Source organism: uncultured Treponema sp., assembly GCF_934725225.1.
Taxonomy (GTDB): Bacteria; Spirochaetota; Spirochaetia; order Treponematales; family Treponemataceae; genus Treponema_D.
This window is the reverse complement of record NZ_CAKVAM010000001.1, coordinates 55,388-110,753: the sequence shown is the minus strand read 5'-3', so window position 1 is coordinate 110,753 and position 55,366 is coordinate 55,388. Positions and strand designations below refer to the sequence as shown.

The 55,366-nt window shown below is 41.5% G+C and carries 66 protein-coding genes and 3 tRNA genes (2 of these 69 cut by a window edge); 62 read left to right on the top strand and 7 right to left on the bottom strand.

Going from position 1 to position 55,366, the window contains the following annotated elements:
• The 3 genes from Q0H92_RS00630 to Q0H92_RS00620 all read right to left on the bottom strand — a co-directional run.
• Positions 1-593, bottom strand: partial view of an amino acid ABC transporter permease gene (locus tag Q0H92_RS00630; RefSeq protein ID WP_296010447.1) — the 5' portion only. Its footprint begins 109 nt before the window's first position; 593 of the gene's 702 nt are visible here — the first part of the coding sequence; its start codon is at positions 591-593; its stop codon lies beyond the left edge, outside the window.
• Positions 594-727: 134 nt separating this feature from the next.
• Entirely contained in the window at positions 728-1,552 is an 825-nt protein-coding gene (locus Q0H92_RS00625; protein ID WP_296010444.1) for a transporter substrate-binding domain-containing protein, read from the bottom strand.
• A 25-nt stretch (positions 1,553-1,577) separates the two neighbouring features.
• Complete coding sequence (locus Q0H92_RS00620) at positions 1,578-2,567, bottom strand: uroporphyrinogen decarboxylase family protein (protein ID WP_296010440.1); 990 nt, start codon at positions 2,565-2,567, stop codon at positions 1,578-1,580.
• A 305-nt stretch (positions 2,568-2,872) separates the two neighbouring features.
• On the opposite strand from Q0H92_RS00620, the gene Q0H92_RS00615 reads away from it, so the two are divergent.
• From Q0H92_RS00615 to Q0H92_RS00595, 5 genes are all read left to right on the top strand, one after another.
• Positions 2,873-4,684, top strand: coding sequence for a YgiQ family radical SAM protein (locus tag Q0H92_RS00615; protein ID WP_296010437.1), 1,812 nt, complete (start codon positions 2,873-2,875; stop codon positions 4,682-4,684).
• A gap of 310 nt (positions 4,685-4,994) precedes the next feature.
• Positions 4,995-7,460, top strand: coding sequence for an EAL domain-containing protein (locus Q0H92_RS00610; protein WP_296010434.1), 2,466 nt, complete (start codon positions 4,995-4,997; stop codon positions 7,458-7,460).
• Between the two features lie 201 nt (positions 7,461-7,661).
• The gene (locus Q0H92_RS00605; RefSeq protein ID WP_296010431.1) at positions 7,662-8,999 is read left to right on the top strand and encodes a dihydroorotase; all 1,338 of its coding nucleotides are present in this window, start codon (positions 7,662-7,664) and stop codon (positions 8,997-8,999) included.
• 29 nt (positions 9,000-9,028) lie between these two features.
• The gene (hisIE, locus tag Q0H92_RS00600; protein WP_296010428.1) at positions 9,029-10,324 is read left to right on the top strand and encodes a bifunctional phosphoribosyl-AMP cyclohydrolase/phosphoribosyl-ATP diphosphatase HisIE; all 1,296 of its coding nucleotides are present in this window, start codon (positions 9,029-9,031) and stop codon (positions 10,322-10,324) included.
• 114 nt (positions 10,325-10,438) lie between these two features.
• Positions 10,439-11,611, top strand: coding sequence for a phosphoribosylaminoimidazolecarboxamide formyltransferase (locus tag Q0H92_RS00595; RefSeq protein ID WP_296010425.1), 1,173 nt, complete (start codon positions 10,439-10,441; stop codon positions 11,609-11,611).
• A 198-nt stretch (positions 11,612-11,809) separates the two neighbouring features.
• On the opposite strand, the gene Q0H92_RS00590 is transcribed toward Q0H92_RS00595, so the two are convergent.
• From Q0H92_RS00590 to Q0H92_RS00580, 3 genes are read right to left on the bottom strand one after another with little or no spacing between them, the layout of a single operon-like run.
• Positions 11,810-12,586, bottom strand: a complete 777-nt coding sequence (locus Q0H92_RS00590) for a class I SAM-dependent methyltransferase (protein ID WP_296010424.1) — start codon at positions 12,584-12,586, stop codon at positions 11,810-11,812.
• Positions 12,558-13,559, bottom strand: coding sequence for a prolipoprotein diacylglyceryl transferase (gene lgt / locus Q0H92_RS00585; RefSeq protein ID WP_296010421.1), 1,002 nt, complete (start codon positions 13,557-13,559; stop codon positions 12,558-12,560). Before lgt ends, Q0H92_RS00590 begins: the two co-directional genes overlap by 29 nt.
• A gap of 6 nt (positions 13,560-13,565) precedes the next feature.
• Positions 13,566-14,717, bottom strand: coding sequence for an AAA family ATPase (locus Q0H92_RS00580; RefSeq protein WP_296010412.1), 1,152 nt, complete (start codon positions 14,715-14,717; stop codon positions 13,566-13,568).
• 159 nt (positions 14,718-14,876) lie between these two features.
• Between Q0H92_RS00580 and Q0H92_RS00575 the strand changes: the two genes are divergently transcribed.
• From Q0H92_RS00575 to Q0H92_RS00295, 57 genes are all read left to right on the top strand, one after another.
• Positions 14,877-15,599 carry a hypothetical protein gene (locus Q0H92_RS00575; protein ID WP_296010409.1) on the top strand — a complete coding sequence of 241 codons (723 nt, stop codon included), beginning with the start codon at positions 14,877-14,879 and terminating at the stop codon, positions 15,597-15,599.
• A 75-nt stretch (positions 15,600-15,674) separates the two neighbouring features.
• Positions 15,675-16,286: a polysaccharide deacetylase family protein gene (locus tag Q0H92_RS00570; RefSeq protein WP_296010406.1), complete on the top strand. Its 612-nt coding sequence runs from the start codon at positions 15,675-15,677 to the stop codon at positions 16,284-16,286.
• Positions 16,287-16,697: 411 nt separating this feature from the next.
• Complete coding sequence (locus tag Q0H92_RS00565) at positions 16,698-16,928, top strand: hypothetical protein (protein WP_296010403.1); 231 nt, start codon at positions 16,698-16,700, stop codon at positions 16,926-16,928.
• On the top strand, positions 16,867-17,928 hold the full coding sequence (locus Q0H92_RS00560; RefSeq protein ID WP_296010400.1) for an SUMF1/EgtB/PvdO family nonheme iron enzyme: 1,062 nt from the start codon (positions 16,867-16,869) through the stop codon (positions 17,926-17,928). The genes Q0H92_RS00565 and Q0H92_RS00560 overlap by 62 nt, the downstream gene beginning before the upstream one ends.
• Before the next feature lie 119 nt (positions 17,929-18,047).
• Positions 18,048-18,554 (top strand): hypothetical protein, encoded by a 507-nt coding sequence (locus Q0H92_RS00555; protein ID WP_296010397.1) that lies wholly within the window; start codon positions 18,048-18,050, stop codon positions 18,552-18,554.
• 36 nt (positions 18,555-18,590) lie between these two features.
• Positions 18,591-19,454, top strand: coding sequence for a serine O-acetyltransferase EpsC (gene epsC, locus Q0H92_RS00550; RefSeq protein ID WP_296010395.1), 864 nt, complete (start codon positions 18,591-18,593; stop codon positions 19,452-19,454).
• A 121-nt stretch (positions 19,455-19,575) separates the two neighbouring features.
• Positions 19,576-19,648: transfer RNA gene (locus Q0H92_RS00545), tRNA-Thr, on the top strand.
• Between the two features lie 31 nt (positions 19,649-19,679).
• On the top strand, positions 19,680-19,856 hold the full coding sequence (gene rpmG / locus Q0H92_RS00540; protein ID WP_177528792.1) for a 50S ribosomal protein L33: 177 nt from the start codon (positions 19,680-19,682) through the stop codon (positions 19,854-19,856).
• Between the two features lie 37 nt (positions 19,857-19,893).
• Positions 19,894-19,966, top strand: a tRNA-Trp gene (locus Q0H92_RS00535).
• 26 nt (positions 19,967-19,992) lie between these two features.
• On the top strand, positions 19,993-20,172 hold the full coding sequence (gene secE / locus Q0H92_RS00530) for a preprotein translocase subunit SecE (protein WP_288566840.1): 180 nt from the start codon (positions 19,993-19,995) through the stop codon (positions 20,170-20,172).
• A 9-nt stretch (positions 20,173-20,181) separates the two neighbouring features.
• Positions 20,182-20,739 (top strand): transcription termination/antitermination protein NusG, encoded by a 558-nt coding sequence (gene nusG, locus Q0H92_RS00525; RefSeq protein ID WP_013702579.1) that lies wholly within the window; start codon positions 20,182-20,184, stop codon positions 20,737-20,739.
• A 194-nt stretch (positions 20,740-20,933) separates the two neighbouring features.
• Positions 20,934-21,368 (top strand): 50S ribosomal protein L11, encoded by a 435-nt coding sequence (rplK, locus tag Q0H92_RS00520; protein ID WP_013702578.1) that lies wholly within the window; start codon positions 20,934-20,936, stop codon positions 21,366-21,368.
• Positions 21,368-22,045, top strand: a complete 678-nt coding sequence (gene rplA, locus Q0H92_RS00515; protein WP_013702577.1) for a 50S ribosomal protein L1 — start codon at positions 21,368-21,370, stop codon at positions 22,043-22,045. Before rplK ends, rplA begins: the two co-directional genes overlap by 1 nt.
• Positions 22,045-22,641, top strand: a complete 597-nt coding sequence (rplJ, locus tag Q0H92_RS00510) for a 50S ribosomal protein L10 (RefSeq protein ID WP_273353404.1) — start codon at positions 22,045-22,047, stop codon at positions 22,639-22,641. The genes rplA and rplJ overlap by 1 nt, the downstream gene beginning before the upstream one ends.
• A gap of 166 nt (positions 22,642-22,807) precedes the next feature.
• Positions 22,808-23,182 carry a 50S ribosomal protein L7/L12 gene (gene rplL / locus Q0H92_RS00505; protein ID WP_013702575.1) on the top strand — a complete coding sequence of 125 codons (375 nt, stop codon included), beginning with the start codon at positions 22,808-22,810 and terminating at the stop codon, positions 23,180-23,182.
• 240 nt (positions 23,183-23,422) lie between these two features.
• The gene (gene rpoB, locus Q0H92_RS00500) at positions 23,423-26,980 is read left to right on the top strand and encodes a DNA-directed RNA polymerase subunit beta (protein WP_296010390.1); all 3,558 of its coding nucleotides are present in this window, start codon (positions 23,423-23,425) and stop codon (positions 26,978-26,980) included.
• On the top strand, positions 26,973-31,457 hold the full coding sequence (gene rpoC, locus Q0H92_RS00495; RefSeq protein ID WP_296010385.1) for a DNA-directed RNA polymerase subunit beta': 4,485 nt from the start codon (positions 26,973-26,975) through the stop codon (positions 31,455-31,457). Before rpoB ends, rpoC begins: the two co-directional genes overlap by 8 nt.
• Positions 31,458-31,605: 148 nt before the next feature.
• Positions 31,606-31,980 (top strand): 30S ribosomal protein S12, encoded by a 375-nt coding sequence (gene rpsL / locus Q0H92_RS00490; RefSeq protein ID WP_013702572.1) that lies wholly within the window; start codon positions 31,606-31,608, stop codon positions 31,978-31,980.
• A gap of 15 nt (positions 31,981-31,995) precedes the next feature.
• On the top strand, positions 31,996-32,466 hold the full coding sequence (gene rpsG, locus Q0H92_RS00485) for a 30S ribosomal protein S7 (RefSeq protein ID WP_296010383.1): 471 nt from the start codon (positions 31,996-31,998) through the stop codon (positions 32,464-32,466).
• 792 nt (positions 32,467-33,258) lie between these two features.
• Positions 33,259-34,446, top strand: coding sequence for an elongation factor Tu (gene tuf, locus Q0H92_RS00480; RefSeq protein WP_013702570.1), 1,188 nt, complete (start codon positions 33,259-33,261; stop codon positions 34,444-34,446).
• A 48-nt stretch (positions 34,447-34,494) separates the two neighbouring features.
• Positions 34,495-34,803 carry a 30S ribosomal protein S10 gene (rpsJ, locus tag Q0H92_RS00475; protein WP_013702569.1) on the top strand — a complete coding sequence of 103 codons (309 nt, stop codon included), beginning with the start codon at positions 34,495-34,497 and terminating at the stop codon, positions 34,801-34,803.
• An 81-nt stretch (positions 34,804-34,884) separates the two neighbouring features.
• Positions 34,885-35,505 carry a 50S ribosomal protein L3 gene (gene rplC / locus Q0H92_RS00470; RefSeq protein ID WP_288566842.1) on the top strand — a complete coding sequence of 207 codons (621 nt, stop codon included), beginning with the start codon at positions 34,885-34,887 and terminating at the stop codon, positions 35,503-35,505.
• Positions 35,506-35,519: 14 nt separating this feature from the next.
• Positions 35,520-36,158 (top strand): 50S ribosomal protein L4, encoded by a 639-nt coding sequence (gene rplD, locus Q0H92_RS00465; protein ID WP_277078684.1) that lies wholly within the window; start codon positions 35,520-35,522, stop codon positions 36,156-36,158.
• The gene (locus Q0H92_RS00460; protein ID WP_013702566.1) at positions 36,158-36,442 is read left to right on the top strand and encodes a 50S ribosomal protein L23; all 285 of its coding nucleotides are present in this window, start codon (positions 36,158-36,160) and stop codon (positions 36,440-36,442) included. The genes rplD and Q0H92_RS00460 overlap by 1 nt, the downstream gene beginning before the upstream one ends.
• A gap of 29 nt (positions 36,443-36,471) precedes the next feature.
• Entirely contained in the window at positions 36,472-37,296 is an 825-nt protein-coding gene (rplB, locus tag Q0H92_RS00455; protein WP_013702565.1) for a 50S ribosomal protein L2, read from the top strand.
• Between the two features lie 14 nt (positions 37,297-37,310).
• Positions 37,311-37,595, top strand: coding sequence for a 30S ribosomal protein S19 (gene rpsS, locus Q0H92_RS00450; RefSeq protein ID WP_013702564.1), 285 nt, complete (start codon positions 37,311-37,313; stop codon positions 37,593-37,595).
• Positions 37,596-37,609: 14 nt separating this feature from the next.
• The gene (gene rplV / locus Q0H92_RS00445) at positions 37,610-37,966 is read left to right on the top strand and encodes a 50S ribosomal protein L22 (protein ID WP_013702563.1); all 357 of its coding nucleotides are present in this window, start codon (positions 37,610-37,612) and stop codon (positions 37,964-37,966) included.
• A 1-nt stretch (position 37,967) separates the two neighbouring features.
• On the top strand, positions 37,968-38,720 hold the full coding sequence (gene rpsC / locus Q0H92_RS00440) for a 30S ribosomal protein S3 (protein WP_013702562.1): 753 nt from the start codon (positions 37,968-37,970) through the stop codon (positions 38,718-38,720).
• A complete protein-coding gene (gene rplP / locus Q0H92_RS00435) occupies positions 38,713-39,129 on the top strand; it encodes a 50S ribosomal protein L16 (RefSeq protein ID WP_013702561.1) in 417 nt (138 codons plus the stop codon). Before rpsC ends, rplP begins: the two co-directional genes overlap by 8 nt.
• Before the next feature lie 10 nt (positions 39,130-39,139).
• Positions 39,140-39,382: a 50S ribosomal protein L29 gene (gene rpmC, locus Q0H92_RS00430; protein WP_013702560.1), complete on the top strand. Its 243-nt coding sequence runs from the start codon at positions 39,140-39,142 to the stop codon at positions 39,380-39,382.
• 10 nt (positions 39,383-39,392) lie between these two features.
• The gene (gene rpsQ / locus Q0H92_RS00425) at positions 39,393-39,665 is read left to right on the top strand and encodes a 30S ribosomal protein S17 (protein WP_013702559.1); all 273 of its coding nucleotides are present in this window, start codon (positions 39,393-39,395) and stop codon (positions 39,663-39,665) included.
• A 15-nt stretch (positions 39,666-39,680) separates the two neighbouring features.
• Entirely contained in the window at positions 39,681-40,049 is a 369-nt protein-coding gene (rplN, locus tag Q0H92_RS00420) for a 50S ribosomal protein L14 (RefSeq protein WP_294014536.1), read from the top strand.
• A 14-nt stretch (positions 40,050-40,063) separates the two neighbouring features.
• Complete coding sequence (gene rplX / locus Q0H92_RS00415) at positions 40,064-40,387, top strand: 50S ribosomal protein L24 (protein WP_013702557.1); 324 nt, start codon at positions 40,064-40,066, stop codon at positions 40,385-40,387.
• Entirely contained in the window at positions 40,387-40,938 is a 552-nt protein-coding gene (gene rplE / locus Q0H92_RS00410) for a 50S ribosomal protein L5 (RefSeq protein ID WP_013702556.1), read from the top strand. Before rplX ends, rplE begins: the two co-directional genes overlap by 1 nt.
• Before the next feature lie 11 nt (positions 40,939-40,949).
• Positions 40,950-41,135, top strand: coding sequence for a type Z 30S ribosomal protein S14 (locus Q0H92_RS00405; RefSeq protein ID WP_296010379.1), 186 nt, complete (start codon positions 40,950-40,952; stop codon positions 41,133-41,135).
• A gap of 18 nt (positions 41,136-41,153) precedes the next feature.
• The gene (gene rpsH / locus Q0H92_RS00400) at positions 41,154-41,555 is read left to right on the top strand and encodes a 30S ribosomal protein S8 (protein ID WP_294014531.1); all 402 of its coding nucleotides are present in this window, start codon (positions 41,154-41,156) and stop codon (positions 41,553-41,555) included.
• Between the two features lie 12 nt (positions 41,556-41,567).
• Positions 41,568-42,110, top strand: coding sequence for a 50S ribosomal protein L6 (gene rplF / locus Q0H92_RS00395; protein ID WP_294014529.1), 543 nt, complete (start codon positions 41,568-41,570; stop codon positions 42,108-42,110).
• Positions 42,111-42,121: 11 nt separating this feature from the next.
• Positions 42,122-42,484 carry a 50S ribosomal protein L18 gene (rplR, locus tag Q0H92_RS00390; protein ID WP_013702552.1) on the top strand — a complete coding sequence of 121 codons (363 nt, stop codon included), beginning with the start codon at positions 42,122-42,124 and terminating at the stop codon, positions 42,482-42,484.
• Positions 42,485-42,492: 8 nt separating this feature from the next.
• Positions 42,493-43,005, top strand: a complete 513-nt coding sequence (gene rpsE, locus Q0H92_RS00385) for a 30S ribosomal protein S5 (protein ID WP_013702551.1) — start codon at positions 42,493-42,495, stop codon at positions 43,003-43,005.
• 2 nt (positions 43,006-43,007) lie between these two features.
• On the top strand, positions 43,008-43,190 hold the full coding sequence (rpmD, locus tag Q0H92_RS00380) for a 50S ribosomal protein L30 (RefSeq protein WP_013702550.1): 183 nt from the start codon (positions 43,008-43,010) through the stop codon (positions 43,188-43,190).
• On the top strand, positions 43,190-43,663 hold the full coding sequence (gene rplO, locus Q0H92_RS00375; RefSeq protein ID WP_294014524.1) for a 50S ribosomal protein L15: 474 nt from the start codon (positions 43,190-43,192) through the stop codon (positions 43,661-43,663). The genes rpmD and rplO overlap by 1 nt, the downstream gene beginning before the upstream one ends.
• Positions 43,664-43,678: 15 nt before the next feature.
• On the top strand, positions 43,679-45,013 hold the full coding sequence (gene secY, locus Q0H92_RS00370; RefSeq protein ID WP_013702548.1) for a preprotein translocase subunit SecY: 1,335 nt from the start codon (positions 43,679-43,681) through the stop codon (positions 45,011-45,013).
• 156 nt (positions 45,014-45,169) lie between these two features.
• Complete coding sequence (rpmJ, locus tag Q0H92_RS00365; protein WP_013702547.1) at positions 45,170-45,283, top strand: 50S ribosomal protein L36; 114 nt, start codon at positions 45,170-45,172, stop codon at positions 45,281-45,283.
• A gap of 10 nt (positions 45,284-45,293) precedes the next feature.
• Positions 45,294-45,662, top strand: coding sequence for a 30S ribosomal protein S13 (rpsM, locus tag Q0H92_RS00360; protein WP_013702546.1), 369 nt, complete (start codon positions 45,294-45,296; stop codon positions 45,660-45,662).
• A 12-nt stretch (positions 45,663-45,674) separates the two neighbouring features.
• Positions 45,675-46,058 (top strand): 30S ribosomal protein S11, encoded by a 384-nt coding sequence (gene rpsK / locus Q0H92_RS00355; protein ID WP_013702545.1) that lies wholly within the window; start codon positions 45,675-45,677, stop codon positions 46,056-46,058.
• 92 nt (positions 46,059-46,150) lie between these two features.
• Positions 46,151-47,197, top strand: a complete 1,047-nt coding sequence (locus Q0H92_RS00350; protein ID WP_013702544.1) for a DNA-directed RNA polymerase subunit alpha — start codon at positions 46,151-46,153, stop codon at positions 47,195-47,197.
• Positions 47,194-47,625 (top strand): 50S ribosomal protein L17, encoded by a 432-nt coding sequence (gene rplQ, locus Q0H92_RS00345; protein ID WP_295795682.1) that lies wholly within the window; start codon positions 47,194-47,196, stop codon positions 47,623-47,625. The genes Q0H92_RS00350 and rplQ overlap by 4 nt, the downstream gene beginning before the upstream one ends.
• A 10-nt stretch (positions 47,626-47,635) precedes the next feature.
• Positions 47,636-47,884 (top strand): hypothetical protein, encoded by a 249-nt coding sequence (locus Q0H92_RS00340; protein ID WP_295795683.1) that lies wholly within the window; start codon positions 47,636-47,638, stop codon positions 47,882-47,884.
• A gap of 169 nt (positions 47,885-48,053) precedes the next feature.
• On the top strand, positions 48,054-49,196 hold the full coding sequence (locus Q0H92_RS00335; RefSeq protein WP_296010372.1) for an ABC transporter substrate-binding protein: 1,143 nt from the start codon (positions 48,054-48,056) through the stop codon (positions 49,194-49,196).
• 121 nt (positions 49,197-49,317) lie between these two features.
• Positions 49,318-50,208, top strand: a complete 891-nt coding sequence (locus tag Q0H92_RS00330; protein ID WP_295795688.1) for a branched-chain amino acid ABC transporter permease — start codon at positions 49,318-49,320, stop codon at positions 50,206-50,208.
• Positions 50,209-50,218: 10 nt separating this feature from the next.
• Positions 50,219-51,235: a branched-chain amino acid ABC transporter permease gene (locus tag Q0H92_RS00325; protein ID WP_295795692.1), complete on the top strand. Its 1,017-nt coding sequence runs from the start codon at positions 50,219-50,221 to the stop codon at positions 51,233-51,235.
• Positions 51,232-52,047, top strand: a complete 816-nt coding sequence (locus tag Q0H92_RS00320; protein WP_295795694.1) for an ABC transporter ATP-binding protein — start codon at positions 51,232-51,234, stop codon at positions 52,045-52,047. Before Q0H92_RS00325 ends, Q0H92_RS00320 begins: the two co-directional genes overlap by 4 nt.
• Positions 52,044-52,754: an ABC transporter ATP-binding protein gene (locus tag Q0H92_RS00315; protein WP_365920000.1), complete on the top strand. Its 711-nt coding sequence runs from the start codon at positions 52,044-52,046 to the stop codon at positions 52,752-52,754. The genes Q0H92_RS00320 and Q0H92_RS00315 overlap by 4 nt, the downstream gene beginning before the upstream one ends.
• Before the next feature lie 2 nt (positions 52,755-52,756).
• The gene (locus tag Q0H92_RS00310; protein ID WP_296010369.1) at positions 52,757-53,401 is read left to right on the top strand and encodes a CBS and ACT domain-containing protein; all 645 of its coding nucleotides are present in this window, start codon (positions 52,757-52,759) and stop codon (positions 53,399-53,401) included.
• 113 nt (positions 53,402-53,514) lie between these two features.
• A tRNA-Ala gene (locus tag Q0H92_RS00305) sits at positions 53,515-53,588 on the top strand.
• Positions 53,589-53,656: 68 nt separating this feature from the next.
• Entirely contained in the window at positions 53,657-54,202 is a 546-nt protein-coding gene (locus Q0H92_RS00300; protein WP_296010367.1) for a flavin reductase, read from the top strand.
• 16 nt (positions 54,203-54,218) lie between these two features.
• Complete coding sequence (locus Q0H92_RS00295; RefSeq protein WP_296010364.1) at positions 54,219-55,001, top strand: LuxR C-terminal-related transcriptional regulator; 783 nt, start codon at positions 54,219-54,221, stop codon at positions 54,999-55,001.
• Position 55,002: 1 nt separating this feature from the next.
• On the opposite strand, the gene Q0H92_RS00290 is transcribed toward Q0H92_RS00295, so the two are convergent.
• Positions 55,003-55,366, bottom strand: the 3' portion of a protein-coding gene (locus tag Q0H92_RS00290) for a DJ-1 family glyoxalase III (protein ID WP_296010361.1). 215 nt of this gene lie beyond the right edge of the window; only the last 364 of its 579 coding nucleotides appear in the window; the start codon falls outside the window, past its right edge; its stop codon occupies positions 55,003-55,005.

The following is a 55,366-nucleotide window of genomic DNA, read 5'->3' as shown; positions in this document are numbered from 1 at the left end:
ACAGCATAAGCTCCAAAGTTCATGCTGATAAAAAGATTTCCTTTTCCCATTACATCCACAAGTCCGATTGTGTATGCAAGCGAACCTTCCTTTAAAAGCGCAATCAGGCTGTTTCCAAGATTTGGAAGCGACACTGCGAATGCCTGCGGAAAAATTATCCGCCTGAAAGCCTGGAACTCTGTAAGCCCGGAAGTCAATGCGGCTTCCCTTTGACCTTTTGGAACGCTTAGGTAGCTTGCTCTCATTATTTCCGCCGCGCTTGCTGAAAACAAAAGTCCCAGCGCAAGAATTACATAAAATGATTTTGCCCAGCTGTTTATGTCAACCTTGAATATTGCCCAGAACAAATTTGGAAGCCCGTAAAAAACTACAAATAACATTACAATTGAAGGCGTGCATCTGAATGCGTTTATTATAAAGGAAGAAATTTTCCTTGGCGCATTGCGGGAAGAAAGCATTCCTTTTGCAAGAAAAAATCCTATGAAAAGTCCAGTCAAAACTGTTCCCGCGATAATCCTAAAAGTTACCAGCAGGTAAGGCAAAAGAACTGGAATAAGCTCAAGAATTTTTTCAGGATAAAATGGTCTGTCCATATTTTTACGGTGCTCCCAAATTGTTGTTAAACTTGTCATTGCCGTACTTGATACGGCAATCTTTAAATATACATTTAGATTTTCGGGTCAAGCCCGAAAATGACATGAAAGATATTTTTAGGGCAACTCTATTTTTATTCTACAAAGGAAAAAATGTCCTCGCCAAAATACTTCTGTGAAAGTTTTTCGAGCGTGCCGTTTTCCTTGAGCGTTTTTATTGCTTCGTCATAAGCGTTTGCAAGAGCCTGATTTTTTCTGTTGAAAAGCGGCCAAGTTGGAATCGCCTTGTACGGAACATAAGAAAGTTTGTCCTTGTACTTTGCGTAAGGCGCGCCTTCTTTTTCAATGTTGTTCTGGAACGAAAGCTTTATGTCTACCCGGGCATCGTATCTGCCTTCCACAACCCAAACATAACCATCTGCCGCTTCGAACTGGTCGCCTGCCACAAGCTTTACCTGTGCATCTGGATTTTGCTTGTTGTATTCATCGATTATGTTGTACTGCGCATTTGAAGGTCCGATTGGAACAAGTTTTCCTGAATATTTTGCAAACGATTTCATGTCTGTTATTTTGTCCGCTGTGTCTTTTCTGATTACAATTCCAATGATGCTGGCTCCAATTGGAGTCTGCGGAAAAATATATTTTTTCTTTCGCTCTTCTGTAATCCAAACGCCTTTTGTTCCAACATCATATTTTCCTTGAAGAACTCCAATCAAAAGGTCATCATCGGAAGTCGGAAAATATTCAAATTCATACTGCGGAAGAAGCTTGTCAACTTCCTTTAGAACTGCAACTTCAAATCCGTCTGATTCGCCCTTGTCATTTACAAAATCATAAGGAACATAATAATTTGTGTGAGCCACGCGGATTTTCTGAACTTTTCCGTCTGACTTTTTTGGTTTTGCAAAAAGTGGAAAAATCGCTGCCAATGCAATAAGTGCTAAAATTGTCTTTTTCATAATTCACCTCGTTTAGTTTTATTTTTTACTCTGCGGCTTCGCGGATCCATTCAAGATGCTGCAAATCTGTGCCGCGCGGAATTGTGCAGTCCGCTCCAAGGATTATTCCAGTGCGTCCTGAATCTTTTAGAATCCGTTTTGTTTCAGACTGAATTTCTTCTTTTGTTCCGCTGAAAAGAATTCCGTCTGTTGTGTTTGCGAATCCACCGATTATTGTTTTTCCGCCGAAAATTTTTTTTGCTTCCGCAAGCGAAACTCCTTCAACAACCGAAGCAAAATTTACAGCGTTCGCAGGATAATTCTTGAACAGCGAAAGATTGTTTCTTGCTCCCTCGTAGCCGCATACGTGCAGAATATTTTTTCCGCCTGCGCCAATCGCGGCATTCAGCACAGAAAGTTCCGACGGAGAAATTACTTCCGCGTACAAATCAGGACCTACAAAAGCGTCTTGAATTGTCTGCACACTAAGATAAATTCCGTCTGCCTTGCCTTCGCTTATTACGGCTTCTGCAACTGCCTGCGTGTTTTTTGAAATTACGCTTAACGCATACAAAACTGCATATTTGTCTTCTTTTATAAACTGCGCAAGTTTTTTGTCCGCGCCTTCAACACTCCATTTGAATGCTGTCGCCGGAGCAAAAATATTGTAAAAAGTAAGAACTTCATTTCCGAACGAAGAAGTAAGTTCCTTTACAAGCGAAACCTGCTCTGTTATCCAGCTGTCGTCTTTGGAAACTGGCTTTAGCTCGTAAAGCTCTTTTGCGGATTTTACATTGTGAAGAAACTTTGCTGTCTTTGGCTCAAAAAAATATCCGTCGCTCATAAGTTTTACAAAGTCCGGCTTGAATTCCTGAACGAATTTTTTGTGTCCGTCCAAATTTTCTTTTCTCATTTCCGGATTTTCTGAAACCGGGAGCATTTCGTTTTTTGTATAATGAAACCAAAATCCCACAGGAACACGCTCTGTTGGTTTATTGTTCAGTGCGTCAAGCACAAGCTGCTTTTTGTTTGACATATTTTCCTCCAATCCTCTGTAAGCAAGAGTGAATTTTTCCGCGCGATGAAGAAACAATACTGATTATTTCCTATTGGTTCAATAGGTTTATTTATACTGTTTTTTTATATTGAGCTATAGAAGAAACCTATAACTGATTAATGTTAATTAGCTTGAAAATTCGACTAATGTCATTATCTGGTTAGACCCGATAATCGGCAAAATATAGAACTTTTTGATAGTACTTCGTTATGGAAATTAATAATGGTGAAGTATTTTTACTTTAAAATATGGATTTTAACCAAAAACTAAAGTATATTGAAACAATGTTTTTGCCAGTTTGCAGAAAAGACCTTGAAGAGCGGGGAATAGACCAGCTTGATTTTGTTTTTGTTTCCGGGGACGCTTATGTTGACCATCCGTCTTTTGCACCGGCTCTTTTGGGGCGGCTTTTGGAATCCCGCGGATACACTGTAGGAATTTTGTGTCAGCCTGACTGGAAATCTGCGGAAAGTTTTAAAGTTCTTGGACAGCCTCGTCTTGCGTTTCTTGTAACATCGGGCGCAATGGACAGCATGGTTTCAAATTATACTGCGAACAATAAGCCGCGCTCGGAAGATTCGTATTCACACGGAGGCGAAAAAGGCCATCGTCCGGACAGAGCTGTAATTCAGTATGTGGCAAAAATCCGCGAAGCATATAAAGGCGCAAATGTTATTATCGGTGGAATAGAAGCAAGCCTGCGCCGCACAGCTCACTACGACTATTGGTCAAACACGGTAAAGCATTCTGTCCTTCTGGATTCAAAAGCCGACCTTCTTATTTACGGAATGGGCGAAAAAGCTCTTCTTGAAATTGCATCTCAGCTTAGCAAAGGAATTCCTGCGCGGAAAATCCGTGGTGTAAGAGGAACTTGCTGGTTCACTGGCAAAAAAGATGAAGTTCCCGCTGACGCTATAATGCTTCCTTCATTTGAAGAGGTAAGTAAAAATACGCCGGAAAGCAAGGAAAAGTTCGCCCTGTCTTATAAAATTCAAGAGGAAAACACAGATGCAATAAACGGAAGCGTTCTTGCCGAGCCTTCAGAAAGCCGGTTTGTCATTCAGGAAAAAGCCTCATTTCCTCTTTCACAGGCTGAATTTGATTCGATTTATGAGCTTCCTTTTGAACGTAAGTGGCATCCGATGTATGATGTGGCTGCTTCAAATGGCAAAAAAGGAATTCCTGCTCTTTCCGAAGTAAAATTCAGTCTTACAAGCTGCCGCGGATGTTTTGGAGCTTGCAGTTTTTGCGCAATAACTTTTCATCAGGGGCGGCGCATTCAGTCCAGAAGCCACGAAAACCTTTTGTCCGAAGCTAAAAAAATGACGCAAGATTCAGACTTTAAAGGATATATTCATGATGTTGGCGGACCTACTGCAAATTTTAGAAGCGACGCCTGCGAGTTTCAAAAGAAAAACGGAGCGTGCAAAAACCGTGATTGCCTTGGAGTTTCTCCGTGCCCGAATGTAAAAGCCGACCACAAAGATTACATAGAGCTTTTAAAAAAACTTCGTTCACTTCCAAATGTAAAAAAAGTTTTTATAAGAAGCGGAATAAGGTTTGACTATCTTATGCTTGATAAAGACAAAACATTCTTGTACGAGCTTTGCAAGCACCATGTTTCCGGGCAGCTTAAAGTTGCTCCCGAACACGTTAGCGACAAAGTCCTTGCCCTTATGAGAAAAAGCACGCATGCTGTCTATGAAAAATTTTCTGCAGAATATGCAAAGGCGAACAAAGAGCTTGGGCTTAAACAATATTTAGTTCCATATTATATTGCGGGGCATCCTGGAGCCGGAATTCCAGAAGCAATTGAAACAGCTCTTTATTTAAAGAAAACAGGTTTTGTTCCAGACCAAGTACAGGATTTTTATCCAACTCCGGGAAGCCTAGCCACTTGCATGTATTACACAGGTCTTAATCCGCATGAAAAAAAATCAGACGGAAAATTTAAAGAAGTCTATGTTGCCCGCGGCGGACACGAACGAAGGCTTCAGCGCGCTTTGCTTCAGTTTAACAAAAAAGAAAATGCCCAGCTTGTAAAAGAAGCATTGATTCAGGCTGGAAGAACGGACTTGATAAAGATTTTATTGTAGTCTTAATGTTGAATGCCATTTTACTGTCATTGCCGTGCTTCACACGGCAATCTAGTATAAATTTCTGCCTTAAAATGCAAAAATTCAGCTGTTTTTGGTAAAAAAAACTTCGTAGGGGGGGGGCAACTGTTGTAAAAACATTTTATGTGGGGTATAATTTAGCCATGTATAACTACTAGTTTGCAAATTTGCATTGCAAAATTGCATATCGGCTGCCGTTTTCATTTAGGATTTATTTAAATCGTAAAAACGGCTTAAAAAGCTTAATCATAAAGCGAGACTTTAATTGGCTTTTTATGGAGGCAGTGTTATGGCAAAAAAAAGATCTTTTTCTATTCTGATGGGCATTGCGTCTTTTCTTCTTTTGAGCAGTGTTTTTTCCCTTTGTTTCTTTCTATATAAAAACCGTTTGTCTTCTGCGCTTGTAAATACCAAGCTAAAAAATCCAAGGGCGAATGTACTATTTGTAAGCTCAATGCCAAACTCTTATGTCGTTGAGCTCCAGAAAAAAGGAATAAGAAATGTTTTCCTAAAGAACAATGTAAATGTTGATATTGAATATTTTGAGCCTGATGATTTCTATGATAAAAAGCTTCCTGAATTTTTAAAGGAACGCATTAAGTTTTTGCAACAAGACACAAAATATGATGCCGTTCTTGTAAGCGGAAATAATGCGTGCAATTTTGTTGAGCGCAACAGCGACACTCTTTTTTCAGGAATTCCTATTGTGTTCTTTTGCATAGAAAGCAATATTAGAGCAGAACGTCTTTACGAAAAAAAGAATTTCTGGGGAATTGCCACAACAAGGTTTTTGGCGGACACAATTTCAGTTGCAAGAAAACTTTTTCCTTCCGCAGAACATTATGTTGCCATTTACGACAAAACCGACGCTGGCTACGAAAACTATAATATTTTTATAAACGCCGGTGAAAGAATTCCGAATGTCGAGCTTTCTGGAATTGACACTTCTTCATTTACAAAAGCGCAGATTGCCGAGCAGCTTTCCGCGCTGGATGACAAAACTGTTGTGTTTTACTTGGGAGCTTCACAAGATGTAAATGGCAGAAAGTATTCCATGGAAGAGCAGTCGGACTTTATTGTAAAGAACACATCCGCGCCTATATTCAGCCACAATGCGAACGGCGTAGGCTTCGGCTTTCTTGGCGGAAAAATGGTTGACTACGAAAAAGCCGGTGCTCTTGCCGCAAAAATGGCGCTTGATATTATTGACGGTGAAAAATATGTTCCGTTCCAAAGAATAAAAGACGGAAAATTTATTTTTGACTACAAGGTAATCGAAGAGCGCAACTTAAAGGCTTCCGCTTTTCCGCTGAATTCTGTTTTTGTAAACATTCAAGATCAAATGCAAAAAAACAGCCATGGAATTTTGCTTGGAATAATCGGAATTGTAGTTTCGCTTCTTATTTTTATTGCTGTTTCTTTGGTTTTGATAATCACGGAAGTAAAAAATTCCCACGAGCTTCGTTGTTCAAATTTAAAAATGGAATATATGCTTGGACACGATTCGCTTACAGATTTGCCGAACAGATTTAAGGCACAGGCTGTGTTCAACGATATTCAGAAATCCAGAAAAAAGTTTTCGCTTGTTCTTTTTGACATTGACGATTTTAAAAATATAAACGACTTTTATTCCCATGCTTGCGGCGACATTGTTTTAAAGACAATTGCTTCAAGGCTCAAGGCTTATTCTGCCGGAAAAGATATTTTTGTTTCGCGGTTCGGCGGAGATGAATTCCTTGTGCTTTATCTTGAAAAGCAGCTGAATGAGGATTCAATAGAAATTCAGGAGCTTAGAACTGTTTTTGAAAGTCCGATTAATTATGCTGAAAATAATATCCATATTCAGTCCAGCTTCGGAATTGTAAATTCTTCTGATGACGAAATGGAAAACATGATTCAAAATGCGGACATTGCTCTTTACCGCGCGAAGAATTCCGGCAAGAACAAGACAGTTTTCTTTAACGAAAAAATGCGCGACCGAATATTTGAAAACAACCGCATTTCAAGAATCCTTGACGATGCTATTGCAAATGACGGAATTTGGGTTGCGTATCAGCCGCAGATTGATGTTGAAACTGGAGAAATCCACGGATACGAAGCGCTTATGAGACTAAAGAACAGCAAAGTTTCGCCAGCGCAGTTTATTCCGATTGCAGAAGAAACCGGACAGATTATAAAAATTGACAGAATCCTTACAGAAAAAGTTGTAAGGCAGATGGCGGAATGGCGCGAGCACGGAATTCCTTTGTACAAGGTTTCTATAAATTATTCTTACAGCCAGGTTTCGGACGTTCATTATGTTGATTTCCTTGAAGAGCTTTTAAAGCGTTATAATATTCCGCCGGAACTTATCTGCATTGAAATTACAGAAAGCCTCTTTATTTCAAACAAGGAAGCAGTTTCAAAACTTTTGAATGAATTTGTAAAGCGCGGAATTTCCCTTGCCTTGGACGACTTTGGAACTGGATATTCTTCTCTTAGCTACCTTACGTTCCTGCCGATTAATGTTGTAAAAATTGACAAGTCGCTTGTGGACAATTATCTTTCAAACGAAAAAGGCGACTTTATAAAGAACATTGTGCGTCTTGTTCATTCGCTTGCAATGAAGCTTACTGTTGAAGGCGTTGAGCATCAGTGGCAGAATGAAAAGCTTAAGACTTTCCACTGCGACTATATTCAGGGCTACTATTATTCCAAGCCGATTTCCGGGGCAGAAATAGAAGACTTCAACAGAAAATTCCGAAGCATTGGATGATGATTTTATTTTATCAATGTCATTATCCGGCTTGACCTGATAATCAAAATTACAATTGTTCAGAAATATCGCAGTATCAAGCCCGATAATGACCTTAATGTTTAATTTTATAATTTGTACAAACTCTGTCATTGCCGCACTTGATGCGGCAATCAATAATTCAATCTTGTAGTTTGCATGGATTCATTTTATAATGGGTTCATGCAAAATGCAGTTTTGATTTTTAATGCCCGGCTTGTTGATGCCAATACTGATAAAAAAAACGCCGCAATTCTTTTAGCTGACGGAAAAATAAAATCATTTCCAGACAAAGTTTCTCTAAAAAAACTTTTAAATGACGATTCCATTTCTAAGTTCGACGCGAAGGGACTTTGCGTTTTGCCTTCATTTATCGATATGCACTCGCATTTTAGAGATCCTGGGCTTACTCAAAAAGAAGACATTGAAACTGGTTCTGCCGCCGCAGCTGCCGGAGGTTTTTCCACTTGCGTTCTTATGCCGAACACGAATCCTGTTGTTTCAAGCCAAGAGCAGGCGGAACTTAATAACAAAAAGGCTTTTGACTTCGGAAAGTGCAGGGCAATTCAGGCTGTTTCAATTACTAAAGATTTCGACGGAAAAACTATAAGCCATCTTGAATCTCTTGATCAAAAAAAAGTTCCGGTCATAAGCGAAGACGGAAAAGAAGTTTGCAACAGTTCCGTTATGCTTGAAGCGATGAAAATTGCCGCTAAAAAGAAAATTGTTGTTTCGTGCCATTGCGAAGATCCTTTTTTGGCAGAAAGCGCGCGTCCGTTTAGAAAAATAGCATTGGAGCTTCTTGCAAAAGAAAATGTTTCGCCTGCTGAAAAAAAAGAAGCTGCAAATAATTTAAGAAAAGCCGATTCACTTTTGGCGTGCGCGGAAGATACTGCGACTTTTAGAAATCTTAGGCTTGCAAAAGATGCCGGCTGCCATATTCACCTTTGCCATGTGAGCACTGCCGCTTGTGTAGAAGCCGCAAAAAAAGCCCGTCAAGAAGGAGTTGAAGTAACTTTTGAAATTACGCCGCATCATATTTTTATGAACGGAGAAAAAGCTCCCGGCATTTTTAATATTGTAAATCCGCCGTTGCGTTCAGAAAATGACAGGCTCGCTTTGATTCAGGCTTTAAAAGACGGAACTGCAAATTGCATTGCGACCGACCATGCGCCGCACACAGCCTTGGACAAGAAAAACGGAAGCCCGGGATTCAGCGGACTTGAAACCGCATTTTCCTCCTGCTATACAATGCTTGTAAAAGAGCACGGCATGAGCTTAAAGAAACTTTCCGAGCTTATGAGCGCAAACCCGGCAAAAATTCTTGGCTTAAAAAATGAAGGACTTTTAAAAGAAGGATTTGCCGCGAACCTTGTTCTTGTTGACTTGGAAAAACAGTGGACTGTGCGCGGCCAGAAATTCGCAAGCAAAGGAAAATTCACGCCGCTTGAAGGAAAAAAACTTTTTGGCGTTATAAAGGAAACTTTTTTCAACGGAAACATTGTTTTTTCATCATTGTAACAGTCATTTTTTTTTGGTAAAATCAGCGCATGGTAATTTCTTCTATAGATTTAAAAGGCGGCCATGTTGTTCAGCTGAAAAACGGAAAAGACCTTGTTCTTCAGCGTGATGATGCCGACTCATTGATTTCAGAATTCAATAAATATGGCGAAGTCGCAGTTATAGATTTGGATGCGGCTTTGGGAAATACTGACGAAAAAGGAAACACTGCAAACACGGAGCTTTTAAAGTCTCTTTTGCGCAAGGGAAATGTCCGGGTTGGCGGCGGAATCAGAACTGTAAAAAAAGCGCGCGAACTTGTTTCTCTTGGAGCTGAAAAAGTTATAATCGGCTCTGCGGCTTGGAATCTTGACAGAAAAAACGGCGGCTCAATTCTTAACACAGAATTTCTTGACGAGCTTGTTTCTTCAATTGGAAAGCAGCGCATTATAATTTCCGTGGACGCAATCAACGGAAAAATCGCAGTAAAAGGCTGGACAGAAACTGCGGACATTTCTTTAATTGAAGGCGCGCGTGAAGCTGAAAAATACGCATCTGAGCTTTTGTTTACTTGCGTGGAAAAAGAAGGCTGTATGCAGGGAACAGATATGGAGATGGTAAAGCAGCTCCGTGATTCTGTAAAATGCCGTGTTGTTGCGGCCGGTGGAGTAAATTCCCTTGAGCAGATTGTTCAGCTTGAAAAACTTCATTGCGATGTTCAGCTTGGAATGGCTTTGTATACTGGAGCTGTAAATTTAAAAGAAAGCTTTATAAACTGCATCGACTGGGAAAAGACAAACGGAATGGTTCCGGTAATTGCCCAAAGTCCGGCAGGTGAAGTTCTGATGATGGGCTATTCAAATAAAGAAGCCTTGGAAAAAACTTTTGAGCTTGGAAAACTTACTTTCTTTAGCCGCACAAGAAACACTCTTTGGACAAAAGGCGAAACTTCCGGGCATTTTCTTGAGCTTGTAAAAATGAGAGCCGACTGCGATCGGGACACAATTCTTGCGACCGTTATTCCGCATGGAGGAGTTTGCCACACAGGAAGCTTTAACTGTTTTTCTAGCGAGGCTGATGAAAAAAGCAGCATGGAGCGTCTTTACGGAACAATTACAGAGCGTTTTGCAAATCCGCGTCCGGGAAGCTATACTGCGACTTTAAATGACAAGCGTGTCCGTGAAAAAATCCTGGAAGAAGCAGAAGAACTTACAGAGGCTGAAGGAAAAGACGAAGTAATCTGGGAAGCCGCCGACTTGCTTTATTTTGCGAGCGTCCTCATGTATAAGGAAGGCATAACTTGGCAGGATGTTTACAACGAGCTTGATAGAAGACATAAAAAATAATTTTGGAATTTTGTGTCATTATCCGGCTTGACTGGATAATCAATCTTCTGTGCAAGATTCTCGTGTCAAGCACAAGAATGACAGTTAAGAAACTAAATAATTTTGGAGTTTAATATGAAAGAACTTGAATTGAAATATGGCTGCAATCCGAATCAAAAGCCGGCTAGAGTTTACATGGAAAACGGAGAGCTTCCTGTAACTGTTGTAAATGGAAAGCCCGGATATATAAACTTGCTTGACGCGCTTAACGGCTGGCAGCTTGTAAAGGAATTGAAAGAAGCGACTGGACTTCCTGCGGCAACATCTTTTAAGCACGTTTCTCCTGCCGGAGCTGCAATCGGCCGTCCTTTGAGCAGCACTCTTAAGCAAATCTATTACACTGATGATGTTGATCTAACACCTTTGGCTTGCGCTTATGCAAGAGCGCGCGGAGCAGACAGAATGTCTTCGTTTGGAGATTTTATTGCTCTTAGCGACCAGTGCGACAAGTCAACTGCTCTTTTAATAAAGAAAGAAGTTTCCGACGGAATAATTGCTCCGGGCTATGATGATGACGCTCTTGAAATTCTCAAGGCAAAGAAAAAGGGCGGATATTGTGTTCTTCAAATTGATGAAAACTATGTTCCGGCTGAAATAGAAAAGAAGCAGGTGTTTGGCGTAACTTTTGAGCAGGGGCACAATTTTATAAAGCTCGATGACAACTGCTTAAAAAACATTGTAACAAAAAACAAAACTCTTACAAAAGAAGAGCGCGACAACCTTTTGATTTCCCTGATTATCTTGAAATACACTCAGTCAAACAGCGTCTGCTATGTAAAGGACGGACAGGCAATTGGAATTGGAGCCGGACAGCAGAGCCGCATTCACTGCACACGTCTTGCAGGCGACAAGGCAGACAAATGGTGGCTTAGACAAAGTCCGCAGGTTTTAAACTTAAAGTTCAAGGCTGATATAAAAAGAGCCGACCGCGACAACACAATCGATGTTTACACAAGCGATGACTATGACGATGTCCTTGCTGAAGGAACTTGGCAGAATTTCTTTGCGGAAAAGCCAGCTGTATTCACACGTGAAGAGCGCAAGGCTTGGATTGCAAAAAATACTGATGTTGCAGTTGGAAGTGATGCTTTCTTCCCGTTTGGAGACAATATTGAACGCGCGCACAGAAGCGGAGTAAAAGTCATTGCTCAGCCAGGCGGCTCAATCCGTGATGACAATGTTATTGAAACCTGCGATAAATACAACATGGTTATGGCGTTTACAGGAATCAGGCTTTTCCATCACTGATATTTTTTTGCTATCTTCATGGCGGGTGTCATTATCCCTGTTAGATTCCTGTGTTAACGTTTACCTTGCAGCGTACTGCACAGGAATTATGTTATGTCATTATCGGGCTTGACCCGATAATCTATTGAAATTTTATAACAGATTCCCATGTCGTAGCATGGGAATGACAGTAAAATATAAAATTCAATGTTTAGTCTTTCAGTTTTTCAAAACATCTACAAGGTGGGAGCCTGCGCCTAAAAGTTCGGGGCGTTCAGCATTGCAAATTTGGTATTCAATGAATTTTTCAAAAGTTTCTTCTGACATTGCGTTCAGTTCTTTGCGCATAAAGTCCGCAGGTCCGTCTGGAGAAAATATCTTTATCCGCTTGAGTCCGCTTAAATTATTCAGCCTGTCAATATCTTCTAGGCGGACATAGTCGTAAAGCTCATTTTCTTTTGGCACAATGTGAAAATCTTTGGAAACATTTCCACTTTTTATAAGCTCAAGGATTCTGTTTTGCGCAAAGCAATATGAAAGAATGCTGTATTCGTTTAAAAGATACGCGGCAAAAATCGTTCCGCCTTTTTTTGTTATTCTGCGCGCTTCTTTTAATGCTGTAAGTTTTTCTTCTTCCTTGTGAAGATGATAAAGCGGACCAAAAAGAATTGTTGCGTCAAAAGTTTCATCTGGCAAAAAGCTAAGGTCAAGCGCATTTCCCGGCCAGCATTTTACGCGCTCGTGCTTGGATTCAAGTATTTCAAGATTGTGCTTTACAAGTTCAACTGCCGTAACGTCAAAACCTTCTTTTGCAAGCGCAACTGAATATCTTCCTGTTCCGGCTCCAATGTCCGCAATTTTAAAAAGCTGTTTGTTTTGCGCAGGAAGAAAATCGTGGATGTATTTCATTGCGACTGCTAATTCAACTTTGCCGTGCCGTGTCAAAAGCCTGTTTTCTTCTTTGTGCTTATTGTAGTGCTTTTCTATTTCCGTCATTTTTTTTGTTCAGCATTGCAAGGATAAAAATCATAAGGATTCCGCCTGCAATCATCATAAGGCAGAAAATTTGTCCTGTGCTAAGATTTAAAAGCGAAGTGTTTGTATAAATTGCAGCGTCTTTCGTTGCGGAAATTCTGTAGCCAATGTCTGCGTCTGGCTCGCGGAAATATTCTATAAAGAACCGCACAAATCCGTAGCCAACTGTGTAGCACGCTGTAAGAAATCCGTCGAACGGTTTTTTCTTTCGCAGGCGCAAAATAAGAACAAAAAGCAAAAGTCCTTCAAAAAGAGCCTCGTAAAGCTGGCTTGGATGCCGCGGAAGATTTACAAGCCTTGCGCCGTCAAGAGACATTCCTATTGAAGAAGCGAATTCCTTTACCCAGTCCAAGCTTGAAGAAAAAGTTTCTGCGCGCGGAAAAACAATTCCCCAGGGAGCTTTTGTTATTCTGCCGTAAAGCTCGCCGTTCATAAAGTTTCCGATTCGTCCGAAAGTGTAGCCGAGCGGAATTGCAACTGCCATTGCGTCAATCCATTTGAGTGCTGGTTTTTTGTGTTTTTTGCACCAGATTAGCATTCCCACAAGTCCGCCGAGGAATCCGCCGTGATAGGACATTCCCGCAAGACCTGTGAATCTTTTTGTTACTGTGTCGAACGGCCAGAAAATCAGCCAAGGCTTTTTCCAGTAAAGCCCGGAAGTGTCATACACAAGCGTTGAAAAAATCCGCGCGCCTGCCAAAAGAAAAATAATTCCGAATGCGATAAAGCTAAAAATGTCGTCTTCCGTAGTTTTTGAATCTGGTGTGTCCAATGCGCCTTCACGCTGAATTTTCCGCAGAATATAAAAAGCAGTTCCAAATGCGATTATGTACATAAGACCGTACCAGCGCACAAGTCCCAAAAGCGGAACTCCGGGAAAAAGCTCCGGGTGAATCCAAGACGGATATTTTATATATAAAAGAGAATTTAGCATTTTGTCTTACACCTTGAAGCCTTTTGCCGCTGCTTCCAGAAGTTTTTTCTTTAATAGATTGTTTTCGTTTTTCAGCCTTGTAAGCTCGTACTGCTGCTGCTTTAAAGTTTCCGCAAGTTCCCCGGCAGTAAGCGCGCCAGTTCCTGCAAGTTCTTCAATGTAAGCCATTTTCTGCCCAAAGTCATCGTTGGCTTCTTCCGTGGCAATTTCAAATGAAGTGTCTGAAGCCTGGGTTATGTCGTAGCTGTCGTCGAACTTTAAAGTTTCAGACTGAATTATTTTTTCTGCGATTCTGTAGATTGCTTGTCCTATAATTGACTGCGGCTTGTAAACAATGACCGGCAGCCTTGAAGAAAGAGCCTTGTCCTGCAAAGTGTCGCGGTAAATTACGCCAAGATGATCCAAGTCCAAATCCAAATACTGCTGGCATGAACGGCGGATTCTTTGCGCTCTGTCTGCGTCCTTTGGATCGTCTATCATGTTAAGAACGAGCCGCGGATGAAATTCATTTATGCGCTTTTTGAACAATGCAGTTCCTTCCGGGTCTTCTTTTTCAAGAATTTCAACAAGCTTTGGAATATAAAGCCGCTGGAGCGAAAGCGAATCTTTTTTTAGAGACTCAAGATATTTGTAGCCTGCGCTTCCTTTTTTGAAAGTGTTGTACATCATGCGGAACATTACATTCTTAAGGAACAGATAACCGTTCAGCGTGGCGGTAACTGTCGGAGCTGTAACAACAATTCCCTGCGGAGAAAGAAGAAACATATCAAGAATTGTAAGATGAGTTCCTGCTCCCAAATCCAGAATCAGATAGTCGAATTTAGATTCCTGTTTATTGAAGCTTTTTATAAGCTCGTTTTTCTGGCTGACTTTGAGCGAAGTAAGCCCCGGAATTTCAGAGTCGCCTGCAATAAAACTTACATTGTCGTAGTCCGTCGGGCAAATTATGTCTTCAAACTTGCTTTCGCCTGTAAGAAATGTGCCGATTCCTGCTTTTGGATTAGGATGGCCTATTACAAGGTGAAGGTTTGAAGCTCCCAAATCCAAGTCAATGAGAAGAACTTTTTTGCCTGCCTGACCAAGGGCAATTGCAAGGTTTGCGCTTAAAAGGCTTTTTCCAACGCCGCCTTTGCCGCTTGCTACTGGAATAATCTGCATAATGCAATTGTATCATAGAATACTTTGATTTTAAAGACAGAGTTTAAAAAATAGGTCTGGTAAATCTTGTTGCGCAGTCTGCTTGCTATTTTCTTGCGTAACTTTTTTAGAAATGTTAAATTTCAATCAGTGAGAGAAGAATTATTTATGGAAGAATATATGAAAAAGATTGTTTTTTTTGTCTGCCTAGTTTTTAGTTTTGCTTGTTTTGCTCAGGCTCCTGATTTTAACCTTGATGCTGAAAATGCGTTTGTCCTTGATGCCAATTCTATAGCTGGAAAAGCAAGAGAAGATGTAAAACTTATAAACGAAACTGACGAGCAGCTTGGCTTTGAGGTTTATTATTATGATAACAAAAATGCCTCATGGCAGTTCTATGGAAGCACATACTTAAAGGATTTTTACGATTCAGAAGATGTTGACTCCCACATGGAAGACCGCATTTCTCAAATTCAGTATTTTGCAGTAGTTCCTAAAAACCATAAATCTTACAATTACCGTGTACAGAAAATTGATAATGACCTTTGCATTTTTGTAATGCCAGATTCCGAATTTGATTTTGAAAAGGAACTTGAAACCGCCTTTATAATTGATTCAGACAATATAAAAGGCAAGTTTTATGAAGAAATAGAGTTTGTAAATCTTACTGACGATTATGGAATTTCATTTGCTGTCTATGCTTCTGATTGCAAGGATAAAGGCTGGAAAAAAGCCGGCGGTGTTATTCTGCAAGAATATAATGACTCGGAAGATTTGGATTCTCCTATTGAAAAAACACTTCATAATTTTAGATACTTTGCAGTTGTCTCAAAAAACGGAAAAAAGTACAATTTTGAAGCAAGAAAACAAAAAGGCGACCTTGTTATATTTGTAAGAAATTAGTGCGGGACAGCTCGTTTTCCGCTGGAATTTTGTATAATAAAATGTCTTTTCATTTGGAGAGTACAAAAGAAGTTTATGAAGCATATAACGCTTTCGTTTGATGATGGACCTAATGCAAATATTATGGCAGACATGCTGGATGTTCTTGAATTTAATGAGATTCCAGCGTCATTTTTTTTAGTCGGAAACAAAATTAACGAAGAGTCTGCAAAAGTTGTAAGGCGCGCATTTAAAATGGGATGCGACATTCAAAATCATTCGTTTACGCATTCCGATATGTCAAAAATGAGCATAGCCATGATTCAGGACGAATATGAAAAAACTGAATCCCTTATAGAAAAGTGCATCGGCAAAAGAAGTGAATTTTTCCGTCCGCCTTATATCAGCGTAAGCGTCAATATGTACAAAGCTATAAAAGTTCCCTTTATTGGCGGAAAAAGCTGCGAGGATTGGCTTCCTGAAATTACTGCTGAACAAAGAACTGAGCGTATTTTAAAATCTGCGGAAGATGGACAGATTGTGCTTCTTCACGTAATGGAAGAAAATTATGCTACAGTTCAGGCTGTTAAGTCCGCCATTCCAGTTTTAAAATCCCGCGGCTATGAATTTGTAAACCTGCCAGAACTTTTTAGAATAAAGAATATAAATCCTTGTATTCCATCGCATATTTGGACAACAATAAAATAGAATAGATTTTGCTTTATTTTTCCACACGGATTTGAAAAATCTAACGGTTTCTCTACTAACAGTCAACTAATCTATTTACCCTGGGTAAACAATATATTTACCTGTGGTAAATAGACTATTTTCCTAAGGTAAATAAGCTATTTGCCAATGGAAAATAACGTATTTACTCAAGGAAAATTCTCAATAAATTTTCGCCAAAAAGTTGTTTTTTGAAATTTATTCAGTATAATGTAAAATAGATTCTTGAAAAGTTTGTTATAACAGAGATTCCAAACCGAGTTTGCTACGCAAACGTCGCAGCATCAACTGCGGGAATGACATGAAAATGTTAGGAAAACTGTCATTTTCGGGCTTGACCCGCGATGTTTCTGAAAGAAACTCGGTCAGAAATCAATTCATTGGAGGTCTTTTATGAAGAAATTTATTGTTCCGGCTTTATTTGCGTTTTTATTTGTGGCTGCGTCCTGCATGAACATGAGCGGCGGCTCTGAAAAAGGTGGGTCAATCCGTGTGGCTTTGCCGGGCGGACGCTATGTTTACAACAAAGAAAATGCCGACAAGTTTGTTGTGCGTGTAACAAATGAAGTTTATTCTGAAACGAAAGGTTCTGTGGGGGGGGGTAATAGAGTTCACAGAACTTGAAGCCGGCGAATATACCGTTGAAGCGGAAGCGAGAGATTCTGCGAACAATGATGAGCTTATCGCGTCTGGAAGTACTGCTGTAACAGTAGAAGAAGGAAAAACCGCGGACTGTCCGTTAAGCATGATTCTGTTTTCTGCGGATAATATTGTTATAAATGGAAAGGAATATAAAAAGACAGCCCTTGCAGATGTAATTGAGAAAGCCACAACAATTACAGGAAGCGGAAGCTCAGGCGTTTTTATTGACGGTCGCACAGTAACTTTAAGTCCTTACAGCATAGGAAAATACGAAGTAACGCAGGAACTTTATGAGGCTGTAATGGGAGAAAATCCGAGCAAACAACAAGGAGACTCTTATCCTCCTGAAGACGGTGAAACTCAAGAACTGCGCCCAGTTGAAGGTATATATTGGTATCATGCAATTTTGTTCTGCAATAAACTTTCTATATTAATGGGACTTGATAAATGCTATGAAATTCAGTCGAATGGCAGTGAAATTGACTATGACAATATTGACCTTAGTAATATTAAGGCAGTTGCTCCAAACTGGCAAATTTCGTATAAACTAGAAAATAACGGCTATCGTTTGCCTACAGAAGCAGAGTGGGAATTTGCAGCCCGTGGCGGAAAACAAGATGGAAGCAACTGGAATTACACTTATGTTGGCAGTAAAGATATAGATAAAGTTGCTTGGTATAATTATGATGATAATAGAGCGACTAAGAAAAGCCATGAGGTTGGGCTAAAAAAATCCAATAGCCTTGGACTTTATGATATGAGCGGAAACTGCTGGGAGTTTTGTTCTGATAGATCAAACAATATTTCTGAAATGGAAGTAACAGATCCTGTTGAAAGCGGAACAGGATGCATACGTAGAGGTGGAAGTGTTTTTGATACAGACTCTAAAAATATTTTTAGTCGCTCTTACCAATCTGAAAATGAGCTAACACAGTTTCTTTACAAAGATAACGGTTTCCGCCTTGCGCGTACTATAAAATAAAAAACATGCCGTGTTTTCCCCAAATTCTCGGCGTGAAATTTAAAAGTACGGCGTGTTTTAAAAAATCTTGCGGAGTTTTTTCAATAATTACAAAACCAAAAAGGAGAGATTGTTACACCATGCTTGAACTTAATTCGTATGTTTCGTTGAACGGCAAAAATTACCGGCTGGAAAAACTTTTGGGAAAAGGCAAGGGCGGATATTCGTACCTTGCTTCTTACGATGGAAAGTTTTTTGTTCTTAAGCAGATTCACCATGAGCCTTGCAGCTACTATCAGTTTGGCAACAAGATAATGGCGGAACTTAACGATTACGAGCGTCTAAAGAATGCCGGCATAAGAATTCCGCTTATGATTGCGCACGATGTTCAGAATGAGCGCATTTTAAAGGAATATATTGACGGCCCGACAATCGAGCAGCTTGCCAAGGAAAAACTTGTAAAGCCCGAATACATCGCTCAAGTGGAAGAAATGTGCCGCAAACTTTATCCGCTTCACCTTAATATCGACTATTATCCTACAAATTTTATTGTACAGAACGGACTTTTGTATTACATTGACTATGAATGCAATGAATATTCCGATGAATGGAATTTTGAAAACTGGGGCAAAAAGTACTGGAGCTAGCCAGTTTGCGTTGCGAAAAATTAAAAGCGAGGTCTTATGAGCGCGACAATTGACACTGCCGTAGAAAAAATACTTGAGTCTTACCAAAAGTACGGAGGAATAAACCTTGATGAAGCCATGAAGTTTCCAAACAGGGAAAATGTTATAACTGTTCTAAAGGATATTCAGTGCTTGATTTTTCCGGGCTACAGGGTCGCAGAGGAAATTGATTCGCTTACGTTGAGATTTGTTACAGGCGAACGCGTGAACCGCATAGTTTCAATGCTTACCCGCGAAATTAAAAAAGCCCTTTCTTTTGTTGTTCAGAACGACAAAGTGGAGCTTTCACACTGCTTTAATCTTGCTGAAAAGGCTTCTCTTGCTCTCATTGAGGAAATTCCAGAAATCCGCAGAAAAATCGGGCTTGATGTTCAGGCTGCCAATGCTGGAGATCCGGCGGCAAAGTCCAGTGAGGAAGTAATAGTTTCGTATCCGTGCCTTGAGGCGATTTCCGTTTATAGAATTGCGCATTTCCTTTCTGAAAGCGGAGTTCCTGTTATTCCGCGCATAATGAGCGAGTACGCGCACAGCCACACTGGAATCGATATAAATCCGGGCGCAAAAATCGGCGAAAGTTTTTTTATTGACCACGGAACTGGCGTTGTAATCGGCGAAAGCTGCATTATCGGCAACAACGTGAAGATTTACCAAGGCGTTACTTTGGGTGCTTTGAGCGTAAAAAAGGAGCTTATGAATAAAAAACGCCACCCAACAATAGAAGACAATGTTACAATTTATGCCAACGCGACGATTCTAGGCGGAAATACCGTCATCGGGGAAGGTTGCGTTATAGGCGGAAATACTTGGATTACAAAATCTGTTCCGCCGCATACAACTTTTACGCAGGAATGCCGCCAGTAAAGCTATTGTTTTAAAAATATTATTTGAATTTCAACAAATTCAGGAATCTCTTATTGACATATTTTTTCTATTAAGTTATATTTCCAAAACATACCATTTTTCAAGGGAATATTATCCCTATGCTCTTGTAGCTCAGTCGGTAGAGCACATCGTTGGTAACGATGAGGTCAGCGGTCCGATTCCGCTCGGGAGCTATAAGATTAGAAAAACAGAGGAGCAAATATTATGGCAAGCAAGAAAAAGTCAGCCGTAGAAATCATTGCATTGCAGTGCACAGAATGCAAACGCAAAAATTACACAACATACAAAAACCGCAAGAATATCACTGGCAAACTTGAAAAGAACAAGTACTGCCCGTTCTGCCGCAAAGAAATCCTTCACAAGGAAACAAAAGCTAAATAAAATATATGCCTTCTTCTAGGGAGGCTGAATATATTTTAGGTCAGTAGCTCAGTTGGTAGAGTCCCGGTCTCCAAAACCGGTTGTCGCGGGTTCGAGTCCTGCCTGGCCTGTTAATTTACAAAAGACGAGGATGAAAATGAAAAAGATTTTTCAGTTTTTTAAAGAATGTGCCGGAGAGCTTAGAAAAGTAACTTGGCCTACACGTAGCGACGTTCTTTCTTCTACAAAGGTTGTTTTCATCTCTACAATTATTGTTGCATTGATTCTTGGTCTTCTTGACTGGCTGTTTACAGAAGGCCTCCGCCTCGTATTCTAGGGGAATCAAATGGCAAGAAGCTGGTATATTCTTCAGACTTATTCAGGCTACGAACAGAAAATTCAAAGAACATTGGCAACTATGCTCACAGAGCAGAAGCTTGATTCAAATATTGTTTTTCAAGTAAAAGTTCCAATGGAAGAAGTTGTTGAAATTTCAAATGGAAAAAAGCACGTCCGCAACAATTTGATTCTTCCTGGCTATATTATGATTGAAATGGATCTTCCGCAGATTGGCTGGAAGAATACCTGCTCTTTAATCCGCCGTGTTCAGGGCGTAACTGGTTTTGTTGGCGTTAAACCTTCTGAAAAGCCGCGTCCAATTTCCACAGATGAAGCAAAAAATATCTTGCAGATGGCTGGCGAGCTTAAAGGTGAAAAACAGGTTCGCATCAAGCAGAACTTTGAAGTTGGCGAGACTGTAAAAATCACAGAAGGTCCTTTTGCAACTTTCAGCGGCGCTATCGAAGATATAAATACAGAAAAGAACAAGCTTCGTGTTAATGTTCAGATTTTTGGAAGAGCAACTCCTGTTGAAGTTGATGTTCTTCAAGTTGAAAAAATATAGGCTGCTTTTTGCAGTTTAACTTTTATGCCAGTTTTAATCAGCATTTTTGAAACTGGCTCTGATGTTTGATAGAATTTTGCATTCGCAATGAATGCTTTTTTCTTAATTTGGGAGAAGTGCAAGTCCGTTGGACATAGGCATTTCGCTAGGGTTCAGAAAATCTGATACCCACCACCAATGTAAGGAGATACATTATGGCCACAAAGAAGGTTACAGCTGTTATTAAACTTCAGTGCCCTGCCGGCGCTGCTACACCAGCTCCACCTATTGGACCGGCTCTTGGACCTCACGGAGTTTCTGCACCTAAGTTCGTTCAGGAATTCAATGACCGCACAAAGAGCATGGAAAAGGGACTTATTATCCCTGTAGTCATCACTGTCTATCAGGACAAATCTTACACATTTATTCTCAAGACTCCTCCTGCAGCTGTTCTTATTAAGAAGGCTGTTGGAATCCAGAAAGGCTCTGGAAATCCGCTTCGTAACAAAGTTGGAAAACTTTCAAAGGCGTCTCTTGAAGAAATTGCAAAACAGAAACTTCCTGATCTTAATGCAAACGACATTGAGGCTGCTAAGAAAATCATCGCTGGTACTGCTCGCAGTATGGGCGTAGAAGTGGAGGCTGAATAATGAAGCACGGAAAGAAATACCGCGAATCATTGAAGAAATATGATCCGGCAAAGGCTTATGGAATTTCAGAAGCTTGCCAGCTTGTAAAAGATCTTCACTATGTAAAGTTCGACGAGACAGTTGAACTTTCAGTTTCCCTTAAGCTGGAAAAAAACCAGACTGTACGTGATACTCTTGTATTCCCGCACCAGTTTACTGCTGAAAAGCGCGTTCTTGTTTTCTGTAAAGATGACCGTGTAAAGGAAGCTCTTGATGCAGGCGCAACTTATGCAGGTACAGAGTACATTGAAAAAGTAAAGGGCGGCTGGCTTGATTTTGATGTTGCAGTTGCTACTCCAGATATGATGAAAGACGTTGGGCGTCTTGGTATGGTTTTGGGACGCAAAGGTCTTATGCCTAACCCTAAGACAGGAACTGTAACACCAAACATTGCGCAGGCTGTCGCTGAACTTAAAAAAGGACGTACAGAATTCCGCGCAGACAAGACTGGTGTTGTTCATATTCCTGTTGGAAAAGTTTCCATGGATTCAAAAGACACAGCTGAAAACGTAAAAGTTTTCCTCACAGAACTTGAGCGCAAAAAGCCAGCTGATGCAAAAGTCGGATTTGTACGTTCTGTTTCAATCAGCTCTTCAATGGGACCTGGCGTTTGGATTGACTTTAAGGAGGCAGAATAATGGCTATTTTGGCAAAAAAGATTCAGCCTAGCAAAGCACAGGCTATTGAAGAAGCAAAGAAAGTTCTTAGTGAATATAAAGATTTTATCTTTGTTGAATACAGAGGACTTACTGTTGAGCAGATTTCAAAGCTCCGCCATTCTTTGCGTGAAAAGAATTCTCAGTTCAAGGTTATCAAGAATAACTTTGCTCGTGTAGCTTTTGACGAAATGAAAAATGATGCAGTTGCTCAGTATCTTTCTGGACCAACGGCTATTGCCATGATTAAGGAAGAGGCTAATGAATCTGCAAAAGTTTTGTTTGACTTTGCGAAAGAAGCTCCAGCCCTCGTTGTAAAAGGCGCTTGGGTAGAAGACGAGCTTTATGATGCTGCAAAAATCGAGGCGTTTGCAAAACTCCCTGGAAAGAAACAGCTCATCGCAATGCTTATGTCTGCAATCAATGGACCTGCAAGAAAACTTGCTGGAACATTGCAAGCATATGTTGAAAAACTGGAAAAAGAAGGTCCGGCTTCTGCTGCTCCAAAGGCGGAAGAGGCAGCTCCTGCGGCAGAGGCTCCAGCAGCCGAAGCAGCTCCAGCTCCAGCAGCTGAGTAAATTCAGCAGGGCAAATGCTTTTTGCGATGCCCAGAGCGGAATTTTTCCCTGCGGTCAGGCTTCATAGCTGTCGACTGTCCGCAGACAAACCGATGCAGGGTTTAGGAACAGTTTGTTTTTATCTGCACGGAAATTACTAATCATATTTGATTACGGAGAAGACAATATGGCAGCTCTTACAAATGATGAAATTCTTGAAGCAATTGCAAACATGACAGTTCAGCAGGCAGCTGATCTCGTAAAAGCAATGGAAGAAAAATTCGGTGTTTCTGCGGCAGCACCTGTAGCAGTAGCAGCAGGTCCAGCAGCGGCAGCTGAAGAAGAGCAGACAGAATTTACTGTTACTCTTGAATCTATTGATCCAGCAAAGAAGATGGATGTTATTAAGGCTGTTAAGGCTGCAACAGGTCTTGGTCTTAAAGAAGCAATGGCAATCGTTACTGGTGCTCCACAGGTTGTTAAAGAGGGAGTATCTAAGGCTGATGCTGACAAGCTTATCGCTGACATCACTGCTGCTGGTGGAAAAGTTAGCAAGAAATAATCTGGCAGATGCTTGATTGTTTTTCTTCAAGACATTTATAAAACTTGAACTCTAGCTTCAGGGAAAGGTTTTCCTTTTCCTGAAGCTTTTGTTGTCAAAAGAGCCTGCAGGTTGGCTTGAAAATAAAAATAAATCTGCCGGGACAGAGATTTCCGATAGGGCGCTTTTTCTCGTGCTGAGCAAAGTCTTTGCTTGTAGCGGTCTGGGCGTACCAGTTCATAACCCCTAAAGAGGTATTTGATGTTCGCAAAGAGCAAGAAAATTGTTCGCCAGTACATAGGAAAAGACATCCAGGATTTCATGGAGCTTCCTAATCTTATCGACATTCAGCTTTCTTCCTACGAAGAATTCATCCAAAAAGACAGAATTGAAAAAGGCGAGCCGCTTTTAAATCAAGGACTTCAGGAAGTTTTCACTTCAACTTTCCCTATTGAAAGTCCGGCCGGTGATATGTCGCTTGAATATGAATTTTATGAGCTTGACTATGCCGGAATGAAATTCACCGAGCAGGAATGCAAGAAAAAAGGTGTTTCTTATGCAGTTCCGTTAAAGGCCCGCATCAATCTTAATTTTAAAGAAACTGGAGCTATTCTCCAAAAAGATATTTACATGGGCGATGTTCCTCTTATGACAGACAGGGGAACTTTCGTTATCAATGGCGCAGAACGCGTTGTTGTAAGCCAGATTCACCGTTCGCCTGGAGTTATTTTTCAGCGCGACAAGGGCGTTTTGTCTAGTCGCATAATTCCTTACCGCGGTTCTTGGCTTGAATTTGAAATCGACCAGAAAAAAGAACTTATTTACGCAAAAATCGACCGCAAGAAGAAAATCTTGGGCACAATTTTCCTCCGTGCGCTTGGATATTCAACACGTGAAGAAATTCTAAATTGCTTCTATGTTACAGAAGATGTAAAAATTCCTTCAGATTCAGAAAAACGCGACGAGCTTTCAGGAAGAGTTCTTGGAAAACCGGTAATCATAAAAGATGAGGAAGCTGGCGAAGAAAAGAAATTGTTCCGCGCAGGCGACAAGCTTCATCCGCATGATATTGATGACCTTGTTGCAAACGGAATCAAGGAAATAAATGTAATAAAGTTCAACATGAAAAAACGCCCTGACGACAAAGAGGAAAAAAATCCTTCTTTGGACAGCGAAATGATTGTGAACTGCTTTGAGCGTGAAGAAATTGTGTTCTCTAAGGAAGGTTCTTCTACTGCGGACGAGCCTACAAAGGAAGAATGCCTTTCAAAAGTTTACGCTGTCTTGATGCCGGGCGAGCCGATTACTGTTGAAGCTGCAGAACGCGACCTTACAACTATGTTCTTTAGCGTGCGCCGCTACGACTTGGGACGCGTTGGACGCTACAAGCTTAATAAAAAATTCGACTATAAAGAGCCGGTTGAAGATGTAACACTTACAAAAGAAGACATCATCAACACAATGAAGCATCTTATAGAAGTTTACATTGGCGACGAGCCACTTGATGATATTGACCACTTGGGACGCCGCCGTGTTCGTTCTGTTGGCGAGCTTCTTACAAATCAGTTCAAGACAGCTTTTGCACGCATGGAGCGCATTGCAAAGGACCGCATGAACTTAAAGGAAACTGAAACTCTTAAACCGGGAGATTTGATTTCTATAAAGCCGATTATTTCTTCTATCCGTGAATTCTTTGGTTCAAGCCAGCTTTCACAGTTCATGGATCAGTGTAATCCGCTTGCAGAGCTTACTCATAAACGCCGTCTTAACGCATTGGGACCGGGCGGTCTTTCACGCGACAGGGCAGGCTTTGAAGTCCGCGACGTTCACTATACTCATTATGGACGAATGTGCCCTATTGAAACTCCTGAAGGTCCGAATATCGGTCTTATTGTTTCCCTTGCGATTTTTACCCGCGTAAATGAATACGGCTTCCTTGAAGAGCCTTACCGCAAAGTTGTAAACGGAAAGGCAACAAATGAAGTTGAATATCTTGATCCAATGGATGAAGATAAATACTACGTTGGTCAGGTTACAGAAGGAATGAAGGCTGATGGTTCGTTCCCAACAGACTTGGTTTCTTGCCGCCACCGTGGAGACTACACAAGCCGTTCTCCAAAAGATATTCAGTACATGGACGTTTCTCCACGTCAGGTAATTTCTGTTTCAGCTTCTCTTGTTCCGTTCCTTGAGCATGACGATGCTAACCGCGCGTTGATGGGTTGTAACATGCAGCGTCAGGCTGTTCCTCTTTTGTTCCCGGAGCCGCCTCATGTTGGCACAGGCATGGAGCAGAAGACAGCTTACGATTCTGGAGTTCTTACAAAAGCCCGCCGTGCAGGAACTGTAAAATGGGTTGAAAGCGACCTTATTAAAATCAAGCCAGATGGAGTCAAAGGCGATGTATTTGATGAATATCCACTGCTCAAATATCAGAAGACAAACAGCGACACTGTAAACCATCAGCGTCCTACAGTTCAGGTTGGCGAGCACGTTGAAGCCGGCGGAGTCATTGCAGACGGTCCTGCTACTTTCAATGGTGAGCTTGCTTTGGGACGCAATATTCTTGTTGGATTTGTTCCGTGGAATGGATACAACTACGAGGATGCTGTTCTTATCAGCCAGCGCGTTGTAAAAGAGGATATGTATACTTCTGTTCATATCCACGAGTTCCAGACTGAAATCCGTGAGACAAAACTTGGACCTGAGCGCATTACACGTGATATTCCAAACACTTCAGAAAAAATTCTTGACAATCTTGACTCTGAAGGAATTGTACGCATCGGCGCAAAAGTCCGCTCGGGCGATATTCTTGTTGGAAAAGTTACTCCAAAGAGCGAAACAGAAACCACACCGGAATTCAAGCTTTTGAATTCTATTTTCGGTGAAAAGGCAAAAGAAGTCCGCGATTCTTCACTTAAGCTTCCTCATGGAGTTCAGGGCGTTGTAATTGACATTCAGCGTCTTAAGAGAAGTGAGGGTGATGAGCTTCAGCCTGGCGTAGATGAGCAGGTAAAAGTTATTATCGCAGACAAACGCAAGCTTGTTGTTGGTGATAAGATGGCAGGACGCCACGGAAACAAAGGTGTTGTTGCCCGCATTCTTCCTGTTGAAGATATGCCTTACCTTGAGGACGGAACTCCGCTCGATGTTTGCTTGAATCCTCTTGGTGTTCCTTCGCGCATGAACATCGGACAGATTATGGAATCTGAGCTTGGAAGAGCCGGTCTTGTTTTGAATGAATGGTATAATTCGCCTGCGTTCCAGACACCTAGCCAGGAGCAGATTGCGGAAAAACTTGTTCAGGCTGGACTTTCGCCGGACTGCAAGCAGATTGTGCACGACGGATTTACAGGCGAGCCTTTCCTGAACCCAATTTTCGTTGGTGTTATATACTTTATGAAGCTTCACCACTTGGTTGACGACAAGATGCACGCGCGTTCAACAGGACCATATTCTCTTGTTACTCAGCAGCCGTTGGGAGGAAAAGCCCAGTTCGGTGGTCAGCGTCTTGGAGAAATGGAAGTTTGGGCGCTTGAGGCTTATGGTGCTGCAAATACATTGCAGGAAATGATGACAATCAAATCTGATGACATGAACGGACGTTCTAAAGTTTACGAGTCGATTGTCAAGGGTGAGCCAACAGCTCCAATCGGAGTGCCGGAATCATTCAACGTTTTGGTTCAGGAACTTCGCGGACTTGCGTTGGACTTTACTATTTATGATGACAAAGGCAAGCAGATTGCCCTTACTGAACGTGATCAGGAGCTTATTGACAAAGTAGGCGCTGGTTTTGACAAGGAGAACGAAAATGCGTGATATTCAGGATTTCACAAGCCTTAAAATTAAACTTGCTTCCCCGGAAAATATCCGTTCATGGTCTTACGGTGAAGTAAAAAAGCCGGAAACTATAAATTACCGCACTCTTCGCCCGGAGAGGGACGGACTTTTCTGCGAGCGCATCTTTGGTACAACAAAAGAATGGGAATGCTACTGCGGAAAATTCAAGTCAATCCGCTATAAAGGCGTTGTCTGCGACCGCTGTGGAGTTGAAGTTACACACTTTAAAGTCCGCCGTGAGCGCACTGGACACATTGACTTGGCGGCTCCTGTTAGCCACATTTGGTATTATCATTCAGTTCCTAGCCGCATGGGACTTTTGCTTGATTTGCAGGTGGCAGCTCTCCGCTCAATTCTTTACTATGAAAAATATATTGTAATTGAGCCGGGCGACACAGATTTAAAGAAAAATCAGCTTTTGACAGAAGATGAATATCTTGAAGCGCAGGAACGTTATGGCGGAGCATTTACAGCGGGAATGGGAGCAGAGGCAATCAAGACTTTGCTTGAAAACCTTGATCTTGATGCTCTTGCTGCTGAACTCCGTGCCAAAATGATTGAAAAAGGTCCAAAGAGCGACAAACGTCTTTTGAAGAGAATTGAAATTGTAGAAAATTTCCGCACTTCAGAAAACAAGGCTTCTTGGATGATTTTGGATGTTATTCCGGTTATTCCGCCGGATTTGCGCCCTATGGTTCAGCTTGACGGAGGACGCTTTGCAACTTCCGACTTGAACGACCTTTACCGCCGTGTAATCAACCGCAACAACCGTTTAAAGAAGCTTCAGTCTTTGTCTGCGCCGGACATTATTATCCGCAACGAAAAACGCATGCTTCAGGAAGCAGTTGACTCATTGTTTGACAACTCTAAGCGCAAACAGCGTGTTCTAAAAGGCGCTGCAAACCGTCCGCTTAAATCAATCAGCGATATGTTGAAGGGAAAGCAGGGACGTTTCCGCCAGAATTTGCTTGGAAAACGCGTTGACTATTCTGGACGTTCTGTAATTGTTGTTGGACCTGAGCTTAAGCTTTGGCAGTGCGGTCTTCCTGAAAAAATGGCGTTGGAACTTTTCAAGCCATTTATAATGAAGAAACTTGTTGACAAGGGCGTTGTCTTCAATATTAAAAAAGCCCGTTCACTTGTAGAAAGCGAATCTACAGAAGTTTTTGCAATTCTTGATGAAGTTGTCCGCGAGCATCCTGTAATGCTTAACCGCGCTCCTACTTTGCACCGCTTGGGAATTCAGGCATTTGAGCCGGTTCTTGTTCCGGGAAAAGCATTGAAGCTTCATCCTTTGGCTTGTAAAGCGTTTAACGCTGACTTCGACGGCGACCAGATGGCGATTCACGTGCCTCTTACTCAGGCTGCGCAGATGGAATGCTGGACACTTATGCTTTCTGCACGCAACCTTCTTGACCCGGCAAACGGAAATACGATTGTAGCTCCTTCTCAGGACATGGTTTTGGGAATTTACTACATGACTTCTATAAAGCCGAATGCAAAAGGCACAGGAAAATTCTTCTCTAGCGCGGATGAAGTTCGTCTTGCGGCTTCTAGCGGAGCGATTGAATGGCAGGCGGAAATCAAGGTTCACAAGAATATTCTCAACAAGTGCGTAAACAGCGACAAAGAGCCTGACAGCAAGTATATTCTTACATCTGCCGGACGAATGGCTTTCAATGAGTCAATGCCGGACGAAGTTGACTTCTACAACGAGCAGCTTGGCGACAAAAAGCTCAAGAAGATGATTGAAAGCGTTTACCACAACGAGCAGACAAGCGACAAGCGCATAAAGAATCTCATTGAAGAAAAATATCAGTTTGAAACTTTTGATGCGGAAACATTGGACAAAGTCATTGAAGATGCTTCCCTCAGAAAACAGATTGACAAAATCTACAATAGAGAAACTCCGCTTGAAGAATACAAGCTCAGAAAAATCCTTCCAAGCCTTTATGCAATTGACCGCGGCTGGCTTACAATCCAGATGCTTGACGCAATCAAAGCCTGCGGATACAAAAACGCTACATTCTACGGCGCAACTCTTTCAATGGACGATATTCTTGTTCCAGAAGAAAAAGAAGCTATGGTTGCAGAAGCAAACAAAGAAGTTGAAAAAATCGTTGGTCAGTGGAACAGCGGTGCTATTACAGCTGATGAACGCTACAACAAGTCTGTTACAGTTTGGGAAAACACAAACGAAAAGCTTACAAACCTCATGATGGACAACCTTGCAAAACACAAGGACGGATTTAACACTATCTATATGATGGCTACATCTGGTGCCCGTGGTTCAAAGAAACAGATTTCCCAGCTTGCGGCAATGCGTGGACTTATGCAGAAGCCTAACGGAGACATCATTGAACTTCCAATCCGCGCGAACTTCAAGGAAGGACTTTCAGTTATTGAATTCTTTATTTCAACAAACGGTGCGCGCAAAGGTTTGTCTGACACAGCTTTGAAGACTGCCGATGCCGGTTACATGACACGCCGTCTTGTAGATGTTGCTCAGGATGTTGTTGTAAATGAAGAAGACTGCGGAACAATCAACGGAATTGACTACGCTGCAATCAAGGACGGAGACACTATTACTGTTCCTTTGGCAAAGCGCATTGCAGGACATTATACAATTGAACGTGTAATCGACCCTGTTTCCGGCGAACTTCTTTGCGATGTAAACCAATATATAGATGAAAGTCTTGCTGAAAAAATCGACAAGGCTGGCGTTGAAAAAGTTAAGCTTCGCACAGTTCTTACTTGCGAAAGCAAACACGGAATCTGCGTAAAATGCTACGGAAAAGACCTTGCCCGCAACAAGATTGTTGAAATCGGTGAAGCGGTTGGAACTATTGCGGCCCAGTCAATCGGTCAGCCGGGTACACAGCTTACACTTCGTACATTCCATACTGGTGGTGCTGCGGAAGGTGGACAGAAAGACAACCATATTGCAATGAAATACGATGTTTACATCAAGAGCCTTGAGGGAACTCACGTTGTTGCAAAAAATGGCGACTGGCTCTTTACACGCCGTGGCTCAATGATTGTTACAAAGCTCTTCAAGTCTTATGCTTTTGATTCTTCTGATGAAGTTCTTGTTGAAGACGGAGCTTATGTCCGCAAGGATAATCCGATTCTGAAACACAAAGGACAGGAAGTTCTTGCTTCTGACGGTGGTCGCATTATCATAAAAGACAATGTGATTTACCTTACAAGCAATGACCAGAAAGTTGAAATTTCCAACGGTTCGACTGTATATTCAAAATACACAGAAGCTTCTTGCATTGCAAAAGCCGGCGAGCCTGTAGGTGAATTCGATCCTTATAGCGAGCCGATTATTGCAGAAGTTTCAGGCTACATTCATTATGAAGACATTATTGACGGCGTAACTCTTGAAACAAAGACTGATATTCAGACTGGAGCTGTTGAACGCCGTATTTCTGATCTTCACCTTGATGTAAAACAGCCTCGTATTATTATTACGGACGAAGACGGAAACGAGCTTGGAAGCTACCACATGCCGGTTGGCGCTATTTTGAGCAACGACATCAAGGACAAGGGAAAGGTTGAAGCCGGAACAACTCTTGCAAAAATGGCAAAAGACGCTGCAAAGGCAAACGATATTACTCTTGGTCTTCCTCGTGTTTCTGAGCTTTTCGAAGCGCGCAAGCCAAAGAATCCTGCTGTAATAGCAAAGATTACTGGAACTGTAAAATTCGACAAGATTGTAAAAGGAAAAAGAACAGTTATCGTTGTTGATGAATACGGAAAAGAACACAGCCACCTTGTTCCTATGGTTAAGCGTCTTCTTGTCCGCGATGGCGATAAAGTTGAAGCCGGAGAAAAACTTTGCGATGGAGCAGTAGACGCGCACGATGTTCTTTCTGTTCTTGGTGAAGACCGCCTTCAGAACTTCCTTATGGATGAAATTCAGTCTGTTTACCGCGCTCAGGGCGTAGATATTAATGATAAGCATATCGGAACTATTATCCGCCAGATGCTTAAGAAAGTCGAAATCATCAAAGTTGGAGACACAAGATTTATCTACGGTCAGCAGGTTGACAAGTACACATTCCGCGAAGAAAACGACAGAGTTGTTGCGGAAGGCGGACAGCCAGCTGTTGCTTGCCCAATGTTCCAGGGAATTACAAAAGCTGCTCTTGCCGCTGACTCATTCATTTCGGCTTGTTCATTCCAGGAAACAACTCGTGTTCTTACAAACGCTGCGATTGCAGGTTCTGTAGACAATCTTCACGGTCTTAAGGAAAACATTATTATTGGACACAGAATTCCTGCCGGTACAGGAATCCGCCAGTACAACAATGTAAAGCTTTCGGACAATTCAAGCGCCGACTTGGATGCCAAGATGAAGGAAATCCTTGAGCAGCGTATGCTTGAAATGAAGGAAGCTGAAGAAGCCGCGGTTGTTCCAGCAATGGATTCTGCTTCGGACGAGGATTAAAAATTGCCTGTCGCTAGGAAAATTCAACTTTTTCTAGCGGCTTTGGCAAAATTCCCTTGACGAAAATAGTTTGAATTCTGTAAAATTAGATACTTATTTTGTTATTCTGTCCGAGGTGCTGCTCGGCAATAATATAGGAGAATAGGCGATGCCTACAATAAACCAATTAATTCGTAAAGGACGTCAGTCTTCTGCAAAAAGAACTAAGGCCCCCGCACTTCAGTCTTGTCCGCAGAAACGCGGTGTTTGCACACGTGTTATGACAATGACTCCAAAGAAACCGAACTCGGCTCTTCGTAAGATTGCCCGTGTTCGCTTGAGCAATGGAATCGAAGTTACTGCATATATTCCAGGAATTGGACATAACTTGCAGGAACACTCAGTTGTACTTGTTCGCGGTGGACGTGTAAAGGATCTTCCTGGTGTACGCTACCATATTATCCGCGGTACAAAAGATACTCTTGGCGTTGATGGACGCAAAAGAGCCCGTTCAAAATACGGCGCTAAAAAACCAAAGGCATAATAGGAGGTTAATACTATGGGAAGACATAAGAAATCAGTTAACCGTCCGGTTATGCCAGACGAAAGATATAACAGCGTAGTTATTTCAAAATTTGTAACACGCATGATGCTTGATGGAAAAAAACAGATTTGCCAGAAAATCGTTTACGAGGCTTTGGACAAATTGAAGACAAAGACTGACAAGGATCCTCTTGAAGTGTTCCTTAAAGCTTTGGAAAATGTAAAGCCAATGGTGGAAGTAAAAAGCCGCCGCGTTGGTGGAGCTACATATCAGGTTCCTATTGAAATTCGTGACGCACGCCGCGAAGCTCTTGGAATGAGATGGATGATTAACGCTGCCCGCTCACGCAACGGACACGGAATGGCTGAAACTCTTGCTGCTGAAATCTTTGATGCTTTCAACAACACAGGTTCTGCTTATAAGAAGAAGGAAGATACACACAAAATGGCAGAGGCAAACAAGGCTTTTGCACATTACCGCTGGTAGTTCTTGCTTGTTCAAAACAGCCGCTTTGGTTTTTCCAAGGCGGTTTTTTTATTTAGGGTTTATCAAAACCCTAAAAACGGCTGAGTCAAGGTCTTGAGTGTAAGCGTACCTTGACCAGACGTATTTCCTTATAGAAATGATAAAACCGGTTGGCAATCTGCCGCAAAGTTCCATGAGGATTACCGGGTCAAGCCCGGTAATGACAGTAAAATATAAAGTTTGACATTTGTCTTAAATCATATATTTTCAATTATTTTCCAAATAAAAGTTTTTAGCCTCTTGATTCTTTTTTGAAAAAAGTATATAAATACAGAACATTTATGCCTTTATAAGGCGTATTCTGCATTTTTGCAGACAGAGTGTTTGATAGTCGGACGGACAGTTAAAGCTGTCTGGTGAAAATCGTAAAACTTCCGCAGTGCGGCTGTAGAGTTTCACACCCTGAATGTGCAGAAAGTTTCGTTGAAGCTTTCTATAAAACGATTGTGTGTTCAGGCTTCTGACTGGCTGGAAAAATTGCTCCCGCAGTTTGTTTCAGCTAAAAAAAGGTTCTGAATCCAAACCAATCGTCAGCCCGGATGATGCTAGGTGGAAAAGGCCAGCTGCTTCGAATAGATGAAACAGAATTTTTGATGTTGTCCATTCACGTATAGAATCGTCCTAGTAAAATTGGTCAAGTGTGTATGCGAAAATATTGTCTGCTTTTTAAGAGGCATATTTTCTGGCTTAAAGTGCAACACATAAAATACAACATAATGCCGCAGTAAAACACTGCAAGGCAAGGAGAAAATCATGGCAAAGGAAGAGTTCAACAGAACTAAACCTCACATGAACGTTGGTACTATCGGTCACGTTGACCATGGTAAGACTACACTTTCTGCTGCTATCACTGCTTATTGTGCAAAAAAATACGGTGATAAGCTCTTGAAGTACGATGAAATCGACAATGCGCCAGAGGAAAAGGCTCGTGGTATCACTATCAACAGCCGCCACCTTGAGTATCAGTCTGACAAGCGTCACTATGCACATATTGACTGCCCAGGACATGCTGACTACATCAAGAACATGATTACTGGTGCTGCTCAGATGGATGGAGCTATCCTCGTTGTTTCTGCTCCAGATTCAGTTATGCCACAGACAAAAGAGCACCTTCTTCTTGCTCGTCAGGTTGGCGTACCAAAGATTATCGTATTCCTTAACAAGGTTGACCTTGTTGACGATCCAGATCTTCTTATGCTCGTTGTTGACGAAGTAAAAGAAACTCTCAAAGGATACGGCTTCTCTGAGGACACACCAATTATCCAGGGTTCTGCATTCAAGGCTTTGAACGAATCTGACAACCCAGAAAACACAAAATGCATCGAAGAGCTTCTTACAGCTATGGACACATGGTTCGATGATCCAGTTCGCGATGACCAGAAACCATTCCTTATGCCAATTGAAGACATCTTCACAATCACAGGACGTGGTACTGTTGTTACTGGACGTATCGAGCGCGGTGTTATCCACATGGGTGACGCTGTTGAAATTGTTGGTATCCGCCCAACACAGTCTTCTACTGTAACTGGAATCGAAATGTTCAACAAGACTCTTAACGAAGGTATGGCTGGTGACAATGCTGGTATTCTTCTTCGTGGTGTTGAAAAGAAAGATGTTATCCGCGGACAGGTTCTTGCTGCTCCAGGAAGCATCCACCCACACACAAAGTTCGAGGCTCAGATTTACGTTCTTTCAAAGGAAGAAGGTGGACGCCACAGCCCGTTCTTCACAGGTTACCGCCCACAGTTCTACTTCAGAACAACAGATATTACTGGTACTGTTGAACTTGAACCAGGAACAGATATGGTAAAACCTGGCGACAACGTTAAGATTATCGGTGAACTTATTCACCCAATCGCTATGGATGAAGGTCTTAAGCTTGCTATCCGTGAAGGTGGACGCACAATCGCTTCTGGACAGGTAACAAAGATTATCGAATAGTTATTGAAGGGCAGAAGGCTTGGCTTTCTGCCCTATTTGGAGAATATCATGGCAAATGGCAAGATTCGTGTAAGACTTCGTGCTTTTGACGTAGCTCTTATCGATCAGAGCGCAAAAGACATCGTGCAGCAGGTTCAGAAGGCAGGAGCAAAGGTTTCAGGACCAATCCCGCTTCCAACAAGAATCAATAAAGTTACAGTTCTCCGTTCACCTTTCGTTAACAAGAAGTCACGTGAACAGTTTGAAATGAGAACTCACAAACGCCTTATTGACATTTTTGAACCAAGCTCAGAAGTAATGGATTCTTTGATGAAACTTGAGCTTCCGGCAGGTGTTGATGTAGAAATTAAGCAGTAATCGGAATAAAAGCCGGTTTCTGTAAAATAAAGGTAACGGTCCCCTTGGATCGGGGATGGCGGCCAAGTTTAGGAGATTCAGATGAAAGGTCTGATAGCAAAAAAAGTAGGAATGACACAGGTTTTCGATGAAAACGGCAATCTGACACCAGTAACCGTGATCCGCGTCGAGCCAAACACTGTTGTTGCTACAAAGACACAGGAAAAATGCGGCTATGAAGCTGTTGTTCTTGGACTTGAGGATTTGAAGCCTCACAAGATTTCAAAGCCATACGCAAAGCAGTTTCCAGAGAACATTACACCAAAACGTCATCTTAAAGAATTCAGAGACTTTGAAGGTGAAGTTAAAGTTGGCGACCAGATTGGTGTAGAATTGTTTGAAAAGGTTCGTTTCATCGACGTAACTGCTACCTCAAAAGGTAAAGGTTTTCAGGGTGTAATGAAGAGATGGGGCTTCCACGGCGGACGTGCTACACACGGTTCAAAATTCCATCGTGAAGCTGGCGGCACTGGATGCTGTACAACTCCGGGACATTGTCTTAAAAATGTTAAGATGCCTGGCCGCATGGGGTTTGATCGCGTTACAGTACAAAACCTCAAGGTTGTGAAAGTTGACCCTGAGCTCAATGTTTTGATGGTTCGTGGTGCAGTTCCTGGTGTAAGAAACTGTACTCTTATCGTTAAGGCTGCGGTTAAGAAATAAGGTCGAGGAATAGTATGGAAAAGAAAGTCTATTCAATCGATGGCAAAGAACTCAGGACTATCAATCTTGATGACAAAATTTTCGGACTTCCAATTAACGAAGATGTTATTTACTATGCCATCACTAACGAATTAGCAAATAAACGTGTTGGAACAGCATGTACAAAAACACGTGCAGAAGTTCATGGCAGCAATGCTAAGCCTTACAAGCAGAAGGGAACTGGTAATGCACGTCGTGGTGATAAAAAGTCTCCAATTACAGTTGGCGGCGGTACAATTTTTGGACCAAAACCACGTGATTACAGCTATGCAATTCCAAAGAAAGAAAAACGTCTCGCAATGAAGTCTATCTTGAGTCTTCAGGCTCAGGCAGACAGACTTACTGTTGTTGAAGATTTTACTATTGAAAGCGGAAAGACAAAGGACTTGGTAAAAATCCTTAAGAACTTTGTAAAAGACGAGCGCACTGTTATTCTTCTTAAAGATGACGATGCAAAAATCAAGCAGGCTGGAAGAAACCTTCCGAATGTTTATTTCCTCTCTTACAACCGTCTTCGTGCTCATGATCTCTTCTACGGAAGAAAAATCATCATGCTTGAAGGTGCTGCAAAAAATCTTTCTGATTTCTATGCTGAAGACAAGGAGGCAAAATAATGACATTCAATGATGTTCTTATTAAACCTGTTCTTTCTGAAAAAGCAACAGCACTCCGTGAACAGAATAAATATACTTTTATTGTTGACCCTGCAGCTACAAAGTTTCAGATTAAAGAAGCTGTACGCAAGCTTTTCAATGTAAATGTTGAAGACTGCAAGACTATCAATGTAAAAGGAAAAATCAAGCGTCTTCGCGGAAGACCTGGAAGAACTGCTGGCTACAAAAAGGCAATCGTAAAGCTTGCCGCTGGCGAAACAATCAAGGTGTTTGAAGGTGTTTAAGCCTTTGAACTGTAAGTAAGGGGAACCATATGGCTCTTAAGATATACAAGCCTTATTCAAAAGGTACACGCGGCCGTGTTGACTTGGTTCGCGAAGAATTGACAGCCGATAAACCCGAAAAAAGCTTGACTCATGGCCGCAAATCAAAAGCTGGTCGTGGCGCAGGCGGACGTATTTCTGTACGTCATCAGGGCGGCGGTCATAAAAGAAAATACCGTGAAATCGATTTTAGACGCGATAAGCATGGTATTCCTGGAACTGTAAAGACAATTGAATACGATCCATTCCGCAGCGCAAACATTGCTTTGATTGCTTATGCTGATGGTGAAAAACGCTACATCATTGCTCCAAAAGGTCTTACAGTTGGACAGAAAATTATGTCTGGTGAAAACGCAGCTCCTACTGTAGCTAATGCTCTTCCACTGGATGTTATTCCAATTGGATTCACTGTACACAATATTGAGCTTACTCTTGGCCGTGGCGGACAGCTTGTTCGTTCAGCTGGAACAGGTGCTCTTGTTGCTGCAAAAGAAGGTGATTACGTAACAATAAAGCTTCCTTCTGGAGAGCTTCGCCGTATTCACAGAAAGTGCTATGCAACAATCGGTATTGTTGGAAATGAAGACCGCATGAATACTAAGCTTGGTAAAGCTGGACGCAACAGATGGCGTGGTATTCGCCCGACTGTACGTGGTATGGCAATGAACCCTGTTGATCATCCGCTTGGTGGTGGTGAAGGCGCTGGAAAAGGACATCAGCCTGTTACTCCTTGGGGACAGCCTTGCCGTGGTTATAAAACACGCAATAAGAGAAAGACTTCTAGTCGTTTCATTATTAGTCGCCGCAAGAAGTAGGGTAGGAGTTAATCGTGTCAAGATCAGTTAAGAAAGGACCTTTTATAGAGAAATCTCTTTACAAAAAGGTTTTAGAAATGAACAAAGCATCAGCAGCTGATAAGAAAATGATTAAAACTTATTCCCGCTGCTCGACAATCATCCCTGAAATGGTAGGAAACACTATTTCAGTGCACAACGGTAAGTCATGGATCCCTGTGTATATTACAGAAAACTTGGTAGGCCACAAGCTTGGCGAGTTTGCTGCAACACGCACATTCAAGGGACATGGCGGTTCAGACAAATCAGCTGGTAAATAATAGGAGTGGATATTATGGCTGAAAAGAAAGGTTATGTAGCCACAACTAAATTTCTCATTGCATCTCCTACAAAGGTTCGCCCTGTAGCTAATGTTGTAAAGACAAAGTCTTGCTCTGAAGCTATGGCTATTCTTGATGTAATGCCGCAGAAAGGCGCTCGTCTTATCAGCGGAACATTAAAATCTGCAGTAGCGAATGCTCTCAATAAGAATAAGCAACTTGATGAAGATATGCTCTACATTAAGGAAATTCGTATTGACGAAGGTCCAAGACTTAAAAGAGTATGGTTCCGTGGACGCGGACGTGCTGATCAGCTCTTGAAGCGGATGTGTCATATCACTGTTGTAGTTGACGAAAAGGCGGGAAAATAAAGTGGGTCAGAAAGTTAATCCTATCGGTTTACGCCTTGGTGTAAACAAAACTTGGCAGTCTCGTTGGTATGCAGATTCTCGTGAATATGCAGACTTGTTCTTGGAAGATATGAAAATCCGCAAGCTTGTTGGATCTCTTCCTGAATGCAAGAACGCAGATATTGCTGAAATTGAAATTGTTCGTCATCCGCAGCGTGTTACTATTGTAATTCACACAGCACGCCCGGGTGTTATTATTGGTGTTAAAGGCGCTACTATTGAAAAAATCAGCGCAGATATTCAGAAGCAGCTGACAAAGAAAGTTCAGATTAAGATTAAGGAAATCAAACGTCCTGAAATCAATGCTTCTCTTATTGCGCAGAATGTAGGTCGTCAGCTTGCTGGCCGCGGTTCTTTCCGCAAGGCTCTCAAGCAGTCTGCTTCAAATGCTATGAAGGGCGGAGCTCAGGGTATAAAAATCCGTATCTCTGGTCGTCTTGGCGGAGCTGACATGACACGTTCAGAAGAGCTTAAGGAAGGACGCGTTCCTCTTCATACTCTTCGTGCTGACATCGATTATGGTACTTATGAAGCTCTTACTACTTATGGTAAGATCGGCATTAAAGTATGGGTCTACAACGGAATGAATTACGGACGTGAGCAGAACGAGGATGCAGGTGATATTGTAAGAAAGCCTCGCCGCGACCGCTCTAATGGCGACCGTAAGTCTGCTCGTTCCCCAAAAGCTGAGGGAGGAAAAGTAGAAAATGCTTAGTCCTAAAAGAGTTGCGCACCGCAAAGTTCAGCGTGGTCGTCCAACAGGCAATGCTACACGTACTAACTATGTTGATTTTGGAGATATAGCGCTTGTTGCAATGGAACCTGTTTGGTTGAATGCAAAGCATATTGAAGCTGCTCGTGTTGCTATTAACCGTTGCATTAACCGTCAGGGTAATCTTTGGACACGCGTTTTCCCAGACAAGCCAGTTTCAAAAAAGCCGGCTGACACTCGTATGGGAAAAGGTAAGGGCGCGCCTGAATTCTGGGCCGCTGTTATTAAACCTGGTATGATTTTATTTGAAGTTGGCGGAGTAGACAAAAAGCTCGCTGAAAAAGCGATGCATCTTGCTGCAAGCAAACTTCCAATTAAAACAAAAGTGGCATTCCGCCCAACAGTCGAGTAAGGAGTAAGAAATGGCTGATTCAAAGAAAAAAAAGGATAAAGATCTTTCTTATGATGAACTCGTTGCAAAGCGCAATGAACTTAAAAAACAGTACATGGACTTTCGCTTTCAGAGCGTAATCGGACATGTAGATAATCCAATGCAGAAGCGTACAATGCGCCATGAAATTGCCCGCCTTAATACGCTTATTCATCAGCAGGATCTGGCAAAGTTCAGAGCGGCTGCTGCTGAAGCTATTGCTGCAAAAAACTAGGAGCTGACCCGTGGAAGAACAGAATGTGCAGAAAAAAGGTGCAAAACGTTCATTCGTAGGTATCGTCACTAGCGACAAGATGGACAAGACTATCGTTGTTTCTATTGATAAGAAAAAGATGGACCGCCTTTACAAGAAATATGTTACACGGACCAAGAAATGCAAGGCCCACGATGAAAAGAACGAGGCTCATATTGGAGACACAGTTCGCATCGTAGAATGCAGTCCGATCAGCAAAGAAAAATGCTGGCGTCTCGATACAATCATCGAGAGAGCCAAATAAGGCAGGAGTAAGATTATGCTTCAGATGCAATCAAAAATGGTTGTTGCCGATAACTCCGGAGCTAAATTGGTTCAGTGCATTAAGGTTTTAGGTGGCTCACACCGCCGCTATGCAGGTATTGGTGACATTGTTGTGGTAGCTGTAAAGGAAGCGATTCCTACATCTACAATTAAAGAAGGTTCAGTACAGAAGGCTGTAATTGTCCGTGTGGCAAAAGAATACCGCCGTCCAGATGGAACATACATCCGCTTTGATGACAACGCTTGCGTTCTTATCGATGCAGACAAGAATCCAAAGGGAAAACGTATTTTTGGACCTGTAGCTCGCGAGCTTCGTGATATGGACTTTATGAAGATCATATCCCTTGCTCCGGAAGTTCTCTAAGGAGCTTGGACAGTATGCAGCATAAATACAAGATCCATAAGAATGATAACGTTGAAATCATTGCTGGAAAAGACAAAGGCAAGCGCGGAACAATCGTCCGTGTATTTGAAAAGAATAACAAAGGACGTGTTATTGTAAGCGGTTGCAATATTGTAAAGAAAGCAATAAAGAGGAAGTCCCAGCAGGATGCAGGCGGAATCGCTGAAATCGAAGCACCTCTGGACATATCAAATGTAGCGCTCGTATGTAAAAAATGCGGACGCCCTGTCAGAGCAGGATATAAACTTGATGGCGACAAGAAAACTCGTGTTTGCCGCAAGTGTGGAGAAGCACTGTAATGGAAAATTACGTACCACGGCTTAAGAAAGTCTATAAGGAAAAAATCGCTCCAGAGCTCTTCAAGGAGCTTGGATACACATCCGTAATGCAGATTCCGGCAGTAAAAAAAGTTGTCGTAAGCATGGGTGTTGGCGAAGCTCTCACGAATAAGAAACTTCTTGATGCTGCAGTTACAGATCTCACTCAGATTACCGGCCAGAAAGCTGTTAAAACAAGAGCTAAGAAAAGTATTGCAAACTTCAAACTTCGTGAAGGCAATGAAGTAGGAGCAATGGTAACTCTTCGTGGAAACATCATGTATGAATTCCTCGACCGTCTTATCAATGTTGCTCTTCCTCGTGTAAAGGATTTCCGCGGAATCAAAGCTACTGGTTTTGATGGACATGGAAATTTCTCTCTTGGTATTACAGAACAGATTATCTTCCCGGAAATTGATTTCGATAAAATCGTTAAGATTGCCGGTATGAACATCAGCATTGTTACAAGCGCACGCACAGACAATGAGGCCCGCGCACTGTTGACCAAGTTTGGAATGCCGTTTAGGAAATAAGGAAGAAGTTCATGGCTAAGAAATCAATGATTATCAAGGCAAACCGCACACCGAAATATTCTACTCGTAGATATAATAGGTGCCAGATTTGCGGTCGTCCACATGGATATTTGCGTAAGTTCAAGATTTGTCGTATCTGCTTCCGCAAATTAGCAAGTGAAGGCCTTTTACCGGGCGTCACAAAATCATCTTGGTAGTGACAGGAGATTATAGAAATGGCAGCTTCAGACCCAATAGCAGATATGCTTGCAAAAGTCCAGAACGCGGCAAGAGCCGGTCATGAAAAAGTAGATGTTCCTACTTCTAAGATGAAACTGGAAATTGTAAAGATCCTTAAAACAGAAGGATATATTAAGAATTTCAAAAAAGTTCAGGATGACAACGGACACACTGTTATCCGTATCTTCTTGAAATATGACGACTTCAACAAGTCAGTTATTCACGGCATGAAGAAAATTTCTACACCAGGCCGCCGTGCTTATTCTGGCTACAGAGAATTGCCTAGCGTTTACAACGGATACGGCACTTTAATCGTTTCAACATCAAGCGGTGTTACAACTGGCAAAAAGGCTTCTGAAAAGATGGTCGGCGGCGAGTTGATTTGCAAAGTATGGTAATAGGAGGAAGAAATGGCATCTAAGATTGGAAAACTTCCTGTTGCTATTCCAGCAGGCGTTACTGTTACTGTTGCTCCTAATTTGGTTACTGTAAAAGGTCCAAAGGGCGAGCTTAAGCAGGATATTAACGGTCTTGTAAATGTTGAAGTAAAAGGCGCCGAAGTCATTGTTAATCCTGCAAATGAGACAAAGGCAGCAAGCGCATGCCACGGTTTGTACCGTAATCTCATTCACAACATGGTTGTGGGAGTAACACAGGGCTTCTCTAAGACACTTATAATTACAGGTGTTGGTTATCGTGCTGAAGTTCAGGGAAAAACAATTATAATGAACCTCGGATATTCTTCTGAGTTCGTTGCTGTTATTCCTGAAGGACTTACTGTAACTGCTGACAAAGACGGAAAACTTACAATTTCTGGAATTGACAAGCAGCAGGTTGGTGAATTCAGCGCACAGATTCGCAAATTGCGCAAGCCTGAGCCTTACAAAGGAAAAGGTATACGCTATGACAACGAAGTTATCAGACGTAAAGTCGGTAAGACCGGCGTAAAATAAGGTGAATTGATATGTTCAAGAAACTTAGTGATAAAAACAGAAAGCGCCTGCATAGAAAGATTCACATTCGTAAGTCTGTTTACGGAACTGCAGAACGCCCTCGCTTGACAGTGTATAAAAGCGGCCGTAACCTTTATGCACAGGTAATTAATGACGATGAAGGCAGAACTCTTGCCGCCATCTCAACTCTTGAAAAGGATTTTATTACGCTCAAGGCAAATGTCGAAAGCGCAACAAAACTTGGAGAAGCTTTGGGTTCACGCCTCAAGGAAAAGAACATTACAAAAGTAGTGTTTGACCGTAACGGTTACCTTTATCATGGTGTTGTAAAAGCCCTTGCTGACGCTACCCGCTCTGCCGGGATTGTATTCTAGGAGAGGCTATGGAACACCAGAAAAACTATGAAAAAAAGCCTGCTGACGAATTTGTAGAAAAACTTGTAAAGCTTAACCGCACTGCAAAAACTGTAAAAGGCGGACGCAGAATGTCTTTCTCGGCATTGACTGTAGTTGGCGACAAGAAAGGACGCATCGGCTTTGGATTTGGAAAGGCTAACGATGTTACCGAAGCTATCAGAAAGAGCCTTGAAAAAGCAAGAGCAAACCTTATTACTCTTCCGCTCAAGAATGGAACAATTCCACATGAGATGATTGGAAAGTACAAGAGTTCTGCTGTATTGCTTAAGCCGGCTTGCCCAGGTACTGGTATTATTGCCGGTGGTCCTGTACGTGCAGTTTTGGATGCGGCTGGAGTAACTGACGTTATTTCAAAATCTCAGGGTTCCCGCACATCTGTAAATGTTGTTCGTGCTACATTTGACGCAGTTGCAAATCTTATGGACGCACGTGCTGTAGCACAGAGCCGCGGAAAGACTCTCAAAGAAATGTGGGGCTGATTATGGCAAAGATACGTATTACCCTTGTTAGAAGTGTTATTGGACAGAAGCCTGCAAAAAGAGCGACTGTTCGTAGCCTTGGCCTTAAAAAAATCAATTCCAGTGTAGAACATGAAGACACTGCTTCTATAAGAGGCATGGCTGCTGCTGTTTCTCACTTGGTAAAAGTAGAGGAAATTAACTAATGGCTGACTTTACTTTAAGAGCACCAGAGGGTGCAAATAAAAAACCTAAGCGTGTAGGCCGCGGATCTTCTTCTGGTCTTGGAACAACAGCTGGAAAAGGAAACAAAGGTCAGCAGTCACGCTCAGGAAAAGGAACACCATACGTTGGATTCGAAGGCGGACAGATGCCTTTGTATCGTCGTATTGCTCAGCGCGGATTTTCAAATTCACCTTTCAAAAAGGAATTTGCAATCATCAATTTGGTTGACCTTGAGGCAAAATTTGCTGACGGCGAAACTGTGAACCGCACATCTTTGAAGGAAAAAGGTTTGGTTGGAAAAATCGTTGACGGAATTAAAGTTCTCGGAAACGGTGAAATTTCCAAGAAACTCACTGTAGAAGTTGAAAAAATTTCTGCAAGTGCCAAAGAAAAGATTGAAAAAGCTGGCGGATCAGTAAAGGTGATTGCTGAAAAGTCTGCGAAAGCAAAATAAACGTGGAGTGACTAAATGGCAAACAATCCAGTTGTAAATATGTTCAAAGTAAAAGAGTTGCGTTCAAAGCTTCTTTTTACATTGCTCATTCTTGCTGTTTTCCGCTTGGGAAGTGTTCTTACTATTCCAGGCATCAATGCCACATTGCTTTTGCAGTATTTTGACAATCTTGCTAGTGGCGCAGAAAGTGCGTTTGCCAGTTACATGGACTTTTTTGCGGGTGGTGCATTTGAAAGATTTTCTGTGTTCATGCTTGGTGTAATGCCTTACATTTCTACACAGATTATCATGCAGCTCGCACTTGTTATTTTTCCATCGCTCAAGAGAATTGCGCAGGAAGAAGGCGGTCAGCAGAAAGTGCAGGGCTGGACTCGTGTCGGAACAATAATTGTTTGTCTGATTCAGTCTATGGCCATTACAGTTTATGCTGATTCCATCAACCAGCAGATTCCTGGAGCGATTATTTTCGATAACAAGGTCTATTTTAATCTTCTTGCTATTCTTACTGTAACCACAGGTTCTATGATTACAGTTTGGATGGGCAACCAGATTACTGCGCGTGGTATTGGCAATGGTATTTCAATGATTATCTTTGCTGGTATCGTCGCACGTCTTCCAAGTGCTGTCTATGAATTGATTAGAGGTGTACGCAATGAAGACATAAATGTTGTTTTCGTTGTTGTTGCAGTGTTCCTGTTTCTTGCTATTATCGGACTTGTTGTTTTTGAGCAGTCTGGTGAACGCAAAATTCCTGTTCATTATGCAAAACGCGTTGTTGGACGCAAAATGTATGGCGGACAGAGCACTTACATTCCTTTTAAAATCAATCCGTCGGGAGTCATTCCAATCATTTTTGCTTCTGCATTCTTGACTTTCCCTCTTCAGATTGCAAACAGCCTTTCAACAAAAGCTACCTGGCTTATGAAGGTTGCGGCAGTTTTGAATCCACTTGGTTTTTGGTATAATTTCATCGAAGTGTTGTTGATTGTATTCTTTGCATACTTCTACACTCAGGTAACCCTGAACCCCACTGAAATCGCTAAGAATATCCGTGAAAACGGCGGTTCCATTCCTGGAATCAGAACTGACAAGACTGAGGAATATCTTCAGAAGGTTTTGAACCGTCTGATTCTTCCTGGTTCACTGTATCTTGCTGCAATTGCTTTGCTTCCTACATTGATTCAAATTTTATTTAAGTTCCCTGCGTCAATTTCTATGTTGATGGGCGGTACTTCGTTGCTGATTTTGGTCGGTGTTGATATTGATACTATGGCTCAGGTTGAGGCTCTTCTTAAAATGCATCACCATGACGGACTTACAAAGAAGGGATTAAAATCGCGTAATTTGTAAAATTTCGTGATTAGGACTAGATTAAGTTAGGAAAATTATGTTATATTATTGCACTGCTGTTTTTTACGGCGGTGCATCGGATTGTAATCCATGGTGTAGAAATTTCACTTCGGATTGCCATGATTCGATGTATACATGTTTTCCAAGGGGACTTTTATGAAAGTACGAACCAGCGTAAAGCCCATCTGCGACAAATGCAAGGTAATCAAGAGAAACGGAATTATCCGCATTATCTGTGAAAACCCAAAGCATAAACAGAGACAGGGCTGAGGAGTAACTGATGGCACGTATTGCGGGTGTTGATCTCCCAAACAAACATGTCAATATCGCATTGACATACGTATATGGTATTGGCCGTTCATCAGCTAATAAGATTTGCGAAGCGACAAATGTAGATCCTCATGCACATTTGAATGATCTTTCAGAAGATGATCTTACAAAGCTCCGTAAATATATTGATGAGAATTTTAAGACTGAAGGACGTCTTCGCTCTGAAATCGGTCTTAACATTAAACGTCTTATGGATATTGGAAGCTATCGTGGACTTCGCCACCGTAAGGGTCTTCCTTGCCGCGGTCAGCGCACACGCACCAATTCTCGTACACGCAAAGGTAAGAAAAAGACCGTTGCTAACAAGAAGAAGGCTTAAGCGAGGTAACAGATGGCAACAACTGTAAAAAAGAGAAAAGAGAAAAAAAGCGTTTTTGAAGGTAATATTTACATTCAGGCTACTTTCAACAACACTATTGTTACAATCACAGACTTAAGAGGAAACGCAATCGCTTGGGCTTCTTCTGGCGGTTTGGGATTCAGAGGAGCAAAAAAATCTACTCCATTTGCAGCACAGTCTGTAGCAGAAACTGCTGTTCAGCGTGCGGCAAGCTATGGTTTGCGTGAAGTTCATGTATTTGTAAAAGGACCTGGAATGGGTCGCGAAAACGCAATACGTGTTCTTGGTACATTGGGACTCAAGGTAAAATCAATTTCTGATATTACTCCGATTCCTCATAACGGATGCCGTCCGCGCAAGACACGCCGCATGTAATGACGATAACCGGTTCTTTGTGTGCCGGTTAATGATAATGCAAGCCCGAGATTCTGTTTATTCAGTTTTTCGGGATAAATAAGGAGTTCAGATTGGCTCGCAAAAATCTGCTTAAGGGTTTTAAGAAACCAAAGGGAATTATATTTGAACATCTGGAGAACAATCCAAATTACGGAAAGTTCACTGCGTATCCATTTGAGCCGGGATTTGGTACAACAGTCGGAAACACACTCCGCCGTGTACTTCTTTCTTCAATTCAGGGATATGCAATTTCTTCAGTACGTATTACTTCTTATGATGCAGATGGTGTTCCTCATGTAATTTCCAGCGAGTTCGAGACAATTCCAAATATTTCAGAAGATACTTTGGAAGTTTTGAACAGTTTGAAACAGATTCGTTTGCGCCTGCCGCGGGACGTTGAGCAGGAAACTTTCTTCTATGAATTCAAAGGACCTGGTACTGTAAAAAGTGATGACTTGGCGAAAGAAGGTCAGCTTGAAATTATGTCTAAAGATCTTGAAATCTTTACCATGATGGAAGGCGCGCATCTTGAGATTGAGTTCCAGGTTGACCTTGGAAGAGGTTATGTTCCTGCTGAAGTAAACGAACATTACATTGAAATTGTTGGTACAATTGCAATGGACTGTATCTTTACGCCTGTGCCAAAGGTTAAGTATTCAATTGAACCTTGCCGTGTAGGACAGCGAAACGACTATGATAAACTGATTCTTGAGATTTGGACTGATGGTTCAATTACTCCAGAAGATGCGCTTGCTGAAGCTGCAAAGATCGCTAAAGATTATTTTGCTATTTTTGTAAACTTTAATGAAAGTGAGTATTCTGGCAGCGATGAGCTTGATGAAGGGGACGAAAAGATTCGCCAGCTCCTTAATACTTCGGTAGAAGAGCTTGAGCTTTCTGTTCGCAGTTCAAACTGTCTTAAGAATGCAAACATTAGAACAATTGGTGAGTTGACCAAGAAAACTGAAGACGACATTACAAAAACTCGCAACTTCGGAAAAAAGAGCCTTGAAGAAATCAAAGCAAAACTTGAAGAGCATGGCTTGACTCTTGGAATGACTGATTATAGCCACCTTAAAGATGTTGACTTAGGTAAACATAAGGACGAAAACGAATGAACCACAGAAATGGATTTAATCCGCTTTCACGTACAACAGCCCATCGCCGCGCAATGACTCGCAACATGGTAACTTCGCTTTTTAGATATGAGCGCATTACTACAACAGAAGCTAAGGCTAAAGAAGTACGCAAAGCCGCAGAAAAATTAATTACACGTGCAAAAGTTGATTCTGTTCACAACAGAAGAACTGCTGCTAAATTTATTGCTGATGAGAAGATTCTGAACAAGCTTTTTACAGAAATCGGACCTCGCATGAAGGAACGCAACGGCGGTTACACACGCATCCTTAAACTTGGATTCCGCCAGGGTGATGCGGCAGACACTGTAATTTTTGAATTGGTTGACTACAAGCTGCCAGATTCTTCAGCTGAAGAAGAAAAAGCCGCTAAAAAGTCTGCAAAAAAAGCTGAAAAAGCTGACGCATAAGGAGTAAGCAATGTCTAAAGCTCATCGTGGAACTGGAATCCGTAAAGATCCTAATCATGGTCGCGGAGTTTGTCCTGTTTGTGGAAAACAGCAGATTAAAACTTTGTACGATCAGGAAATAGACGGAAAAAAAGTTAAGATTTGCAAGTTCTGTAAGGCTGCTCTTAAAAACAAAGCTCAGGTAGAAGCAAAACTTGCTAAAAAAGCTGCTGCAGAAGCCGCTCCTGCTGCTGAAACAGAAGCACCAGCTGAAGCATAATTTTATTTGTATTCAGCTTCAAAGCCGTCCTTTTTTTAAGGGCGGCTGTATTTTTTTAAATATATTTAAAATTCTTGTTTACTAAATTTCAACAATTGTATAAAATTGCTCATAAATGATAGGTGCGGGAACTTGCATTTTAATTTGCAAAGATTCCGCAGGAGGATTTATGAATAAATTTTCAAAAGCATTAGTCTTGGGCGCAATGACTTTTTCTGCCTTTGCATTTGCAGCTCCAAAAGGAAAAACTGTTAAAATCGGCGGAGTTGCACCACTTTCTGGCGCAGTAGCAGTTTACGGAGTTGAATGTAAAAACGGAATCGATCTTGCTGTTTCTGAAATCAATGCGGCTGGAGGAATTAACGGTCAGCAGGTTCAGTTTGTTTGCGAAGATGATGAAGGCGACGCTGCAAAATCAGTAAACGCATATAAAAAGCTTGTTACAAGAGACAGAGTCCGCGTTATAATCGGTTCTCTTACTTCCGGATGCACAATTGCCATTACAAAGCAGGCTCAGGCTCAGAAAGTGCTTCAGATTGCTCCTGCCGCAACAGCTCCTGCAATAACTGACGCAGGAAACTACATTTTCCGCACTTGCTTTATCGATCCGTTCCAGGGAAAAGTCGGCGGAAAATTTGCATTTTCAAATCTTAATACAAAAAATGCGGCAGTTCTTTATGACATCGGAAATGACTATTCTGTAGGTCTTATGGAAAACTTTGTTGCTGAATATACTTCTTTGGGCGGAAAAGTTGTTGCAAAGGAATCTTACAACACTGGCGACAAGGATTTTAATGCTCAGCTTACAAAAATAAAGTCAGCAAAACCTGATGTAGTTTACCTTCCTGATTATTACGGAACAGTTGCTCTTATTGCAAAGCAGCTTCGTGCTCAGGGAATCAATACTCCAATCGTAGGCGCAGACGGATGGGACGGACTTACAGGCAACGCTGGCGATGAAGTTCTTAACGGATATTATTCAAATCACTATGCGGAAGATTCCGACAGTCCGGCTGTTCAGAAATTTGTAAATTCATTCAAGGCAAAATACGGAAAATCTCCGAACTCTTTTGCAGCTCTTGGATATGACAGCGTTTATATGCTCAAGGATGCAATGGAAAAATCTGGAACAACTACAGACATTGCAAAAATCCGCGACGCATTTGAAAAAACTGACGGAAACTATGTAACAGGACATATCGTATTTGATGAAAAACGCAATCCTGTAAAATCAGCTGTAATGATTAAGCTTGTAAAGGAAAACGGAAAACTTTCTACAGCTTATGCGGCTACAGTTGATATTAGCAAATAGCGAATAAATTCAGTTTTTAAAATTTTGACACAATGGGGTGTTCTTCGTAATTGAGGAACGCCCCTTTTTATTTTTATGAATTTATAGTAAAATCAGTAGGATTTTTTTCTTGGAGGATACGTTGGATACTTTTTTTAAGCAACTTGTCAATGGGCTTTCTTTGGGCAGCATATATGCCTTGATTGCTCTTGGGTATACAATGGTATATGGAATCGTAAAGCTCATCAACTTTGCTCATGGCGATGTTATGATGATTGGAGCTTATACAGGATACTTTGTTTTGACTGCGACCGGTCCGACTCCGCTTGGGCTTGTGCTTGCATTTTTGGGCGCGATGGTTGTCTGTGCAGTTTTAAGCCTTGCTATTGAGCGTTGTGCCTATAGACCTTTGAGAACTGCTCCGCGTTTAAATTCTCTTATTACGGCGATTGCGGTTGAGCTGATTCTTCAGAATGCTATGCGCGTGCTTCCTTTTGTAGGACCGAATCCGCGTCAGTTCCCGACAATGGAAACAAAATTTTTTACATTTGGTTCAGTGCAGATAAGCAATATTCAGCTGATTGTAATTATTTCTTCAGCTGTTTTAATGGTTATTTTGAATTACATAATCAATTATACAAAAACCGGACGTGCTATGCGCGCTGTAAGCTACGACCTTGGAGCCGCAAGTCTCATGGGAGTGAACGTAAACAGAACGATTGCAATTACATTTGTGATTGGTTCAGTTCTTGCTGGAGCGGGCGGAGTTTTGTATGCGACTGCTTATCCGCAAGTTGATCCGTTCATGGGATATATTCCTGGACTCAAGGCATTTGTTGCGGCGGTTTTAGGCGGAATCGGCTCTATTCCTGGCGCGATGGTTGGCGGCGTTATTCTTGGAATTGCGGAAACTATGACCAAGGCTTATATTTCTTCACAGTATGCCGACGCAATTTCTTACTGCATTTTGATTTTAATTCTTCTTGTTAAGCCGGCAGGTTTGCTTGGCAAAAAAGAAGTTGTAAAAGTTTAGGAGCGGCGGAATGAAAGACAAGTTTATTAGAAATACAATAATTCTTTTTGTTATCGCCTTTGTCTGCATTGCAGTTCCTACGGTTCTTATGGATTTGCCGCTTGGAATGCCTTTAATTGATGCTTACACTGCTCAGATTATAACTCTTGCCGGTGTAAACGCAATCATGGCAATCAGTGTAAATGTTATCTGCGGAATTACAGGTCAGCTTTCTTTGGGGCAGGCAGGATTTCAGGCGCTCGGAGCATATTCAGTTATTATTCTTACAGAAGCCGGAATTCCATTGCCTGTTAGCATTTTGCTTGGCGGACTTATTGCGGCTTTCTTGGGATTTTTGATTGGATTTCCTACGCTAAAACTTGAAGGCGATTATCTTGCGATTGTAACGCTTGCATTTGGTGAAATTATCAGAGTTTGCCTTATAAATTTAAAGTCGATAACTGGCGGTCCGAACGGAAAACAATTCAGCACGATTTTTACAACTTCACTCGACCATAGCGCGGCAATTTCGTATCTTGCGGTTATTGGCTCGCTTGTTGTTATTGTTGTTCTTCTTCAGAATTTTTTGCGTTCAACTTACGGAAGGGCAATTCTTGCAGTCCGTGAAGATGAAGTTGCGGCAAACAGCAATGGAATCGGAGTTTTCCGCTATAAAATGACAGGCTTTGTAATCGCTTCATTTATCGCAGGAATTGGTGGCGCGCTTTATGCTCCGTTTATTGGATTCATAAAACCTGATTTGGCTTCGTTTAACAATTCAATTAACGATTTGATTTTTGTTGTTTTGGGCGGAATGGGAAGCATAACCGGCGGAATTCTTGCGGCATTTGTTCTTACAATTCTTCAGGAAGCGCTTAGGTTCTTGCGCGATTACCGTTTGCTGATTTATCCAGTTGTTTTGATTTTTGTAATGCTTTTCCGTCCGCAGGGACTTCTTGGAACAAAAGAATTGAGCTTTATAAAAGTATACGATGGAATTCCTGGATTTTTTGTCAGATTGTTTAAAAAGCAAGGAGGAAGAAAATGAGCGAAAACAAAGAGCTTCTTCTTCGTGCAAAAGATATTTCGATTGTTTTTGGCGGTTTGCGCGCTGTAAGTGATTTTGACCTTGAACTTTATCAAGGCGAGCTGATTGGACTTATTGGTCCGAACGGAGCCGGAAAAACAACAGTTTTCAATATGCTTTCCGGAATTTACAAGCCGACTTCTGGAACAATTACTTTTGTTGGACGCGACGGAAATCTTCAAGTTGTAAGCGGAAAATCGCCTGCCCAGCTGAACAGAATTGGAATTGCCCGAACTTTTCAGAACATCAGGCTTTTTGGACATTTGACTGCCGCGGAAAATATAAAAATCGCGCTTCATCAGACTAGAACTGTTACGCCGATTGATGTTTTGCTCAGAACTAAAAAATTCCGCAATGATGAAAAAATCATGCAGGAAAAAACGGAACTTTTGCTTTCTATTTTTCATCTTGATTCCAAGAAAAATGAACTTGCGCACAACTTGCCTTACGGTGAGCAGCGCAAACTTGAAATTTGCCGCGCGCTTGCTTCTAATCCAAAACTACTTTTGCTTGATGAGCCGGCGGCTGGAATGAACGGTCAGGAAACAGAAGAGCTTATGGAGCTTATTTCGTTTATCCGCAAAAAATTCAATCTTACAGTTCTTTTGATTGAGCACGATATGAAACTCGTCATGGGAATTTGCGAGCGGCTCATGGTTTTAAACTACGGACGTGTAATTGCTTCCGGGCTTCCTGCGGAAATTCAGTCAAATGAAGAAGTTATAAAAGCGTACCTTGGTTCTGGCTATGAGGACGTTGGAGGAAAAAAATGAGCATGCTTGAGGTTGAAAATCTTGTTGTTTCTTACGAAGCAATCAAGGCGCTGAAAGGAATTTCTTTCAATGTTGAAAAAGGCGAAGTTATTACGCTCATCGGCTCGAACGGAGCTGGAAAAACCACAACGCTTCATTCAATCAGCAACCTTGTAAAAAAAGCGAGCGGAACAATAAAATTCGAAGGAAAAGACATAACAAACATGAGCGCGGATAAAATTGTTCAGCTTGGACTTATTCAGGTTCCGGAAGGCCGCAGAGTTTTTGCAAATATGAGCGTAAAGGAAAATCTTGAAATGGGCGCATATTCACGCAAGGACAAGGACGCAGTCAAAACCGACATGGAATGGTGCTTCGAGCTTTTTCCGCGTTTAAAAGAAAGAATAGGACAAATTTCTGGAACACTTTCCGGCGGTGAACAGCAGATGCTTGCAATGGCCCGCGCGCTTATGTCAAAGCCGTCACTTCTTTTGCTTGATGAGCCAAGCATGGGACTTGCTCCGATTCTTGTTGATGAAATTTTCAACATAATTGAAAAAATCAGTTCGGCAGGAACAACAATTCTTTTGGTTGAGCAGAACGCATACAAGGCATTGTCAATTGCCAACCGTGCATATATACTTGAAACAGGCGTGATTTCAAAAAGCGGAAACGCCCAAGACTTGATAAAAGACAATGCAGTAAAATCTGCATATTTAGGAGGCTGATTATGCTAGTAAAAGATGTTATGACTGAAAATCCTATAACAATCGGACCAGAGGCTTCTGTTCTTGAAGCAAAAGAAATAATGAGCAGAAATAAAATAAAAAAGCTTCCCGTTGTTGACAGAAACGGCGCGCTCATTGGAATTATTACAAACACTGATTTAGCAAAAGCTTCTCCTAGCGCGGCAACAAGCCTTGATATGTTTGAGCTTGGATATTTGCTAAGCAAACTTTCTGTTGAAAAAACGATGGTAAAATCTGTAAAGACAACAACAGCAAATCAGACAGTTGAAGAAGCCGCCCGCCTTATGAACGACTACGGAATCAGCTGCCTTCCAGTTGTAAAAGAAAATTTGCTTGTTGGCGTTGTAACTGAATCAGACTTGTTTGCGACATTTATTGATATGTTCAACACAAGAACTCCAGGTGTGCGCGCAGTCGCAGTTGTTGACGAAATCCCCGGTGAACTTGCAAAACTTGCCGCGGCTATTGCAGAAAAAAACGGAAACATTGTTTCGCTTGTAACTTCTGATGCTAGCGATTCCAAGCACAGAACTGTTACTGTAAAAGTTTCAAATATTTCCGAAGCGGAATTAAAATCTTTGCTTGAATCGAATAATGCTGAAATAAAAGACATCAGGTCGGTTTAAAAATTCGCCGTTAACAAGGAAGTGTTCCGAAGATTTTTTAAAGCCTTTAGGAATACTTCCTTTTGATGTATTGACGTTGTTATTATTTTTTGGTAAAATTTAAAAATATTTAAGGGGGTGTAGCTCACCTGGCTAGAGCGCTTGCATGGCATGCAAGAGGTAACCGGTTCAAGTCCGGTCATCTCCAAATTTGAGTGGAAGTCTGTTTGATAAGTTCAGACCGGCTTTTTTTGTTTTAAAAGGAGTGGAAAATTTATGTTGAAAGTTATAAAGCCAGAGGCGATTTTAGATAATCCGTTCAAGCTGATTGGAAAAGACCAGATGCTGATTACAGCTTGCACAAAAAAATTTTCAGATGACGGAAATATTGTTACAGGTCGCCCGAACACAATGACAGCGAACTGGGGCGGGCTTGGAGTTCTTTGGAACAAAAATGTGGCGACGGTTTATATTCGTCCTTCAAGATATACAAAGGAAATTATAGATGAAACGGATACTTTTTCGTTGAGCTTTCTTCCTGAAAAATACAAAACCGCTCTTGATTACTGCGGCTGCCATTCAGGACGCAATGAAGATAAATTCCGCGCTACAAAACTTGATGTTGAATATATGAATGGAACTCCTTGGATAAAGCAGGCTCGGCTTGTTTTGTTCTGCCAAAAGCTTTATTCGCAGGAACTAGACCCATTTAAATTTGAAGAAGAGAAATTTTGTAATCAGTTTTATAGAAAAAATGATTTTCATACAATCTATATAGGAGAGATTACAAAAGTCTTGGCGGAATCAAGGGACTTAAAATGAATCCGCAGAAACAAAAATGGATTTTGACGAAAAAAAGTTATGGGAAATTTTAGGTCGGATTGGTGCTGCAATTACGGCATTTTGTCTGATTGTAAGCTTGTTTCAGTTTTTTACTGATGATTCACAAAATCTTGACGACACAAGAAAATTTATTAGAATTGCCATAAATATTATTGCATTTCTTCTTTTTTTACGTCTTTGTTTTGATCCTTTGGATTTTCGCTGCTATTCGGTTCTTTTTTATTGCTACGGAATAGGAAATTTTTTTGACAACGGAAATATTCTTGGCATTTTGTGCCTTGGACTTTCATTTTTGTTTTTGAACTTTTCTAATTTTTTTAAAAGCTACAGAAGCATTAAGACTTGTGTTTTTATGATTCTTCCTGTCGTTTCTTTGACAACGCAGTTTTTCAGATCAGGCTCGCTTGTTTTTTTGCTTTCACTTGCGCATATTGCAGGGGCTGTTTACATGGGCTTTGTTGCTTTTGCAGTTCTTTATCCGATTTTTAAAAAGGCGGAATCAGTCAAGCGGATAAAAATTCTTGACAGCGCAGAATGTTCTCCCCGCGACATTGAATTTTTGTCTTCAGTTTTGGAAGGGAAAAAGTACAGCAAAATCGCCTTGCTCCATGATGTTTCCGAAAGCACAGTAAAAGCCCGCATGGTTGAGCTTTACAAAATGCTCGATGTTAAAACCCGCACAGAATTTCTTACAACATACAACGGGTTTTCGTTCAAGCTGAATTCAAGCGGAAATTTTAACAGCGGCACTTTTCAAGCTCATCAGAATGCAAATTAACCTAGCATTTTCTTTGAACAGAAGCTTCCATAATTTTTGCTTTTGTTTCCTCACCAAATAAAATTCTTACAATTTCCATTGAAAACTGCTCGGCAGCTCCGGGACCTCTTCCAGTTACTAAATTTTCATCTGTAACAAATGGCTGAATTTTGTGGTTCTTCTGAATTTCTTCGGAAAGGCTTTTTTCCTTTTCTGGATAGCAAGTCCAGTTTTTTCCGTTGAGAATTTCAGTTTTGCCAAGGACAACTGCTGGAGAAGCGCAAATTGCCGCAATTATTTTCTTTGCCTTGAACATCTGGTTTATAAATTCCATTGCTTTTGCGCATTCGCTTATATTTTTTGCGCCGGGCATTCCGCCTGGAATA

Bases quoted from the DNA above. Each gene is read 5' to 3' on its own strand.
- Q0H92_RS00625 (WP_296010444.1), bottom strand. From the start codon at position 1,552: ATGAAAAAGACAATTTTAGCACTTATTGCATTGGCAGCGATTTTTCCA.
- Q0H92_RS00620 (WP_296010440.1), bottom strand. From the start codon at position 2,567: ATGTCAAACAAAAAGCAGCTTGTGCTTGACGCACTGAACAATAAACCA.
- Q0H92_RS00615 (WP_296010437.1), top strand. From the start codon at position 2,873: ATGTTTTTGCCAGTTTGCAGAAAAGACCTTGAAGAGCGGGGAATAGAC.
- Q0H92_RS00610 (WP_296010434.1), top strand. From the start codon at position 4,995: ATGGCAAAAAAAAGATCTTTTTCTATTCTGATGGGCATTGCGTCTTTT.
- Q0H92_RS00605 (WP_296010431.1), top strand. From the start codon at position 7,662: ATGCAAAATGCAGTTTTGATTTTTAATGCCCGGCTTGTTGATGCCAAT.
- hisIE (WP_296010428.1), top strand. From the start codon at position 9,029: ATGGTAATTTCTTCTATAGATTTAAAAGGCGGCCATGTTGTTCAGCTG.
- Q0H92_RS00595 (WP_296010425.1), top strand. From the start codon at position 10,439: ATGAAAGAACTTGAATTGAAATATGGCTGCAATCCGAATCAAAAGCCG.
- Q0H92_RS00590 (WP_296010424.1), bottom strand. From the start codon at position 12,586: ATGACGGAAATAGAAAAGCACTACAATAAGCACAAAGAAGAAAACAGG.
- lgt (WP_296010421.1), bottom strand. From the start codon at position 13,559: ATGCTAAATTCTCTTTTATATATAAAATATCCGTCTTGGATTCACCCG.
- Q0H92_RS00580 (WP_296010412.1), bottom strand. From the start codon at position 14,717: ATGCAGATTATTCCAGTAGCAAGCGGCAAAGGCGGCGTTGGAAAAAGC.
- Q0H92_RS00575 (WP_296010409.1), top strand. From the start codon at position 14,877: ATGAAAAAGATTGTTTTTTTTGTCTGCCTAGTTTTTAGTTTTGCTTGT.
- Q0H92_RS00570 (WP_296010406.1), top strand. From the start codon at position 15,675: ATGAAGCATATAACGCTTTCGTTTGATGATGGACCTAATGCAAATATT.
- Q0H92_RS00565 (WP_296010403.1), top strand. From the start codon at position 16,698: ATGAAGAAATTTATTGTTCCGGCTTTATTTGCGTTTTTATTTGTGGCT.
- Q0H92_RS00560 (WP_296010400.1), top strand. From the start codon at position 16,867: ATGAAGTTTATTCTGAAACGAAAGGTTCTGTGGGGGGGGGTAATAGAG.
- Q0H92_RS00555 (WP_296010397.1), top strand. From the start codon at position 18,048: ATGCTTGAACTTAATTCGTATGTTTCGTTGAACGGCAAAAATTACCGG.
- epsC (WP_296010395.1), top strand. From the start codon at position 18,591: ATGAGCGCGACAATTGACACTGCCGTAGAAAAAATACTTGAGTCTTAC.
- rpmG (WP_177528792.1), top strand. From the start codon at position 19,680: ATGGCAAGCAAGAAAAAGTCAGCCGTAGAAATCATTGCATTGCAGTGC.
- secE (WP_288566840.1), top strand. From the start codon at position 19,993: ATGAAAAAGATTTTTCAGTTTTTTAAAGAATGTGCCGGAGAGCTTAGA.
- nusG (WP_013702579.1), top strand. From the start codon at position 20,182: ATGGCAAGAAGCTGGTATATTCTTCAGACTTATTCAGGCTACGAACAG.
- rplK (WP_013702578.1), top strand. From the start codon at position 20,934: ATGGCCACAAAGAAGGTTACAGCTGTTATTAAACTTCAGTGCCCTGCC.
- rplA (WP_013702577.1), top strand. From the start codon at position 21,368: ATGAAGCACGGAAAGAAATACCGCGAATCATTGAAGAAATATGATCCG.
- rplJ (WP_273353404.1), top strand. From the start codon at position 22,045: ATGGCTATTTTGGCAAAAAAGATTCAGCCTAGCAAAGCACAGGCTATT.
- rplL (WP_013702575.1), top strand. From the start codon at position 22,808: ATGGCAGCTCTTACAAATGATGAAATTCTTGAAGCAATTGCAAACATG.
- rpoB (WP_296010390.1), top strand. From the start codon at position 23,423: ATGTTCGCAAAGAGCAAGAAAATTGTTCGCCAGTACATAGGAAAAGAC.
- rpoC (WP_296010385.1), top strand. From the start codon at position 26,973: ATGCGTGATATTCAGGATTTCACAAGCCTTAAAATTAAACTTGCTTCC.
- rpsL (WP_013702572.1), top strand. From the start codon at position 31,606: ATGCCTACAATAAACCAATTAATTCGTAAAGGACGTCAGTCTTCTGCA.
- rpsG (WP_296010383.1), top strand. From the start codon at position 31,996: ATGGGAAGACATAAGAAATCAGTTAACCGTCCGGTTATGCCAGACGAA.
- tuf (WP_013702570.1), top strand. From the start codon at position 33,259: ATGGCAAAGGAAGAGTTCAACAGAACTAAACCTCACATGAACGTTGGT.
- rpsJ (WP_013702569.1), top strand. From the start codon at position 34,495: ATGGCAAATGGCAAGATTCGTGTAAGACTTCGTGCTTTTGACGTAGCT.
- rplC (WP_288566842.1), top strand. From the start codon at position 34,885: ATGAAAGGTCTGATAGCAAAAAAAGTAGGAATGACACAGGTTTTCGAT.
- rplD (WP_277078684.1), top strand. From the start codon at position 35,520: ATGGAAAAGAAAGTCTATTCAATCGATGGCAAAGAACTCAGGACTATC.
- Q0H92_RS00460 (WP_013702566.1), top strand. From the start codon at position 36,158: ATGACATTCAATGATGTTCTTATTAAACCTGTTCTTTCTGAAAAAGCA.
- rplB (WP_013702565.1), top strand. From the start codon at position 36,472: ATGGCTCTTAAGATATACAAGCCTTATTCAAAAGGTACACGCGGCCGT.
- rplV (WP_013702563.1), top strand. From the start codon at position 37,610: ATGGCTGAAAAGAAAGGTTATGTAGCCACAACTAAATTTCTCATTGCA.
- rplP (WP_013702561.1), top strand. From the start codon at position 38,713: ATGCTTAGTCCTAAAAGAGTTGCGCACCGCAAAGTTCAGCGTGGTCGT.
- rpmC (WP_013702560.1), top strand. From the start codon at position 39,140: ATGGCTGATTCAAAGAAAAAAAAGGATAAAGATCTTTCTTATGATGAA.
- rplN (WP_294014536.1), top strand. From the start codon at position 39,681: ATGCTTCAGATGCAATCAAAAATGGTTGTTGCCGATAACTCCGGAGCT.
- rplX (WP_013702557.1), top strand. From the start codon at position 40,064: ATGCAGCATAAATACAAGATCCATAAGAATGATAACGTTGAAATCATT.
- rplE (WP_013702556.1), top strand. From the start codon at position 40,387: ATGGAAAATTACGTACCACGGCTTAAGAAAGTCTATAAGGAAAAAATC.
- Q0H92_RS00405 (WP_296010379.1), top strand. From the start codon at position 40,950: ATGGCTAAGAAATCAATGATTATCAAGGCAAACCGCACACCGAAATAT.
- rpsH (WP_294014531.1), top strand. From the start codon at position 41,154: ATGGCAGCTTCAGACCCAATAGCAGATATGCTTGCAAAAGTCCAGAAC.
- rplF (WP_294014529.1), top strand. From the start codon at position 41,568: ATGGCATCTAAGATTGGAAAACTTCCTGTTGCTATTCCAGCAGGCGTT.
- rplR (WP_013702552.1), top strand. From the start codon at position 42,122: ATGTTCAAGAAACTTAGTGATAAAAACAGAAAGCGCCTGCATAGAAAG.
- rpsE (WP_013702551.1), top strand. From the start codon at position 42,493: ATGGAACACCAGAAAAACTATGAAAAAAAGCCTGCTGACGAATTTGTA.
- rpmD (WP_013702550.1), top strand. From the start codon at position 43,008: ATGGCAAAGATACGTATTACCCTTGTTAGAAGTGTTATTGGACAGAAG.
- rplO (WP_294014524.1), top strand. From the start codon at position 43,190: ATGGCTGACTTTACTTTAAGAGCACCAGAGGGTGCAAATAAAAAACCT.
- secY (WP_013702548.1), top strand. From the start codon at position 43,679: ATGGCAAACAATCCAGTTGTAAATATGTTCAAAGTAAAAGAGTTGCGT.
- rpmJ (WP_013702547.1), top strand. From the start codon at position 45,170: ATGAAAGTACGAACCAGCGTAAAGCCCATCTGCGACAAATGCAAGGTA.
- rpsM (WP_013702546.1), top strand. From the start codon at position 45,294: ATGGCACGTATTGCGGGTGTTGATCTCCCAAACAAACATGTCAATATC.
- rpsK (WP_013702545.1), top strand. From the start codon at position 45,675: ATGGCAACAACTGTAAAAAAGAGAAAAGAGAAAAAAAGCGTTTTTGAA.
- rplQ (WP_295795682.1), top strand. From the start codon at position 47,194: ATGAACCACAGAAATGGATTTAATCCGCTTTCACGTACAACAGCCCAT.
- Q0H92_RS00340 (WP_295795683.1), top strand. From the start codon at position 47,636: ATGTCTAAAGCTCATCGTGGAACTGGAATCCGTAAAGATCCTAATCAT.
- Q0H92_RS00335 (WP_296010372.1), top strand. From the start codon at position 48,054: ATGAATAAATTTTCAAAAGCATTAGTCTTGGGCGCAATGACTTTTTCT.
- Q0H92_RS00325 (WP_295795692.1), top strand. From the start codon at position 50,219: ATGAAAGACAAGTTTATTAGAAATACAATAATTCTTTTTGTTATCGCC.
- Q0H92_RS00320 (WP_295795694.1), top strand. From the start codon at position 51,232: ATGAGCGAAAACAAAGAGCTTCTTCTTCGTGCAAAAGATATTTCGATT.
- Q0H92_RS00315 (WP_365920000.1), top strand. From the start codon at position 52,044: ATGAGCATGCTTGAGGTTGAAAATCTTGTTGTTTCTTACGAAGCAATC.
- Q0H92_RS00310 (WP_296010369.1), top strand. From the start codon at position 52,757: ATGCTAGTAAAAGATGTTATGACTGAAAATCCTATAACAATCGGACCA.
- Q0H92_RS00300 (WP_296010367.1), top strand. From the start codon at position 53,657: ATGTTGAAAGTTATAAAGCCAGAGGCGATTTTAGATAATCCGTTCAAG.
- Q0H92_RS00295 (WP_296010364.1), top strand. From the start codon at position 54,219: ATGGATTTTGACGAAAAAAAGTTATGGGAAATTTTAGGTCGGATTGGT.